The following is a 57,212-nucleotide window of genomic DNA, read 5'->3' on the forward strand; positions in this document are numbered from 1 at the left end:
GAACCTGTTGACGATCTTTTCATGCGTTGCGCCGGTATGGGCCGCGCGCAATGGCGCAAAGAAAAAGCCCGGGCGTGTGCCCGGGCCGTACCTGCGCGCAAGAGGGTGCAAAGGCCTACTGGTTGTCGAGGAAGCTGCGCAGCTTGTCCGAGCGGGACGGGTGCTTGAGCTTGCGTAGCGCCTTGGCCTCGATCTGGCGGATGCGCTCGCGGGTGACATCGAACTGCTTGCCGACTTCTTCCAGCGTATGGTCGGTGCTCATCTCGATGCCAAAGCGCATGCGCAGCACCTTGGCCTCGCGCGGGGTGAGCGAGTCGAGGATGTCCTTGACGACATCGCGCAGACCGGCCTGCATCGCCGCATCCATGGGCGCAGTGTTGCTGGTGTCCTCGATGAAGTCGCCCAGATGCGAATCGTCGTCGTCGCCGATCGGTGTTTCCATCGAAATCGGCTCCTTGGCGATCTTCATGATCTTGCGGATCTTGTCCTCTGGAATTTCCATCTTCTCGGCCAGCACGGAGGCATCGGGCTCGTAGCCAAATTCCTGCAGGTGCTGACGTGAGATGCGGTTCATTTTGTTGATCGTCTCGATCATGTGCACCGGAATGCGAATGGTGCGGGCCTGATCGGCGATCGAGCGCGTGATGGCCTGGCGGATCCACCATGTCGCATAGGTCGAGAACTTGAAGCCGCGACGGAACTCGAACTTGTCCACCGCCTTCATCAGCCCGATGTTGCCTTCCTGGATCAGGTCAAGAAACTGCAGGCCACGGTTGGTGTACTTCTTCGCAATCGAGATCACCAGGCGCAGGTTGGCCTCGGTCATTTCCCGCTTGGCGTCGCGCGAGGCGCGCTCGCCGGCGAGCATGCGCTTGTTGATGTTCTTGAGCTCATCGAGTGGCACGACGACCTGTTGCTGCAGGTCGATCAGGCCTTGCTGCAGCTCCTGCACCGCCGGAATGTTGCGGCCGAGCACATCGCTCCAGGGCTTGCCGGCGGCAGCCTCCTTCTCGACCCACTGGAGGTTGAGCAGGTTGGGCGGGAACTCCTCGATGAAGCGCTCCTGCGGCATGCCGCACTTGTCGACGACGATGGACTTGATCTTGCGCTCGGCATCGCGGATTTGCTGCACCTGCGCGCGCACCATGTCGCTCAGGGTGTCGATGGTCTTGGCGGTAAAGCGCATGGACATCAGCTCGCGCGTGAGCGTGGCCTGCTGCTCGTTGTACTGCTTGGAGCCCCAGCCGTACTTGTCGTAGGCCTTGTGCAGCCCCTCGAACAGCCCGCGCAGATGGTCAAAGTGCGCCAGCGCCTTGGTCTTGAGCTCTTCGAGGCGCTTGGTCATGGCCTTGGAGCCGCCCTTGCCGTCGTCGTCATCTTCCTCGTCGAACTCGTCGAAGTCCTCCTCGGCCACAAAGTCGTCGGCCTCGTCAGGATCGGTGAAGCCGTCCACCACGCTGGTGATGAGTACCTTGCCTTCGCGGATTTCCTCGCCCATGTTGAGTATGGCCGCAATGATGGCCGGCGAGGAGCTGATGGCTTCCATCATGTCCTGCATGCCGCCTTCGATGCGCTTGGCGATTTCGATCTCGCCTTCGCGGGTGAGCAGCTCCACCGTGCCCATTTCGCGCATGTACATGCGCACCGGGTCGGTGGTGCGGCCGAACTCGCTGTCCACGTTCGACAGGGCGGCCTCGGCTTCTTCCTCGGCCTCTTCCTCGGTAGTGGTGTTCTGCGCCGAGTTGGTCAGCAGCAGCGTCTCGGCATCCGGTGTCTGCTCATAGACGGCCACGCCCATGTCCGAGAGCAGGGCGACGACCACATCCAGGGTTTCCGCATCCACCAGCTTGTCGGGCAGGTGGTCATTGATCTCGGCATGCGTGAGGTAGCCGCGTGTGCGGCCCATTTTGATCAGCGTCTTGAGGCGCTCGCGACGTTCGCGGTCTTCCTCCTCAGAGATTTCTGCCTCGTCGAGGCCGAACTCCTTCATCAAGGCACGTTCCTTGGCCTTGCTGATCTTCATGCGCAGGGGCTTGACCTTCTCGGTGCTGGCTGCACTGCTGCTTTCGACCGGAACGTCCTCGATGATCTCCTCGGCCTCCAGATCGGTGTCAATGTCCAGATCGAGGTCATCGTCCTCGAAGCTGGCCTTGCTCTTGGCGCCCTTGGCGACGCTGGCCTTCTTGCGGCCTTTAGCAGCAGGGGCCGCGGCCTTGGCGGCAGTCTTGCTGGTGCGGCGGGGCTTGGCTGCAGGCTTGTCGGTTTCCGCGCTGGCCAGTGCCGGCTCGGAGGTGATGTCGGCGGGGGCGGATTTCTTCGCTGACTTTTTGGCAGCAGGTTTCTTGTCAGTGGTCACGGTTTTCTTCGATGCGGCAGAAGGTTGGGAACTTCTCTTTCCGGTGGATGGGGCGAGCGCATCAGCCGGCGCTGCACGTGTGGTGCGCGAAGTGCCAGCTGCCTTGCGGGTGGCGCGTTCTTTCGTCGTGGCGGGGCTGTCAGCGGTCACCATGGTCTTGGCTGTGGATGCTGCGGCCGCAGCAGACGGCTTGGCCGCTGCATCCGAGGAGGACTTTGCCGTCGCCTTGCGGGTGGCGGTTTTCTTGCTGGTAGCCATGTGCAACTCTCCAAGTGAATCTGACACCACAGAGTCTGTCCGCCTGCGCGAGACACTCCCATATGGGGGGCGGCTACGGGCAGACAAGGCTCATGAGGACAATAATCAAAACCCGTGCCATGCACTGGCGGGCAGGGATTGCCTGCAGCGCCACGGCATCACGGCGCCAGCGCCAGCTGCGCAAAAAAGCCGCAGGCCGGCATCGACGCCATCCATCGGGAAGAGCGCAGCAAGGGTGGGCGAACATTTGGAGTACAGTCCTTGCGAGTATGGAGGCGGTGCTGTCCTGGGCACGCTTGCCTCGTTCGGAGGTGCTGCTGTCGCGCTTGCGCTTTAGCTGCATATTATACCGCCAGCCCCTTTTTCAAGGTTTTGTCAAGACCATGCCCGTCCTGCCGAGAGGCAAGGGCGGTCCTGCAAGCCTGCGCCGCACGAAGAAAAGCCCGCATCAAGGGCGGGCTCGACATCCGTTGACGATCTCTCTGGTGCCTTGCATCACACCCCACGGGCAGGGCATCGCGCGGCGCGTGAAAAGAACGTGAGCGGGTCCTCAAAGGGCGCGCGGGCGCGCCGCTGCCAAGGATCAGCCCAGGCGCTTGAGCGCTTCGGCCACGCCAGCACCGTAGGCAGGATCGGCCTTGGTGCAGTTGGCGATGTGGCGCTGCCTAATGAAGTCCGGCACGCCGTTCATGGCACGGGCGGTGTTGTCGAACAACGCCTGTTGCTGTTCGGGCGTCATCAGGCGAAACAGGTCGCCCGGCTGTTGGTAGTAGTCCGCGTCGTCCTCGCGGAAGTTGAACCAGTCGGCCACATCCCCCTTGATCTTCAGCGGTGGCTCGCGAAACTGCGGCTGCTCCTGCCACTGGTGGAAGCTGTTGGGTTCGTAGTGCGGCAGGCTGCCATAGTTGCCATCCACGCGGCCGATGCCGTCGCGATGGTTGCTGTGCACCGGGCAGCGCGCGGCGTTGACGGGAATCTGCTGATAATTCGTACCCAGACGGTAGCGCTGTGCATCGGCGTAGTTGAACAGGCGCGCCTGCAGCATCTTGTCGGGCGAGACGCTGATGCCGGGCACCAGGTTGCTGGGGGCGAAGGCACTTTGTTCCACATCGGCAAAGAAGTTTTCCGGGTTGCGGTTGAGCTCGAACTCGCCGACTTCGATGAGCGGATAGTCTTTCTTCGGCCAGACCTTGGTCAGATCGAACGGGTGGTAAGGCACTTTCTCGGCCTCTTCCTCCGGCATGACCTGGATGTACATCGTCCATTTCGGGAACTCGCCGCGCTCAATGGCGTTATAGAGATCGCGCTGGTGGCTCTCCCTGTCCTTGCCGATCAGCGCCTCGGCTTCGGCGTCAGTCAGGTTCTTGATGCCCTGCTGGGTGCGGAAGTGGAACTTGACCCAGAAGCGCTCACCCTGTTCGTTCCAGAAGCTGTAGGTGTGGGAGCCAAAGCCATGCATGTGGCGGTAGCTGGCGGGAATGCCGCGATCGCTCATGACGATCGTGACCTGGTGCAGTGCTTCGGGCAGCAGCGTCCACCAGTCCCAGTTGTAGGTGGGCGAGCGCAGGTTGGTACGGGGGCAGCGCTTGACGGCCTTGTTCAGATCCGGGAACTTGCGTGGATCACGGATGAAGAACACGGGGGTGTTGTTGCCCACCATGTCCCAGTTGCCTTCTTCGGTATAGAACTTCAGCGCGAAGCCGCGGATGTCGCGTTCGGCATCGGCCGCGCCACGCTCGCCAGCGACGGTGGTGAAGCGGGCGAACATCTCCGTCTTCTTGCCAACTTCGCTGAAGATCTTGGCACGGGTGTAGCGTGTGATGTCGTGGGTGACCGTGAAGGTGCCAAAGGCACCCGAGCCCTTGGCATGCATGCGCCGCTCGGGAATCACTTCGCGTACGAAGTTGCCCAGCTTCTCATGCAGCCAGACATCCTGCGCCAGCAATGGGCCGCGTGGGCCTGCGGTGAGGCTGTTCTGGTTGTCCGGCACCGGCGCACCGAAGTCGGTGGTCAGGTAGGTGGGCTTGAGGTCTTTGGTCGGATCGCTCATCGTGGGGCTCCTGTGGGGTGGATCATGACGCACCATGCACTTGGCTGCGCGGCAGGGATCTGCCGGTAGCGGGCACAAGCGCATCGCGAGTGTTTATTGTTGACTATCAAAATACTTGAGTTAATTGATAATTGCTAATTCATCGATAGGATGCCGTTGTCGCCCCGACGAGGCCACCGCGCTGGAAAGGAAAACGGCCGCATCAAGCGGCCGAGTAGGGGAGCTGGACTGGCTCAGGCCCTGAGCGCCGCTGCGTGGTGCGCGAAATGGTCTTCCATGAAACTGGCGATGAAGTAATAGCTGTGGTCGTAGCCCGGCTGCATGCGCAGCATGGTGTTGTGCATGGCACGAACGGGCGTTCCGTTTGGAGCCTCGTGGCCAATGTCAAGGGTGTAGCGAGAAAATTGATTCCGTACGGGTTTGACAGATTATGCTCAAACGACGCGGTCGTCTTGCAAGCGAAACTGTCGGGGCGAGAGTTCATAACGGCGCTTGAAGGCTCGGCAGTACTGAGCCGAATCGAAGAAACCCCATTTGTGCGCGATGTCGGTGATGCTAAGACGGTTGGAGGAGCGATCGCGCAGGTCTTGTTCACTACGCGCCAGGCGCATGTTAGTGATGTAACGCGCAATGCCGTTTTCTTCTTTATCAAACAAGCGGTAGAGCTGGCGCAATGAGATGCCCAGGTAGTGTGCGACGTGGGTAGGGGAGAGGCCAGGTTCACTTAGGTTCTGCGCGATGAAGCGCTCCGCCAGCACTCGCTGACCATGTGGGGAACTGTCCAGCGATTGCTCGGCGCTTGCGTCACGCGCGCGGCGAAGCAGGGTGAGCATTGCGGTCTGGATTGCCTGGGAATCTGCGACTTGGGCGCTGCCGTAAGCGAGGGGCTGTGACTGCAACTGGTGCAGCATTTCCCGCAGCATGGGCGTGCACGGGCTGCGCAAGGAAAGCTTACCTGCGATAGTTGACTGACCTGTTTGAGACATGAGCGTGCGCGGCAGATGGACGGAAATTTGTTCGATGAAACCGTGAGGGCGCATTTGCAATTGAGCACAGCTATCGAGCAATGCCATGTCGCCAGGACGCAGCGCGAAATCCTGTTGGCCATTGAGCACCGACATGACACCGCGGCGCTGGAGGACGAGAAAGCAAAAGCGGTCATCCTGACGGCCTTCCCGCGTGCGCCATATGTTTGCCGCGTTTGTCCGAATGTTGGCTACCGTCAAGCCACTCCAGACTGCGGCATGGATGCTGCCGGCAAATGGCCGCTGATCGGCAGGTGGACTGATCCGAAAGCCACCGCAGATGCGTTGGACATCCACTTCCCATTGGTCAAGGCAGTGCGCATTACTCATGCTGGGCTCCAAAAGGAATCGAAGGCAGGAATCAGGTGCAGTCAAGTCAAGCTGCCGTGCACAACGTGTGCTGGTTGGTGCATGGGCGGCTCCAGATGGCGGATTGCTTGCATGTCAAGCAATTTCTGTTCCATTTCCTGTGAAAAGTCATGTAGTTGAGTCGCTTGGCACGCAGTGCATGAGATCTGGCACGTAGCGCCAATTTCCAGCGCATTGTTGGTGCTTCAATGCAGCCACAGACCTTTCTCAGATTGATTGGCGATGCGGACATGTCGCGAATCAAAATGGGTTTGCACCACACCTTCTATGAAAGCACCAACATGCAACAGGAATTTGATTACATCGTCGTGGGCGCTGGTTCGGCTGGCTGTGTGGTCGCCACACGGCTGATCGAGGCAAAAGCAGGTACGGTTTTGCTATTGGAGGCAGGCGGTGTCGACAAGAGCCTGTTTCACAAGATTCCGGCTACGGTGGTAAAGGTGTTCCAGCAGAAATCGTGGCCTTACATGACCGAGCCGCAGAGACACTGTGGAAATCGTTCCATGCTCATCGCCCAGGGAAAGGTGCTGGGCGGAGGCAGCTCCGTCAACGGGATGATTTACATCCGCGGCCAGCGTGACGATTACGAAGACTGGGTCAGAGATTGGGGCGCGGCGGGATGGGGCTATGAAGATGTACTGCCGTACTTCAAGAAGGCTGAGCGCAACGAAAGTTTGGGGCCGCAGTTTCATGGGCAGGCAGGTCCGTGGCCTATCAGTGAGAACCGTTTTCGCCATCCTTTGACGGAGGCGTTCATCCGCGCGGGGCAGGAAATGGGGCTGCCCTATGTCAACGATTTCAATGGAGCGAATCAGGAAGGGGTGGGTTTCTACCAGACCAATACACTGCGTGGCGAGCGCATGAGTACGGCTCGAGCCTATCTCCAAAGAGTTCGCACTGATCCGGCCCTGACGGTAGTTACCGACGCGCTTACGCATCGTGTCACGCTTGAGGACGGATGGGCCCGAGGCGTCGAGTTCTCCGTCAAGGGAGATGCTGTGCAGCGCATACGTGCACGCAAGGAAGTGATTGTCAGCGCCGGCACTTTCGGCACGGCAAAGATCTTGCAGCTCTCAGGCATAGGCCCTGGAGCGCATCTGCAGGACATCGGTCTGGAGACCAAGGTAGATCTGCCCGTGGGGCTCAATTTCCATGACCACTTGCACATGTCACTCAACGCGACCATCCATGCACCCATCAGTTTTTTTGGAGAAGACCGACCGCTGAGGGCGCTGAGACATATGCTGCAATGGCTTTGGTTCCGCACAGGAATGTTGACGAGCAACGTGCTCGAAGGCGGCGCGTTCATCGATTCGCAGGGCGTGGGGCGCCCCGACATTCAGTTCCATTTTCTGCCGCTGCTTGACAATTTTGACAACACGCCCGGAGAGAAACCGAAAGCCAGCGGGCATGGTTTGTCCGTGAAGGTTGGCCATCTACGTTCGAAATCTCGCGGGCAGGTCATGCTCAGAAGTGCTGATCCGTCGGAGCTGGTGAAAATTGACGCCAATTTTCTCTCTCACCCGGAGGATTTGGACAATCAAATCCGTGCGGTGCAAACAGGCTTGAAGATCTTGGCGCAACCTGCACTGCAAAACCTGATCACCAAGGTGACAGAGCCCGATGGTCTTGCCGCAGATGACCGCGTTGGTCTGGAGGCATTTGTGCGCAAGAACATCAAGACCACCTACCACCCAGGGGGCACGGCTTGTCTGGGGTCGGTCACCGACATGGATCTACGCGTCAAAGGCGTGCGAGGTTTGCGAGTCGTCGACATGTCTATCTGTCCTCAGGTGCCAAGTGGCAACACCAATGCCGTTGCGGTGATGATCGGTGAACGCGGTGCCGATTTCATCCTCGGGCGAAAAACCGCCTGATCAGCGCCATACCCATTTGTCCGGGCGCCTTGCAATGCGCCACCACGTCGCTCAAGCGAATTGAGGAAATCCCATGCCATGTATCCAGATCCTTCCAGAAGTGTTCTCGTTCCTAGAGCGTCAGCACGGTCAGTTCATTGATGGGCAGACGCGCGCGCCAGCCAGCGGCGCGGCCATGCTGAGTGTGACCAATCCCGCTACCGAATCGGTCATTGCGCAAGTAGCCGCTGCCAGCGAGGCAGAAGTGGATGCCGCCGTCGCTGCCGCTACTGCGGCATTTGAGGGAGTATGGGCGCAGACATCTCCCTATGAGCGCGGGCAGCTGTTGCTGCGTATGGCAGATGCGATGGAGGCCCACGGAGAAGAACTTGCGCAGATCGAATCACTTACGACAGGTAAGTCCATCCACCTTTCTCGCATGCTTGATGTTGGCCAAACGGCTGTGGCATTGCGCTACTACGCAGGTTGGGCGACCAAGATCAGTGGACAGACGCTTTCGCCTTCCTTTCCCTCATTGCGGGGCGAACGCTACAGTGCAATGACATTGCGAGAACCCGTTGGCGTCGTTGCAGGAATCATTCCCTGGAATTTTGGACCAATGATTGCTGCATGGAAGTTCGGTGCAGCACTGGCGTGCGGTTGCACCATGGTGCTCAAGCCCAGTGAATTTTCACCGTTGACGCTGTTGCGCATGGTTGAGCTTTTCACAGGCGCCGGCCTGCCAGACGGCGTTCTCAACATTGTCAATGGCGGGGGCGACTGTGGTCAGCAACTGATTCATCATCCGGATGTGGCAAAAGTTTCATTCACGGGTTCCGCAGGCACGGGCATCAAGGTGGGGCGGGCGGCCGTGGCAGCCCATCTGACGCGGTTTACGCTTGAGCTGGGGGGCAAGAACGCGGCCATCTTGCTCGCGGATGCGAACGTGGATGCCGCTGTAACCGGCTTGCTGCAGACCGGCTACGTGCACCAGGGGCAGGTGTGTGCAGCTCCCGAGCGATTGTTTGTGTCGCAGGAGCGGGTAGACGAGGTCTGCGAAAAAATGGCGCAAGCACTCAGGCACTTGAAAATTGGCTCGCCGCTTGACGAAGCGGTGCAGCAGGGTCCCATCAGCAACAAACCCCAGTATGAGAAGGTCCTGCAGTACTTCGAAACCGCTCACCGGCAAAGTCAGGTGCTGTGTGGAGCGCGTGCGGTGGACGGCACAGGCTACTTCGTGGAGCCTACGCTGATACGTGCAAGAACCCCACAGGACGTGTTGCTGTGCGAGGAGGTATTTGGCCCTGTGCTGACCGTGATGCCCTATGAGGACGAAGGGCAGATGCTGGAATGGGTCAACGACACGCCGTTTGGGTTGTCAGCTAGTTTGTGGACGAATGATCTCGCAAAGGCCATGCGCCTCATCCCGCAGGTTCAGGCGGGCACAGTATGGGTAAACATGCATACGTTTCTGGACTGTGCCGTTCCCTTTGGGGGGGTGAAGGCTTCAGGTGTGGGACGTGAGCTCGGCAGCGCCTTCATCGACGACTATACCGAATTGAAGTCTGTCATCATGGCCTACTAGGGACTCGCAACTCTGGTGCCTGCACGTGTGTGACGAGCCAGGTTTCGAGGCTTGGACCCACAGTCGGGAGACCGACTTTAAACAGGCTCTTCGACGTGAACGCCACGTCAGCGGCATCCCAGATGCTGTCCAATATGAGTTGGATAGAATCGATAGGCTTTACTGCATTGGCCTTTACGGGCGATTTCCGCCGATATGACGATTCACAAGAGAGTAAGCCGATACAACCCGGCCAGCGAGGATTTCAGTAAGGAAGACTTTCCGTTCTACTGGATCGCGCGCTTGAACAATATCTATGTTCATCATATGGAAAAGGCCTTGCGCAAGGTTGGTGCTGATGTGCCCACCTGGCGCGTGCTGTTCATTTTGAAGCAGAACGGCACATGCAGCATGTCGGAGATCGCGTTGCACGCGGTGGTCAAGCTCTCGACCATCACTAAGATCGTCTATCGCATGAAGGCCGATGGGCTGGTGGAGACGAGGCCGTCTGCGGTGGATGGGCGTGTCACGGAGGTCTCCCTGACTGCACATGGGGAGGAGATGATTGTCGAGATGCAACGCGCTACCGAAAAGGTGTTTGCCCGGGGGTTCAGTGGCATGTCATCAGTGAAGATCGCCCGCCTTAACCATATGTTGGCGCAGATGTTCGAAAATCTGCGCGATGAGTAGCGAATGGCTCCTCCCCACCTTACCTCCAAGCGTTCAGCGCTCTGATGGCGTGTGGCCTGTCAGGGCGTGGTCGTAATCGGCGAGATGGGATACGCAAGTGAACAGTCTCGAGCAGGGTGTTGAGAAAAGGTGCGTTGCGCGCCTCGCCAAAGTGGGCGACCGCTGTGATCATGCCGTCATCAGCACCGATTTCTCAGGGATGCTGTGCGCCCAGCCGGGAGCCAGTGGCGCAATAAATACGTTTTCAGTCCGGGTGCGAGTAATCAGCCAGCGGTTGTCAATACGCTGGAACCGATTGTTGAGTCGGCTCGATCGCAGCAATGAAGATCCATCGCTGAATATCCAAGGCTGCATGTGCACCCACTGCCCCTCGGCATGGTCGCCATCGACGTGAATTTGCTCAGAGGTCAGGTAATGCACGTTGAAAACTAGTGGTAGATTGCGCTCGGTGCTCCAGAACTTTTCGAAGTGCGCACGGATAGCGGCCTTGCCGACGGCTTGGCCAAACTGGCCTTCGTAGTAGCTGCCGACGCCTTCCCAGACCGCGTCATCGGCATATAGCGCCATGATGCGATCGATGCGCTCGGCGTCATTTGCGACGGGTTCCGGGCATGGCGTGTCGCAGAGAAACATGTATCGGGCCTGGATTCGGCGGATCTCGGATTCCGCCTCAAGACGGTCAACGCGGGAGCGCAAGGCGTTGATTGTGATGCTCAGCTCCTCAGTACGCATGAATTAGGTTTCCTGTTTTGATGGTAAGTGGAATGGGAAGCCAAGTGATACTGCCGTGCAGGTACCGCGCGATATCTGCAAATCTGGTCCTCTGGCCGCGGCGATGTGCCGCAAATCCCAATGCGACGCGATTACCGCAGGCGTGGTAGCAGCCAAGCTGCAGCGGCTAGCGTGGCATGATCGGCGTGAGGGGCGCCTATGGCCTGCAGGCCTAGTGGCAGGCCGCGTGGGCCGCGCGCAAAAGGCAGGTGTATGCACGGCAAGCCCAGCAGTGTCCAGGGCCGACAGTAGAGTGGATCGCCTGTGCCTTCCTCGAACAGGGGCGCTTCGCCAGCGGCGCTGGGAGCCAGCAGTACATCCGCGTCCCTAAACAGATCGGCCAGTTGTCCGCGGGCTCGTGCGGCACGGTCTAACTGTGCGGCGTAATGGGCATGCGGCATCTCTAGGCCTCGCGCGATGACGCCGCGCAACGTGACGCCGAGCTGCTCTTCATGACGTAGCCGTTCGTCGCTGAGCGCCCGCGCTGTCTCGTAAGCCATGATGTCGATGTGTGCCTGCGCGAGGTCATCAAAACCGGCGGGCAGGTCGATGTCGGTGACCGTGGCGCCTGCGCGTTCAAGCATGCCGGGCACCATGGCTAAGAGTGCCTTGGTCTCGGCGGCAACACCGTCCCATTGCGCCGTGCGGCACAATCCCACGCGTGGTGCGTGGTCGATGGAAAGGTCCATCAGCTGCTGATTGCCACTGAGGCAGGCTGCCAGCAGTGCTACATCTTCGACCTCGCGCCCGATCGCACCGATGGTGTCGAGCGAATCGCTCAGGCCCTTAACGCCCGTACGGGCAATGGCGCCGAAGGAAGGCTTGTAGCCCACCACCCCACAGTAGGCGGCAGGACGGATGATGGAGGCGGCCGTTTGCGAGCCAAATGCCATCGGCACCATGCCCGCTGCCACAGCTGCGCAAGAGCCGCTGGAAGATCCACCCGGCGTATGCGCGTGATTGTGCGGGTTGCGCGTGGGTCCCGCCTGGAAGGTGGCAAATTCTGTTGTCACAGTCTTGCCTAACGCAATGGCACCGGCTTCGCGGCACAGCGCAACGGTGGCGGCATCGGCGCAGGGCTGATGGCCTGCATAGATGGGGGATCCATAAGCGGTAGGCATATCCCACGTGTCGAAGACATCTTTAATGCCCAAGGGCAAGCCATGAAGCATGCCCTGAACGGCTCCGGCGTCGAGTTGGCGTGCGCGATTGAGTGCCGTATCTTTGGCGACGTGGGTCCAGGCCTGAAGTTGTGGCTCTAGCTCGGCGATGCGTTCCAGACAGGCATACACCACATCGGTGGCGCGGAAATCGCGTTGTTGCAGGCCGCGCGCCAGCGCAGCGGCACCGAGTTCGTTCAGAGGTGGGTGGTTCATGATTGTGGTTCAGGTAGAGAGGGAGGGCGTCAGCGCTCGAGAACCGAGCGGTGGTCAATCTGGTGGTAGTTGCGGTTGAAGTAGGCCAGTGCTTCACCGTCCGGCTCGGCGCGAATGTCTAGTACGCGGCAAAAGCACACGTCATGCGTGCCGACGGTGTGCGTGTGCTCGATGGCACAGTCGAGGCTGACCAGCGCGTGACGCAGTACCGGGGCGCCGGAGACCAGGGTGTCCCACTCCGCCTGGGCGAAGCGCTCTTGCTGACTTAGCGCAGGATCGGAGAAGCATGCAGAGAAAGGCTGTTGTTGTGCATTGAGGACATTGACGCACAGCACACCATTACGGCGGAACATGGGGTTGGACCAGGCTGCGGTACGCATGCATACTAGGATGGTGGGGGGGGTATCGCAGACGCTGCAGACCGCAGAGGCGGTGAAGCCGGCGCGGCCAGCTTCACCGTCGGTGGTGATTAGTGTTACAGCGCCGGTTAGCAGCGCGAGCGCGCTGCGAAATTGTTGCTGGGAAACTCCTGTGTCGGAGACGGGGGCAGGGATCATGACAGGGCTCCTGTGGCGCGAGGGGATGCTCTCAGATATCCAGAATCAGGCGCGGCGTGAGCGAACGTGAGCAGCACACTGCGATCTGGTCGTTTTCAGCCTTCTCTTCGTCGGTCTGGTAAGAATCGCGATGCTCGGGAATGCCTTCGAGGACGGTACACATGCATGTGCCGCACACACCTTGCTCGCAGGACATCTGCACCCGGATGCCGATGCGCGTCAGTGCCTGCGCGATGCTCTCGTTGGGGCCTACCGCGACTTCCTTGCCGCTGGCTGCGGCCACGACTTCGAAGCTAGTACCGCCGAGTTCCATCTCCGCCTGAAAGTACTCGTGGTGGATGCGCTCCTGTGAGAACCCCATCGTGCGGGCAGCATCCATTACCCAATCCATGAAACCTTTGGGGCCGCAGACGTAGACGTGGCTGTCATCGGCAGCGCCGCCTAGCAGTGTTGCGATGTTCGCAGGCGCGGGCGGCTCGACCTGATCGCAGTGTGTGAACACCTTGTCGGCAAATGGTGCGGCACCGAGTTCGTCGAGGAACGCCATGTGCTCGGGGGATCGGCCGCAGTAATGCAGTTCGAAGGCCAGCTTGGCATGGTGCAGGCTGTAGGCCATGGCGATCATCGGCGTGATGCCGATGCCGCCGCCGAAGAGGTAACTCTTGCCGCCTCCGGCAGCCAGCGGAAAAAGGTTGCGTGGTGTACTGATCGTTATTTCACTGCCTGGCAACAGTTGCTCGTGAACAGTCACCGAGCCACCGCGGGAGTTTGGGTCCCGGAGGATGCCGATACGGTACAGGCCGGACTCCATGGGGTCGGAGCACAAGGAGTACTGACGGACTAATCCGCCAGGAAGATGCAGGTCTATATGTGCGCCGGCTTCGAACATTGGCAAACGTTCCGTGCCGGCAGGCTCGAGGTCCAGCACGACGATGTCTTTCGCGGCGAGCGTGCGGCGTGCCACACGTACCGTCAGGGTTGAATCATTCATGAGTAGCCCGCCCTTGCTCAGCGCATAAAAATGCCGCCATTGATGTCCCACGCCGCGCCGGTGACGAAGCCCGCTTGTGGTGAAGCCAGATGCACAACCGTGTCCGCAATGAAGCGGGGGTCACCGAGCTGGTGCACTGGGATCACGTGGTCGATGATGTGCTGCAGTTTCTCGGCAGGCACGCTCGCGCGCACAGCCGGCAGATCAATCGGTCCTGGTGCTATGGCATTGACGGTGACGCCGCGCCCTGCCAGTTCCTTGGCAAAGATCTTGGTCAGCACCAGAATGCCTGCTTTGGAGGACGCATAGTGCGCGCCGGCAGCTGTGCCTCCGTTTTGCCCGGCCAGCGATGCAAGATTGATGATCCGACCATAGCCGCACGCACCGAAATGGCTGCCAAAGACCTGGCAGCCCAGCAGGTTGCCCCGCAGATTTGTATCGAGCACACTGCTGAACTCGTCCGGAGAAATCTGCATGACGGGCGTGTGCAGCGTCACCGCAGCATTGTTGACCAGTACGTGTACGCCGCCCCAGCGCGCCCTCAGGCTGTCGAGCGCGGTTTCGAAGTCGACTTTCTCGCGCACGTCGAGCTTGATCGCGACTGCGGTTGCCCCGCTGCCATCGAGCTGACTGGCCAGGGACTGTGCGGCTTCAAGGTGGATGTCAGCAATTGCGACGCAGTAACCTGCGGCATGCAAGCGTTCTGCGATGACCTGGCCGAGGCCCTGGGCGGCACCGGTCACGACTGCAACATGGGCTGTTTGTGGCGCGTGGTGGGCCATTGTGATGTTCCTTGTGGTCAGAGGATGTAGCCGATGGTCTGCAGCACGTCGTCCGAGTTGATGAGTCGCACGACCTTTTGCACGATCTGAAAGCTATCGCCATCGCGGCGCAGGGTATAAACGAGATTGGCGGTGTACTGGTGCGTGTTTTCCTTGCGGAAATCAGTGAGAAACTGCGCGCAGCGCACTGTCACCGTCGTTGCGTCCTGCGCAGCCACACGAAAGCGCGAGACCATGCGCACGGTCCGTGGCTCAGGGCTGGTGGAGATCGACTCGCCCCCGGTGAGGCGTCGCACACGCAGCTCTCGCATATGCGCGTTGTCGTAGGCGTAGTTGAGGGTATTGGCGAAGTCGGTCGCCTTGGGATCGATGGGCACGACGTAGAGGCCATCCTCGCTCCAGAGATTGAGCCAGTCCTGGTAGAGCTCGTTATCGAGCATGTCCGCTTCCTGCCAGATGAAGGCCGCGACTTCGTTGAGCAATGCAATGTTCATTTTTGGGTTCCCCATGAGCACTCAGGCCGTCATTGATTTGAGCCATTGGCGGTAGGCGGCGCGCATGCCGGTCTCGGCACTGACATCGCTCTTGCGGCCATCGGCCGTCTGCACCTCGCCGGGCAGTCCGCGGTTGACCATGATCCAGAGGTCCTCACCGGCATGTGCACCTTTTTGCACACGTTCCCAAGCCTCGGAATCATCGGGCGTACCAAAACCCATCGGGCCCTGAAAGTGCTCATGCAGCCGCAGTCGGTACTGATTGGCGATCTCTGGACCGCCATCCATGACGATGGCCGCATGGTGGATTTCGGTCTTGTCCACCGCAATGGGGCGCAGTACGCGAAAGAACGCCATGGAACAGGCCACATTGGGATAGATGTTGAGGTTGAAGCCGGTCCCGCCTACGGCTCGCACGATGCGACGGACCTGCGCTTCCTCGTGACCCTCGTCGCGCAAGGCTTGCGCAAGTTCCTCGAAGCGCTCGGGAATTGGCTTGTCCAGATCGGCCTCCAAGTCCACCAGGTCGGGGATCATGACCATCACGCTGTGGCCGTTGCCCAGGTCTTCGACATAACCGGGCCCCTCAACGAAATCAAAAATCTTCTTCGTTTCTTCGTCCAGTGAGGTCAGGAAGGACTTGTGCACCAGCGGAAAGTGGTAGGCGTCAGTCGTGTTTTCCAGCTGGATCTTCCAGTTGCCAGGAAAGCTGAATCGGTGCTCGCCTGCAACCTTCACAGGGTAGCCGCCAGCTTGCTTCATGAAGAGGTCCATCCACTTCTTGGCTGGTCCCAGCCACTCCTGCAATGGCAGGATGTCGTCCTTGAAAGTGGCAAACACCATGCCGGCGTACTGCTCCACGCGCAGACTCACCAGCGGAAACTCTGCCTTGTCAATGCTGTCGCCGTAGCTTTCCGGATGTGGAACACCGCGCAGTGAGCCGTCTAGGCCGTAGCCCCAGCCGTGATAGGGGCAGACGAAGCTGCTGGTCTTGCCCTTCTTGTGTTCGCAGACAGTGGCACCGCGATGGCGACAGCGGTTGAGCAACACATGCAGATTCTTCTTGCGGTCACGTACCAGAATGACCGGCTGCTGGCCGATCCAGGTGGACTTGAAGCTGCCAGGTTCGGCTACCTCACTGACATGGCCAACCCATACCCAGTTCGAATAAAAGACTTTCTCCATCTCCTCTTCAAAGATGGCAGGGTCGGTGTAGAGAGAGGTGTGAACGCGGTCGGGCTTGACCAGTGTTTCATAGCAGCGGCCAGCGCCGCGATCGGAGGTCTTTTCGACCGGCTGGATAGGAATGACGGTGGTCATAGTGTGGGGCTCCTAGTGAGGTAGGTCTACGCAGCAGGCAGGGGACGACGTCTGGGGTAGTAATCGCCTACAGCGAGGGGGCAGATGGCGGCGCAGAAAGCCTGTGCGCCTGTCACGCAGGCACCTCCAGTTCGCGGCCAATTCGCGCCTCGACCTTGGCGTACTTCCAGAGTTTGTAGGTGCCATCGCCAACGGGGGTAACGCGAAAGAGGTTGCACGCGGCGGTGACAGTGGCAATGTCGGGGACATCGGCCAGAATGTAGGTAGTCCAGGGCCAGCTGGGCGAAGGACCGACCATGATGCGGTCATCATCCATATTGCCCAGCACGTTGACGCCAGGCAGATCTGCGATGCCTTTCATCATGCTGGCGAAGGCCGCCCATACTTCCTTGGCCTCGGCAGTAGTGGCGTCGAAGAAGTTTTGCTGGATACCGATGCAAAAAAGCACGCGCAGGGGTTTGGGACTGCTCATCGTTTCTCTCCTTATGTCAGTGAGGGTGTTGGGCCAATGGATCACACATAGCCGGGCAGGGGATTGCGGCCGAACAGCATGGCTCCGCCGTTTTGGAATGTCACTTCGCCAAGGAAGGCATGCTGCGTGACGACATTGGCATCGCGCACGCAGCGTGCCAGAGGGCTGCGGTTGTAGATTCCGGCCATGCCCGAAAGCATCTGCATGCTGCGTGCAACCTCGGCACCGACGCGCGCGGCGTGTGATGCGGAAAGGCGCAGCATGTTGGTCTGTTCATGCGAGACCGGATCTCCGGCCAGAAGGCTGGCCCACGCTTCATCAATAGCTTCGAAAAACCAGCTTCTTGCCGCGCGCAGTTGCGCCTCCGCATGGCCAAGCTGGGTTTGCGTGACCGGACGATCTCCTAGCGTTGGTGCGCCGGTAACGGCCTTGTAGCCACCGGCCAGCCGGCGCAGTTCGTCGATGGCGGCGCGGCCAATGCCGAGGTTGACCACTGCAAGCACCTGTGCGGCGAAAGCCAGTGTCGGGTAGCGGAACATCGGCTCATCAAGGTTGGACTGACCACCACGCACGAAGGTCCAATCCTCCGGAACGGTCACGTTATCAACAACGAGGTCATGACTGCCCGTGCCGGCAAGGCCACTGACATCCCAGGTTTGCACGATCTGCACCTTCTCGCGTGGGATCACAGCCATGCGGGGAAGACCGGTGGTGTCGCCTTTGCGCGGACTGATGCCGACACCTACAACGGTGGCGCCCATGCAACCGCTGGAGAAGCTCCAGCGGCCACTTACTCGGATGCCTTCATCCACGTAGAAGGCTGGCTGTGGTGGAAAGATGCCGCCGGCGAAAACGGTGTCGACGTTGTCGGTGTAGATCTTCTCGAAGGTTGCACGTGGCAGCGCGGCCAGGTAAGTCGGCGCCATACCGAAGCTGGCGACCCAGCCAGCGGAGCCATCGGCGCGTGAGATGGTCTCGATGAGCTCGCAGAACTGGCGCGCAGTCCATTCATTGCCGCCCAGTCGCTTGGGCACAAGCGCGCGATAAACCCCGATGCGCTTGAACGCATCGATCACGTCCTGCGAGAGGTGGCGTTGTTGCTCGAATTCGGCCGCGCGGTTACGCAGGTTCGCGAGCAACTCCTGCAAGCCAGCGTCAGGCGCGCATCGCGCCTGAATCGGGACGGTTCCGATAGCGGTAGCGGTGCTCGTGCCGGTCAACGCGTCAGCGGTAGTCGTCATGTTTTCTCCATCGAGAGGAAATGTGTCGCACAAAGTACATCACAAAAAAGATACTTCATTCATGTGAAAAATCATGTATTTGGTCGCTGTTTCGCCATGTGGGGCGATCTTTCGAACATGGTCTTCGGTGCATACGAAAGCAACTATCGGGCCAGCTTATCTTCGAGGCATTTTTGGCGATATCTCATGGGTTTCGCATGTTTGGTGCGTGACGCGCCTTGTACTGGTGCGCTCGTTTGATCTGTGCACCATTTCATGATTAAACATCTTCTCGTCATGTATATAAATTCTCTACTTTTCAAGTGAAAAAGATGTTTTTTGGCACGGAACCTGCTTGTTGCTCGGGCCGGCGCCGTTCGGGCCGGACGTTGATATGGCAACAAGACTTGGAGAATGGGCATGGCGATGAAGCAGAAGGTGGCGGTGTTGATGGCGGGCGTGTGCGTTGCGCTTGCGGCGCAAGCGCAAGTCAAGGTCGGGGTGGTGACGTCGTCATCCGGTCCGATTGCGTTGGTTGGAATTCCCCAGAAGAATTCGGTTGCGCTGCTGCCGCGCACGGCCGGTGATCTGGATATTGAATACATTTCGCTTGATGACGCCAGTAACCCCACTGCTTCTGTCAGTGCGTTTAAGAAGCTCATCGGCGATGGTGTGGATGCCATCATTGGGCCCAGTGGTACGCCCAACGCGATGGGAGTGATCCAAATCGCGGCGGAGGCGCAGGTGCCCATGTTGGCTCCCGTAGGTAGCGCTGCGGTGATTCATCCGCCTACCGAGGCAAAAAAGTGGGTATTCAAGACCACGCAGAACGATGACATCATCGCTTCTGCACTGGTTGAGCACATGAGTCAGACAGGCGTGAAAACGCTGGGGTTTATTGGCACGGCCGATCCCTTTGGAGAGAGTTGGCTCAACGTTCTCTCTGAACTTGCAGAAGGTGCCGGTATCAAGATCGTGGCGGCTGAGCGCTTTCAGCGTCAGGACACGTCGCTGACGGCGCAATCGATCAAGCTCATTGCAGCCCGTCCCGATGCCATTCTTATCGCAGCTCCTGGCAGCTCATCCGTGCTTCCACACACGACGCTGGTCGATCAGCGCTACGGTGGGCAGATCTACCAGACTCATGGGGCGGCACTGCCTGATTTTCTCGAGCTCGGGGGCAAGAAGGTTGAAGGCACCATCTTGGCAGCTAGCCTGATGCTCGTGATGGATGAGGTGTCGGACGCCCACCCGTCGAAGCCGGTGGCGCGCAAATACATCGATGACTACACCGCCTTGTACGGCAGTGAACCAGCCACGTTTGGTGCCAACGTATATGACGCGGGACTGCTGTTGGAGGCGGCCATTCCTGTCGCTGCGAAGGTGGCGGAGCCGGGGACCGCGGCGTTCCGTGTGGCATTGCGTGATGCACTGGAAAACGTGCGTGAGTTGCCCGCGACGCAGGGCGTCTACAACATGACACCGGAGGATCACAGCGGTTTCGATGAGCGTGGGAGGGAGCTGATTACCGTCAAGGAAGGCGCCTGGAGGCTGCTGAAGTGATGCATACGGTGCGTGGCGCGAAGAGGTTGTGCGCGCCACGCGCTGGCAAGGGGCGCAAGCCCCCTTGTATCGCCTGAATTGACAAATCAATTTCCGTATACACGATGAATCTGCAAATCATTGCCTTGCTCGGCCAGGACGGAGTGAGCAACGGCGCTATCTACGCGCTGGTGGCGCTTTCCATCATCTTGGTGTTCTCCGTCACCCGTATTCTGCTGATCCCGTTGGGTGAGTTTGTCGCCTTCAGCGCACTGACGATGGCGGCGATGGAAAGTGGCCGGGCGACCTCGATTGGCTGGCTGATCATGGTGATGGCCCTTGCAGCGGCAGCTGCGGATGCATGGGCGGGTGTGCGCAAGCAAGGCAGATCAGTTCGGTCATGGAAGTTGCTTCCCATGCCAGTCTATGCGCTGGTGTTGCTGATACTACTGGCTGTTTTGCCGCTTGATCGCCTGCCAACGCTGTTGCAGGCGCTGTTGACACTGGCCGCAATCACACCACTTGGCCCATTGATGTATCGGCTCTTTTTCCAGCCGGTAGCCAATGCCTCGGGCCTGCTGCTGATGATCATCGCTATCGCGGTGCATGTCAGTCTCCTTGGGGTCGGTCTTCTCGTGTTCGGTGCCGAGGGCAGGCGCACGGCGCCCTTTTCCGATGGCGTGGTGGAGCTGGGTGTGATCGCTATCAATAGCCAGACGATCTGGGTGCTGTTGGCTTCCGTGGTTCTGATTCTTGCGCTTTTCCTGATGTTTGGTCGCACGCTGTATGGCAAGGCGCTGCGCGCTACTGCTGTGAACCAGTTTGGAGCGCAGCTGATGGGCATCTCCCCGACACTGGCAGGCAAGGTCAGCTTTGCACTAGCGGCATTCATGTGCGCCTTGTCGGGCATTCTGATTGCGCCGCTGACGACGCTGTACTACGACTCCGGCTTCATCATCAGTCTCAAGGGATTTGTCGGCGCGATCATCGGTGGTTTGGCGAGTTATCCGGTTGCTGCCGTAGGTGCCGTGGCTGTGGGCTTGGTTGAATCCTTTTCGACGTTCTGGGCTAGCAGTTACAAGGAAGTCATTGTCTTCACACTGATCCTGCCATTTCTGCTGTGGCGATCGTTGAAAACGGGTTCGCACGGGGAGGGGCATTGAGATGGCGCGTTCCTTTTCCCGTATGTGGCTGCCGCTGATCCTGCTGCTGTTGGTCATACCCCTTGTGGTTTCGACCTTCTACATTTCGGTGCTTAACAACATTGGCATGTTTGCCCTTGCGACGCTGGGTGTCGTTCTCCTGACCGGCATAGCCGGCATGACGAGCTTCGGACAGGCGGCATTTGTGGGTTTGTCGGCGTACACGACTGCTGCGCTGATCGCGCCCTCGACGCTTAATCTGGGCGCGATGATGGGCGCTCCCTGGCTGGCGCTTGCCGCTGGCTTGGCTTTGACGCTGCTGTTTGCCCTCGTGCTGGGATTGCTGACGTTGCGGTTACAAGGTCATTACCTGCCGCTTGGCACTATCGCCTGGGGCATGGCACTGTATTCGCTGTTTGGCACTATTGAGAGTCTCGGCGGGCACTCCGGCGTGCCAGATCTGCCCCCGCTGCGCATTTTCGGGCTCACATTCGGCGATGGGCCACGCATGTTCTATTTGATCTGGGGCTGCGTGCTGCTGGCCATCGTGCTGATCCGCAACCTGTTGGAGTCACGTCTTGGCCGCGCCATTCGTGCACTGCGTGGAGGCCAGGAGATGGCGGCGTCAATGGGCGTGGATGTATTCCGCACCAAGATGATCGTGTTCCTGATCGCCGCTGCGCTGGCAGGACTGTCTGGCTGGCTGTATGCCTACACGCAGCGCTTCGTGAGTCCCGGACCATTCGGGGTTCAAGCCGGAATTGATTACCTGTTCATGGCGCTGCTGGGCGGCATCGGCAGCTTATGGGGTGCGGTCATAGGCTCCGCGGCTGTGGTGCTGATGCGCGAGTGGTTGCAGGACTGGCTGCCGGCGCTGCTGGGGCACGGTGGCAACTATGAGAGCATTGTGTTCGGGCTGCTGATCGTCCTGGTGATGCACCGTTGGCCGGGTGGTATCTGGCAGGGGGTCGCCAGGCGATTGAAGTTGCGTCAGCACGGCCATATGCGTTTGCCGCAGACCGGCGCCGCAGTTGAGCCCCTTCCGCGTCGCCCGAGGCCCAAGCCGCGTGAGCGCATTCTTGACGTTCGCGACGTGACTCGCCGGTTCGGGGGGCTGGTGGCGAACAGGCAGATGTCGTTGCGCGTGGATGCCGGGGAAATTGTTGCCGTCATTGGTCCCAACGGGGCGGGCAAGAGCACGCTGTTCAATCTGGTCTCTGGCGTAGATGTGCCGGATGAGGGAGATGTGCTTTTCCGTGGCCACCGCATCAATGGCCGCACCCCGCGCGAGTTGGCGGCCAGGGGACTCTCACGCACTTTCCAGCATGTCAAGCTCCTGCCGGAAATGACGGTGTTGGAGAACGCGGCCATCGGCGCTCATCTGCGCGGACACAAGGGCGTGTTTGCGTCAGCGCTGCATTTGGATGGAGAAGATGAAGCCCGGCTTTTGGCCGAAGCGCGAAGGCAGCTGGAACGCGTGGGCCTGGGAGAACACCTGGAGCGCACCGCTGGCAGCCTTGCTCTGGGCCAGCAGCGCATCCTGGAAATTGCCCGCGCGCTGTGTGCAGATCCCTGCCTGTTGCTGCTTGACGAACCTGCCGCTGGCTTGCGTCACAAGGAAAAGCAGGCACTGGCGGAGCTTTTGCGCAAGCTGCGCAGCGAAGGGGTGGCAGTACTTCTGGTTGAGCATGACATGGACTTCGTGATGGGACTGGTCGATCGCGTCATCGTGATGGAGTTTGGCCAGCGCATTGCCGAAGGCCGCCCCGAGGAAGTGCAGCGCGACCCTGCGGTGCTTAAGGCCTATCTGGGAGGAGTGGAAGAATGAGCGAAGTCAGCGCTGCAAACCGTTTGGGAGACGCTGCAGCAGACGCTTGCGCGCTGCTGAGCGTGCGCAAGCTCGGGGCCTCCTATGGCCATATCGACGCGATATTCGATGTGGACATTGAAGTGCGGCAAGGACAGATCGTCACCGTCATCGGTCCCAATGGTGCGGGCAAGACAACAACCTTGGCGGCGATTATGGGCGTGCTTCGCGCGCGAGGGCGGGTTTTGCTGGAGGGGCATGACTTGACGCGCGCCAGCATTGAGGAGCATGTCGCGCACGGCATGGCATTGGTGCCGGAGACGCGCGCGTTGTTTTCCAGCATGAGCGTGCGGGAGAACCTGGAACTGGGGGCCTTCCGTTTTCGTCATCGGCCCAGGCGGTTCCGAGAGGAGGCGCTGGAGGAGGTCTTTGCCCTGTTTCCTCGCCTGAAGGAGCGCAGTCATCAAGAAGCCGGTACGCTCTCTGGAGGAGAGCGCCAGATGTTGGCAGTGGGCCGTGCACTAATGGGTAAGCCGCGCCTGCTGATGCTCGATGAGCCCAGCCTCGGCCTGGCTCCGCTCATCGTGCGCGACATTTTTCGCATCATTGCCTCGCTGCGAGAGAGGGGGGTGTCCATTCTTCTGATCGAGCAGAACGCACGCGCCGCACTCAATGTTGCCGACTATGCCTATGTGCTGGAACTCGGGCGCGTCATCATGCGGGGCCCCGCCAGCGCGCTGGCACATGATCCCCGTGTGATCGAAGCCTATTTGGGCGCTGCCGGTGGCCATCAGGAGTTGCTGGTCACATGAATACGCGCAATGTCTCTTCGGCGCTGCGCGTAGGCATCGCGGGTGCTGGTGCCATCGGCTGCACGCTGGCTGCATTACTTGCACGAGCCGGGGCGCGCGTGCATGTACTCGCCCGCGGCGCCAGCCTGACCAGCTTGCGCAGCGAGGGTGTTCGACTGCACCGCAGAGGCGACTGCTTGCAGGCGCCAGTGCTGGCGAGCGATGATGCAAGTGGGCTGGGACCGCAGGATGTGTTGTTTCTCTGCGCCAAGGCACACGACATGCAACAGTTGCTGCGGTCCGCGCTGCCCATGATCGGTCCTGAGACCTGCGTCGTGCCGTTAGTCAATGGCGTGCCGTGGTGGTACTTTCAGGCGCTGCCCGGTCCCTGGCAAGGGCGCCGGGTGCAGGCGGTCGACCCCGAGGGAACGCTGTCAGCGTTGCTGCCGGCCACCCAGATCGTCGGAGCAGTAGTTTTTATTACCGCCGAGCGTGTGCGCCCAGGAGAGGTGGTTTCCGACAACCCACTGCTCATGGTTCTTGGCGAAATTGACCATGCAGGCAGTTCCGCTCGGCTTCAGCGGCTGGCCGACTGGCTGGAGAGAGCTGGTATTGAGGCGCGCGTCACACCGCAAATCCGCGATGCGTTATGGACCAAGATTTTGGCCAATCTGACTTCGAATCCCTTGTCTGTCATCAGTGGCGCAACGTTGCAATCCATCTACGGTGACACACGACTGCTCGCCATCGTGTGGGAGATGCTGCGCGAGGGCCTGTCTCTGGCGGCGGCATTCGGTGCACGCATCGCCTTCACACCGGCAAATTTCATCCGCGAGGGCGCTGCGATGGGGGCAGTGCGTACTTCAATGCTGCAGGACTTTGAGGCAGGTCGGCGGTTGGAACTCGCTGCTATTGGCGATGCGGTATTGGAGTTAGCCACTCTTCAGGATATTGCCATGCCTGTCACCGAGCGTGTGATTGCGCTGGCGCATTTCCGCGACGAGGCACGTGCCGCATCCGATGACATCGCGCCCGTCGATCCCACCCAACTCCCAAAACCCAACAAGGAGGTTTTTCATGAACAGTGTCGCTGACTTTTCTTCCGCACCTGTTGAGATGCACCGCGCGCCCGATTGCTCCGACGAGGAGTGGAGGTTGCGCTGCCAGCTCGCCGAGTGCTACCACCTGATCGACTATATGGGCTGGACGGAGACGATTTTCAACCATATTTCGGCTCGTCTGCCTGGTCCAGCCCATCACTATCTGGTCAATCCGTTCGGTCTGAACTATACGGAAATCACGCCCGCCAACTTGCTGAAAGTCGACCTGGATGGCCACAAGCTGCAGGAGTCGCCCTACGACGGTAATCCCGCAGGATTTGCTCTGCACGCTGCCATTCATGCCGCCCGCGAGGATGTGCAATGTGTCATTCACACGCACACCACGCCGCTGTCTGCCGTGGCTCAGAAGCAAGCGGGTTTCGATCACAACAACTTTTATGGCGCACAGCTTTACGGCCGCGTTGGCTATCACAGCTTCGAGGGCATCACGTTGTTTGCGGATGAGAAGGAGCGCATGGTTGCCAGTCTGGGCGACAAGCACATCCTGGTGCTCCGCAACCATGGTATCGCGGTGGCAGAAGGGTCCATCGCCAAGGCGTTCTTCCTGCTTTGGACGGTGCAGCGCGCCGGGGAGATCCAGTGTGCTTCGGCTGCGCTGCCTGGACCGGACACGCAGCTGCCCGATGCCATCAAGACCAAATGCATGGAATTGACCGCGATGTTGATCCGAGAGGGAGATTTTGCCAACAAGTTCTTCGATGCGATGGTGCGCAAAATGCGCGCCGAACGTGGTCCGAGCTGGTGAGCGAACTCACACAGCCGTGCTGTTTTCTTCACGAGACATACCGGGAGCATTGAAATGACAGACCGTTTCAAGGCAGCGTGGGTAGCCACGGTACTTGCCGCTGTTAGTGTTGCCACGCAGGCGCAGGAGGTGACGCTCAAGGCGATCAATGCCTTCCAAGAGGGCACCTACTTCGCCCAGAACTTCGAGGCCTTCGTGAAGAAAGTCAACGAGGAAGGCAAGGGGCTTGTGCAGATCCAATACATTGGTGGGCCCAAGGCGATTCCGACGCTGGAGCAGCCTGCGGCGTTACGCAATGGTGTCGTGGATATGGCCGCCACCACGGCCTCCTATGCAGGTGGCATCGTGCCTGAGGTGCAGGCGCTCAACTATGCCACGGTGCCATTTCAGGAGCTGCGCAGAAATGGCGCGCTAGATTACATCAACCAGCTGATGGCCGAGAAAAACTTGATGTACTTTGCGCGTACCGGTGATGGCGTCAAGTACCACCTTTATTTGACAAAGCCGATTAGCCGACCTGATCTCAGCGGTCTGAAGGTCCGCATTGCGCCCAACTTTCGTGAATTTTTCCAAGCACTGGGTGCCACCGTCATTCAGACCCCGCCAGGTGAGGTTTATACCGCGCTGGAGCGTGGAGTTGTCGATGGCTATGGGTGGCCACTGCTGGGCGTGTTTGATATGGGGTGGCAGCAAGTCACGAAGTACCGCGTTGATCCAGGTTTTCATAACCTGGAGATGGGGGTGCAGTTCAACCTCAAGTCCTGGCAAAAACTCTCCCCCGAGCAGCAAACCTTTCTTGAGCGTCAGCGTGATTGGCTGGAGAGGCTGGCTCTGGAGAAATCCATGGCGGATGTGGCCATTGATCTCCAGCGCCAACAAGATGCAGGGATTCAGGTCATTACGTTCAAAGGTGAGGATGCGCAGGAGTATCTGCGCAAGTCACTTGATACCGCGTGGGCCGGCATCATTCGACTCAGCCCGGAGCACGGGCCCAAGCTTCGTGAACTCATGGTCGCAGAGCAATGACGGCTGATTCCTTGAGAAAAATGCAGGGGTGCCTGAGCCATGAAGGCCTATGACTATTTGATGCGCGGCCTGGGTGCCTGTGCCGCGTGCATTGTCGCTGTATTGACGGTTGTCGTAACTTATGACGTGCTGGCGCGCAATCTGGGCTTGGGCAGCCTGGACTGGATTCTCGAAGTGTCCGAATATGCACTGCCGACGCTCATCAGTTTGACTGCTCCTTGGTTGATGTACCGCAACCAGCATGTGCGACTGGATGTGCTGCAGTCCATGCTGCCGGAATCCGCGCGGCGCCTGGTCGAACGCGCGGCTGCGGCCATCGGGATGGTTGCGGCGGCGATGTTCGCCTGGTATGCGTTGACTTTGCTGCTTGATTCGCGTCAGTCTGGCGCACTGGTGATCAAAGCGTTGGTGTTTCCGGAATGGTGGCTGTATATCGGCATGCCGATTGGCTTTGCGCTTTTGTCCATTGAATGCGCGCGTCGCATGTTTCTGCCAGCGACTGCGCAGGACGAAGCCGCACCGGGAGGACTGTGATGGAGTGGTGGCAGACTCTGATTCTTTTTTTTGGCGGCCTGACGCTTTTGCTGTGTGCTGGTCTGCCTGCGGGCCTTACGTTCATTTGCATCAATCTGATCGGTGCATTTGTGTACCTAGGCGGCGAGGCCGGTCTTATGCAGTCGGTGCGCAACGGTATTGCATCGGTTACTAACTTCTCACTGACACCGATTCCGTTCTTCCTGCTGATGGGGGAGCTGCTTTTTCGTTCCGGAGTTGCGTTCAAGGCCATCGATGCGTTTGATCGGGTCATTCGCCGAGTGCCGGGACGGCTGGCTGTGGTGGCAGTAGTGGGTGGAACGGTGTTCTCGGCGATATCCGGCTCATCGGTAGCGACCACCGCATTGCTGGGAAGCGTGCTTTTGCCGGAGATGCTGCGACGCAGGTACCACCCTCGACTGGCTACCGGCCCCATCATGGCGATTGGTGCGGTGGACATGCTGATTCCACCATCGGCAATAGCGGTGCTGTTGGGCAGCCTGGGGCAGATCTCGATTGCAGGCTTGCTCATCGCTGGACTCATGCCGGGCTTGCTGCTGGCGCTGATGTTCATCGTGTTCATCATCGTTCGCGTACGTATTTCGCCCGACTGGGCCCCCGGCTCAGATGGAGAGGCCGAGGACGGTCTCGATGGCTGGCAGCGCTGGCGCGCGTTGGTGCTGCATGTGCTGCCGCTGGTAGCGATCTTCGTGCTGGTTGTGCTTTCAATGACATTGGGTTGGGCAACCCCTACGGAGTCGGCCGCTGTGGGCGCATCGGCATGTCTGCTGGTGTGCCTGTTGCATCGCAGCCTGACGTGGAAAAATCTGACGGTATCGCTGATGAACACGGCGGCGTTGACCGGCATGATTCTGTTCATCATCATTGGCGCGTCGACGTTTTCGCAGATTCTGGCCTTTTCTGGTGCAACTGATGGGTTAGTGCGCGGCATCCTCGGCTCGGGCCTGCAGTCCTGGATGGTGCTGGCGTTGATGATGCTGATCCTGCTGCTGCTTGGCTGTTTTGTCGACCAGGTCAGCATGATGCTGATGACGTTGCCCTTCTACATACCGCTGATGCAGCATTTTGGGTGGGATCCGTTATGGTTTGGTGTGCTTTATCTGATCTGTATGCAGCTTGGACTGTTGACCCCACCGTTTGGCATGCTCGTGCTGACAATGCGTAGCGTGACACCTCCCAATATTGCGACGTCCGAGCTGTTCCTGGCCGTCGCGCCGTATGTCCTGTTCGGATTGATGATGCTCGTGCTGGTGATAGTTCTGCCAGGTATCGCTACTTGGTTGCCAGCCTGGCTGTCGATCCACTGACGTGGCTGCGCACGAGCTGGACGCATTGAATCGGAGATATAGACAATGACTGCCGAAGCGACGACTGCCCACGGTGTTCCTGCCTCGCATGTGCACGCATTGCATGCGGTGCGCAAAAACGGCTATTGGCTGGCGCTTTTGCCGCAGGCCTGGCGCGACGATGAAACGATTGTGCGAGAGGCTGTCGCGCGCACCGGAATGGCGCTGGAGTTCGCTTCTTCGCGTCTACGTGCAGACAGGCAGGTAGTGATGCTGGCGGTATCGAACGATGGGTTGGCGCTCAGTGTGGCAGACCAGTCACTGCGCGGTGATCGGGAGGTGTTGCGATGCGCTGCCCGCAACAACTTTCTGGTTTACAGCCTCGCAGCCAGGGAGCTCCGTGCGGATGAGGACTTCATGGTGGACCTTTTTCGCAACGTGGTGCGACCGCAGATCCTGTGCGGATTCATGCCTGAAGAGGTTCCTCAGCTGCTCGATGAGGCTCTGCAGCAGAGGCGCCACGCGCGTATGGCTTTTTTCCAAGAACTCCATATTTCTGAGCTTTCCTGAGCGCTTGCCAATTTGCCTCGGCGGAATGGACCGATAAAGGAAAAGGTCATCAAACGATGACCTTTTGGAGCGTTGCCGCAGGGGGAAAGTAGAGCGCTGCTCAAAAACGGTGCCGCAGACCGACTGCCAGACCTACGCGGGAATCCTTGCCACTGGCAGGAACGAGCGCATCCGAGAACTTGGTGTAGTCAATGCCGATGTAGGGCTGGGTACGCTTGGAGAGGTAGTACTCGGCCGTCAGAATACCGGCTGTGCGCTTCCCACTGATGTTGCTGATATCGCTTTTGGTGTGCAGCATTTCACCAAGCAACTTCATGCTGGATGAAACGTCATAGCCAAACCCGACCGCATAGGTCTTGTCTTCACGATTCGTGACATCGTTCTTGTGTCCGAGATAAAAGGCGTGGAGCTTGATCGCGTTGAACTGGTAGGTGCCGCCAAGCGAATAGCTCTTGCGTTTGGCATCGGTCGTTTCGATGCTGGGCTTTTCCTGCATGTAGGCGCCTCCAAACTGCCAGTTCGCGCCTTTGTAGACCAAGGCGGCTCCAAGTGGATAGCTCGTCTTACTCTTGCTGTTGTCAATCACACCCATTGCGCTGACGACAAAGCCGCCAATCTGGTGTGTGTAGCGCACCGAGCTGTCATAGCGCGGCGTGTACTGTGCACCCACGTAGTAGGCCCATTCCGGATAGTTGGCAACGTCCAGTGCGTCAATGCCGTTGAAGGCCAGAAACTCATGGATCATTCCATATTGACGTCCAATGGTGATTTGGCCCAAGGACTTGCTCTTGAGGCCAACGGATGTGAGGCGGTTGAAGTAACGAGAGCCATCACCAGCGGCGCCGGTAGTAGGATCTAGCCCGATCTCCATGGCAAAGATGGCCTGCAGATCGTCACTGAGTGTTTCATTGCCTCGAAAGCCCAATCGGGATGCAGTGCGTGAACCGTTGGACAGCTTGGTGCTGCTGTCAGCGGAGGCATCCGTGTTGTTGGTGTAGCGGATCCCCGCATCAACTAAGCCATAAATGGCAACTGAGGAGCCTGCCTGCGCAAACAGTGCTGATGACAGCACCGAGCCTGCGAGGATCACAGGATATTGCTTGAGTTTCAGAGACATGGGAGGGTTCCTTCTTCCGTGAGGCACACAAAGAGGTTTTGGATTTTCATGCCCAAAACTTCTCCGCATGGCTTTTGACTTTCATCGAATGGTGATGCGTTCATGACCAAATTGGTCAGGAAGATGGCCAGCAAAAAACATGCCAATTCACGGTTTAAATCATTTGAAATTTCAAATGATTTTCTGTTCTTTTTCTCTTGGTTGGTACAGTGTGAAGAACGCGGGAAGGCCTGTGCACCGATTGCGACCATCTGTTCGCAATCGGTGCACGGGCCTGACTAGGCAGAGAGCGTACTGGACGGTTGCTGGGTGTGCCCGCCGACTCAGCGCGGATTCGCAAATGCTGCTGCGTGGTGCGCGAAATGGTCTTCCATGAAACTGGCGATGAAGTAATAGCTGTGGTCGTAGCCCGGCTGCATGCGCAGCGTGATGGGGTGGCCCGCCGCCTCGCAGGCAGCCTGCAGCAGCTGGGGACGCAGCTGTTCAGCGAGGAATTCATCTGCCTCGCCCTGGTCGACCAGCAGGGGCAGACGTTCCTTGGCGGTCGCGATCAGCGCCGTGGCATCCCAGTTCAGCCATTGTTCACGGTCATTGCCGAGATAGGCCGCCAGTGCCTTCTGACCCCAGGGAACCTGGCTGGGTGCCACGATGGGCGAGAACGCAGATACCGACCGGTAGCGGCCGGGGTTGCGCAAGGCCGTGACGAGCGCACCATGGCCGCCCATGGAGTGGCCAAAGATGCCGCGCACGTCCGTGGCTGGAAAGTGCTGCTCAATCAGCGCGGGCAATTCCTCGGCCACATAGCGCTGCATCTGGTAATGCGTGGCCCAGGGCGCCTGCGTGGCATCGACATAGAAGCCGGCGCCCTGGCCCAGGTCGTAGGCGGGGTCGTCTGCCACGCCCTCGCCGCGCGGGCTGCTGTCCGGCGCGACGACAATGATGCCGTGGCGCGCGGCGTACTGCTGTGCGCCGGCCTTGGTGATGAAGTTCTGCTCGGTGCACGTCAGCCCAGACAGCCAGTACAGCACCGGGCAGCGCTGGCCCTGCAGTGCGGCAGGAGGCAGATAGACCGCCACTTTCATCGTGCAGTTCAGTGTGGTGGAGGCGTGTTGCCAGACTTCCTGGCGGCCGCCAAAGCTGGCGTGTTGTTCGATGCGTTGCATGTTCGGCTCCTTGTTTCAAGCAGGTTTGCGGCCAATGAACTGGACGACTGCGGCAAGCCCCGTATGCCCCTGGCCTTCGCGCACTTCACGTTCGGTTTCACGCAGCAGCAGCGGCTCCAGCGTGGGCCATTCGGCACGAATCTTGTCCACGCTCATCAGCATGTCTGCGTCCTTCGGGCCGCCGGTACTGCGTGGCAACTGGTCGAGCGAATAGGCTTCCAGCAGAAATATCCCGCCCGGCTTCAGGCTGCGCACCACCAGCGGATAAAGCCGCTGGCGGAGGCTGCTTGGCAGATGGGCAAAGATGGAGATGACGGCACCAAACTGTTCCGCCTGTGGCGTGTAGGTGGCCAGATCGGCGCAGAGCGTGCGGATGTGCACGCCACGTTCGGCCGCCAGTTGCTCGGCCTTGCGCAGCCCCACTTCCGACAGATCGACACCTAGCACATCCAGCCCCCGCTGCGCCAGAAACACAGCGTTGCGCCCTTCGCCTTCCGACAGCGACAGCACGGGGCCTGCAAGCAGGCGGTGGTGCTCGGCCAGAAAGTCGTTGGGCGCCGTACCGTAGAAAAACGCCGCGCCGCTGTAGCGGTCGTCCCAATGGGTACTGGCGGCATTCAATCCATCAGCCATAGTGCACCACGGAGCGGATGGACTTGCCTTCGTGCATCAGGTCGAACGCCTTGTTGATGTCGGTCAGCGGCATGGTGTGGGTAACGAATGGTGCCAGCTGGATCTTGCCGGCCATCGCGTCCTCGACCATGCCTGGCAGCTCGCTGCGGCCCTTGACGCCACCGAAGGCGGTGCCCAGCCAGCGGCGACCCGTAACGAGCTGGAAGGGCCGCGTGCTGATTTCCTGGCCGGCACCAGCCACGCCGATGATGACGGACTGGCCCCAGCCGCGGTGCGCGCACTCCAGTGCGGCGCGCATCACGTGGACGTTGCCGATGCATTCGAAGGAGTGGTCCACGCCCCAGCCAGTCATTTCGATGATGACCTGCTGGATGGGCTTGTCATAGTCCTTGGGGTTGACGCAATCGGTTGCACCGAAGGTGCGCGCCAGCTCGAACTTGGCCGGGTTGGTGTCGATGGCGATGATGCGTCCTGCCTTGGCGAGCTTGGCGCCCTGGATGGCGGCCAGGCCGATGCCGCCGAGGCCGAACACGGCCACGGAATCGCCTTCCTGCACTTTGGCAGTGTTCTTGACAGCGCCCAGCCCCGTGGTGACCCCGCAGCCGAGCAGGCAGACCTGTTCAGGATTGGCGTTGGGGTTGACCTTGGCCAGCGAAACTTCGGCCACGACAGTGTATTCGCTGAATGTCGAGCATCCCATGTAATGGTAGATCGGCTGGCCGTTGTAGGAAAAGCGCGTGGTGCCATCAGGCATGAGGCCCTTGCCCTGGGTGGCGCGCACTGCCACGCACAGGTTGGTCTTGCCGCTCTTGCAGAACAGGCATTCGCCACATTCGGCGGTGTAGAGCGGGATGACGTGGTCGCCAGGCTTGACGCTGGTGACGCCTTCGCCGACCTCGACGACGATGCCTGCCCCTTCATGGCCCAGCACGGCAGGAAAGACTCCTTCCGGATCATCGCCCGACAGGGTGAAGGCATCGGTGTGGCAGACGCCGGTATGGGTGATCTTGACCAGCACCTCGCCCTTGCGGGGCGGTTCGACGTCGATCTCGACGATTTGCAGAGGTTGGCCTGCGGCGAATGCAACAGCAGCACGTGATTTCATGGGAACTCCTTGATCAGAACGAAAGGGAAGAAAAGCAGGGGAAAGAGGACAGCGCTTATCGGACGTAGGCGCGCACGATGCGCATCACCTCGTCCACGGCGTGGTTCAGCGCCTGTGCATCAGGCGGCGTCGTTTGCGCTGGCGGCGTGACGAAAGTCTCGCGCAGATGCATGTCCAGCACCTCGGTCATCAGGCTGGTGGCCGCGCCGCGCAGCGCGGCAAGCTGCTGCAGCAGCTGCGCGCATTCGGTGCCGGCCTCGACGGCACGTTCCAGGGCTTCGGCCTGGCCTCTGATGCGGCGCAGCCGCGTGACGACGCGGCGTTTGTCTTCGGCAATATAGGGCATGAAGATTCCGTATGAATGACGCCGCATCGGGCGGCATGGGTTGAATGCTCTCAAATACTATGGGGGAGTATAGTTTATGGGCGGAAAAATGCAAGTGCTCCGGTGCAAGGCTTGCGCCGGCGAGGCAACAGCACAGGCTGTCCATGCTTCTCGGTGCGGCAGCACGTTGCGCCGAGTCAGGAACGCACCGCCATTGCCTGCAACGTCTTTGGCACAACTGCTATCGCCGCTGGGTGGCAGGGCGCACGCCTCTCCTGCGCAGGCATGGCGCGCCAGCGAGGCGGACGCTGCGCAGGTTGCAAGCGAACACCTGGGCATGTCGCACCACTTGTGCGGTGCGCAGTGGCGGGGAGCTGCCCAAGGGGACGAAAAATCCGAAAGGGAAGGGCTTACGCGGGGTGGCTGGCGGCTGCGGCTGGTGCGGCCGCTTCCGTGTTGACGGCGGGCAGCGGAATCGTCGCCTGGACGGTGGTGCCGGCGCCGGGGCGGGACTCCACCACCAGTTGCCCGCCGAGGGCCTCGACCCGGTGGCGCATGCCGCGAATGCCGTGTGTGGCGGTGCTGACGCTGTCGGGCTCAAAACCCTGCCCATCATCGCTGATGCTGACCAGCAGGTGTTTGGGGTAGCGATGCACGATGGTCTTGACGGTACTGGCCTTGGCGTACTTGGAGATATTGGTCAGCGCCTCCTGAACGATGCGGTAGACAGTCAGCTCCAGGTTGCGATCGCCCAGATCCAGATCCTCATGGTCGGACTGGATCTGCAGCTCGGTGCGTCGGGAGAACTCCTGCAGCAGGTTGTCCAGCGCAGCGTTCAAGCCCAGGGTATTGAGGGAGGAGGGGCGCAAGTCTTCGACGATGCGGCGTTTGAGGGCGATGACCTGGTTGAGCGTCTCGGTCAGATGCGCGACGCGCTCGGCGATCACCTCGTTCTTCATGTCAATGCGTGGGCGCAGCCGTGCGATGTCGAGCTTGGCGGCTGTCAGCAGCGCGCCCAGCTCATCATGCAGTTCATTGGCGAGGTGGCTGCGTTCGTGCTCGCGCACCTGCTGCAGGTAGGAGGCCAGCTCCGATAGCGATGCCGTGCGCTGGCGTACCAGCCGCTCCAATGCGTCGCGCTCACGCTCCAGGTGCTTCTGCACCAGCATGTCCTCGGCCTTGCGCGCACTGATCTGGCGAAGATAGAGCCAGAACGCCACCAGCGCGACCAGCGTGAGCAGCGCCACGCCCACGCGTGAGATGCCCAGAAAGCCTTGCAAGGTCTCACGCGACTGCATTTTTTTGTCATCCTGGTAGGCCAGCAGTTGCTGGCTCAGGGTCGCAGGGCGCTGGAACAGGCCGCTTGAGCGGTCACTGCTGAGCAGGAACTCCAGCGCTTCCATGCGATTTTGCTGGTAGAGCCGCAGGGCCAGCTCCATCTCCGTGATCTGGTAGACCACTTCATCGCGTAGTTCCAGCGCCGCCTCCCGATCCAGTCCTTGCTCCATCGCTGCCAGTTCGAGTTGCTCGATGTCCGAGGACAGCGACTGCAGCGCCTGTCTGTGTTGCTCGAGCAGTGACTCGTCGTCGGAGAGTAGGTAGCTGCGCAGGCTGGCCTGGGCAATGAACAGCGACTGCGTCAGCTTGTAGAGCGCGGTGCGGTGCTCCTGCAAGCCATAGTCGGTTTCCGCGGCCTTGCGTGCGCCCTGGTACGCATACTCATTGAGGCCCAGGAAGGCGATCGCCACGCAAACCGCCATGGCAAACAGCACCCTCGGATCAAGCATTTTCCTGCGCGGCGGCAGAGCGCGCCGGTCAGCGGCTGCGGGGCGGGGGGATTCGGTCATGGCGCGAAGCAGATAGCGGTGGCAAGGAGCCAAACGTACCATGGTTTTCTGGCCGTTGACGTAGGCCAGCGCTGGTTGTTGGGTTACGCGGTCCGGCGTTGCCAATGCAACATAGCGTTTCTTCTTACGTCGCTGTCTGACAAGCTCAAGCACAATTTGCTGAACAAAAAGAGTGGTACTGTCTGTCGGACGGAGTAGGGCCGCCCACTGGGCGGATGGCGTTTTCGCTGCATGTTTGCGGCACCGGCAGTGCTGTTTCTGGTCCGAGTCAGGCAACGTTTATCTGGCAGTTTTTTTCGGAGAGGTTTCATGATCACAGTTGGCATCGTGGATGACCACGCCATCGTCCGTTCAGGTCTGCGCCAGTTCCTTGCCGAGCATGTAGATATACGTGTTGTCGGCGAGGCCGCATCGGGGCGCGCCGCCATCGATCTGGTGCGCAAGGAGCAGATCGATGTGCTGATCATGGACATTGCCATGCCCGATCAGAATGGCCTGGACGTGCTGGCCATGCTGCGCGCCAAGGCACCGGACATGGGCGTGCTGATTCTCAGCGGATACCCTGAGGAGCACTACGCCGTCAACCTGATTCGCCAGGGGGCAAGTGGCTATCTCAACAAGGAGTGCGATCCTGCGGAAATCGTCGAGGCGATTCGCGTTATCTCGCTGGGCAAGCGCTACATCAGCCCCGGCGTGGCCGACCTGCTGGCGCAGCGGCTGGGCAAGGAGGATGAATCACTGCCGCATGAGCAGCTCTCCGAGCGCGAGTTTCAGGTCTTTCTCAAGCTCGCCAAGGGCAGAACGGCGGGTGCCATTGCCGAGGAGCTCTCGCTGAGCGTAAAGACCGTCAGCACCTACCGCACCCGTCTGATGACGAAGATGGCGCTGAACTCCAACAGCGACCTGACCTATTACGCGCTCAAGAACGGCCTGCTGGACTGAGCAAGCAGCCACTGCCAACGGCAGCGCACAAAACAAAAGGGACAGGCTTTGTAAAACCTGTCCCTTTTCCAATTCTGGCTCCCCGACCTGGGCTCGAACCAGGGACCTGCGGATTAACAGTCCGTCGCTCTACCGACTGAGCTATCGGGGAAAGAAGCCCGTGATTATATATCGAAAAAATCGTGTGCAGAACGCCGCGCATTCCGCCATCACCGAAGCTGGCAGCGGTCATGCTTGTCAGCTTTGGCACTGCCAAACAGCGATGGACCCAGGCGAGACCGACGTTCCCGAACCCCATTCACATCAAACCACAGTAAAAAATGGCAGTTGATGCGCGGCAACGCACTTTTTGTATCGGGTACTGCCAACTCTCTGCTATGATGCGCGGCTTCTTTCCCCGATAGCTCAGTCGGTAGAGCGACGGACTGTTAATCCGCAGGTCCCTGGTTCGAGCCCAGGTCGGGGAGCCAGTACAAGCAAAAAGCACCAGGCCTGGTGCTTTTTTTGCGCCCATCCAGCGTGCACCAGCAGTTGTGCGGCATCCTGAGCATCATGGCCACCACATTGGCGCGTGCGGCGCACAGCGAAATCATCATCAAAAAAAGCCGCTTCATCGGCTGCGTGCAGCCTGTCTCCGGGCGGGCGCAGGCGCAGGAGGTTGTTGCGGCGCTGTGGCGTGCGCATCCCCAGGCGCGCCACGTATGCTGGGCGCTGATGGCAGGCGGGCAATCGGCGGCCAATGACGATGGCGAGCCCAGCGGTACGGCCGGCAGGCCGATGCTGGAGGTGCTGCGCCACCACCAGCTCGACGGAGTGCTCGCCACCGTAGTGCGCTACTTCGGGGGCATCAAGCTGGGAGCTGGCGGTCTGGTGCGTGCCTACACCGACGCCGTTGCGCAGGCGCTGGCGGGGGCGGAGAAGGTGCTGCTGCAGCGCCAGTGGCAGTGGCTGCTGCGTGCCGACTACGCGCATGAGAACACCATCCGGCATGTGGCCGCCCAGCATGGTGCAACCATCGTGTCGGTCGACTATGGTCAACAAGTGATGCTGCGCATCTCGGTACTGGAGGCGCAGGCCCAACCCTTGCGCCAAGCCATCGACAATGCCACCCAGGGCGGTGTGCATTGGCAGGAAGGCCACGCCTTAGCGTGAACAGGTTCTGAGAGGCACGCGGCTGTAACGCAGGTGACGAAAACGGCCGCGTTCTGCGGGCGCGCCCCGTTGCCCTGGGGCAGGGGCGCGGCTAGCCTGTATGGACCGGGCTGCGCGCATGCGTTGCCTGCCCCTCTTTCCCGGAGTCCATGCCATGCCTTTGCACGATGCGTTCTGGCCCGAGCGCGTGCCGCGTCACGTCCCTGCAATTGCCACTTCCGTCTGGCACAACCTCGCGGTGAGTGCGGCGCGCTACCCCGACAAGGCTGCGCTGGTGTTCTTCGGCACCGTCACTACCTATGCGCAGCTGGCTGGGCAGGCCGAGCAGCTGGCTGCTTACCTGTACCAGCTGGGCGTGCAAAAGGGCGCGCGCGTCATCGTTTTCATGCAGAACTGCCCCCAACTGGTGATTGCGCACTACGCCATCCTGCGCGCCAACGCGGTGGTGGTGCCGGTCAACCCGATGAACCTTGCCGAGGAGCTGGCCCACTACATCCGCGACTCCGGCGCGTCGGTGGCGCTGTGCACCGCAGACCTCGCACCGCAGCTGGTCCAGGCTGCCAATGCGGTCGGGGCTGAGGGAGATCCGTCGCTGCAGCATCTGATCGTGACTGCATTCACCGATGCGTTCGATCCACAGGCAATGGGCGATGACGCGCCGCCTGCGGCATGGCGGGACTGGCTGTGTGGCGCGCCTGACGGCGCCATGCTGCAAGAAGGCCGCCACCATGCCTGGCGTGAGGCACTGGCATGCAGCGCGCCACCGCCGCCGCACACTGCGGGTCCGGCCGATCTGGCCGTGTTGCCCTACACCAGCGGAACCACGGGGCTGCCCAAAGGCTGCATGCATCCGCACCGCAGCATCCAGCACAACGTGGTGGGCGCTGCGCTGTGGGGGCAGCAGACCATGCAGGCCGTGTCACTGTCGGTAGTGCCGATGTTTCACATCACCGGCATGGTGGTGGTCATGCACGGCAGCATCTACCTGGGGGCTACGCAAATCCTGATGCCCCGCTGGGACAGGGAGCTGGCGGGGCGGCTGATTTCTAAATGGAAAGTGACGACGTGGACCAACATTCCGACGATGGTCATTGATCTGCTGGCCAGCCCCAATATCGCCGATTTCGATCTTGGCAGCCTCGAACACATCGGCGGCGGCGGTGCCGCCATGCCGCAAGCTGTTGCCCAGCGCCTGCAGGGTCAGTTCGGACTGGCGTATGTGGAAGGCTACGGGCTGACCGAGACCGCCGCGCCCACCCACAGCAATCCGCACCACCGGCCCAAGCAGCAGTGTCTGGGCATTCCCATCATCGGTACCTGCGCGTGCATTGTCGACCCCGATACCCTGGCGGTATTGCCGCCCGGCGCCCAAGGGGAAATTCTGGTGCATGGCCCCCAGGTATTCGATGGCTACTGGCGTAACCAGGCAGCCACCGATGCGGCTTTTGTGACACTGGAGGGCAGGCGATTCTTTCGCACCGGCGATCTGGGCCATATGGACGAGGAGGGCTATTTCTTTTTGACCGACCGGCTCAAGCGCATGATCAATGCTTCTGGCTTCAAGGTATGGCCTGCCGAAGTCGAAGCTTTGATGTTCCGCCATCCTGCTGTGCAGGAAGCGTGCGTTATCGGCGCGCGCGATGCCTACCGCGGTGAGACGGTCAAGGCATTTGTCGTGCTACGGCCAGGCCATGAGGCGCTCACGGAGGATGCCCTGATCGCATGGTGTCGCAACCACATGGCCGCCTACAAGGCGCCCCGGCTGGTGGAATTCGTCGATGCGCTGCCCAAGAGTGGCAGTGGCAAGGTGATGTGGCGCGCGCTACAGCAGCGCCAGGAGGCGATCGATCGGCAAGGTGTGGCCGCGGGACCATGACGTGCGCTGCGGCATCGGGCGCATGCGCTGCGCAGGGCGTTCACGCCCGGGGCAGCCAGTGAATCAGCAGCGCCAGTGTGACCGTGGAGGCGAGCGTGGAGAACAGCACGGTGCGGGCGGTCACCAGGCCGTCGCGCCGGTACATGTCAGCCAGCATGTAGGGGCCTGTGCCAGTGGGGAGTGCCGCCAGAATGACCGCTATTTGCCACAGCGGTGCGGGCAGGGCGAACACCCACACCGCCAGTAGCCAGGTCAGCGCGGGCATCAGCACGAGCTTGATGGCAGTGAGCTGCCAGGCGCTGCGCGTGGCGTGGCTGTCGTCCGCACGGATGGCTTGTTCGGCGTGCAGGGCGGTGCCGCTTCGGCTGGCCAGAAACAGGCCCAGACTGACCAGCGCGCAAGGGCTGGCTGCGGCGGCCAGCAGGTTCAGCAGCTGGTCGGCAGCCTGCGGCAGCCGCCAGTCAAGAGCGGCCAGCACTCCGCCAGCCAGCGGCGCGGCAATCAACGGGTTTTTCAGCAGGGACAGGCATACCCGCGGCAGCCACGCGTGCACCCGGCCCTGACCTGCCTGGCGCGCCGCCTCAATGCAGACAATGGCCAGGCCAAACATGACACACACCACCAGCATGGAAGCGATGGTGGTCGGCACCAGCGAGGCATCCCCATACAGTAGCAGCGTGAGTGGAAAGCCCATGTAGCCTGCGTTCGGGTAGGCCCCGGCCAGCGCAGTGACGCTGGCATCGGCCATGCTCTGGCCGCAGCGGCGTTGCCAGAGCAGCACGATCGCAAACAGGCCTAATCCGGCTACGGCGTAGGTGGCAATGAAGCCCGGCTGCAGCAGACTGGCGAAGTCGGCCTTGGCGAGGTTCTGAAACAGCATTGCCGGCAGCGCCAGCCAGACTACGAAACGATTGAGTTCGGCTGCCGATGCCGGGCCCAGCACCCCGATGCGGCGGCACAGATAACCTGCCGCAATCAGGCCAAAGACGGGAAAAATGATGGCAAGGACGTGGCCCATGACGCGATGCGGAAAAATTCGGGTGCGGCGGTGCTCGGCAGTGTACCCAGCATGCGCACATGGCGCAGTCAGGGGCCTTGCGGTCGATAATGTGCGTTTGCCTTATGCACGCAGATAGCGCGGCGGCAGTCTGGTGCCCCATGTGCCATCGCGCGCTGTCTGCGCCTGCTTGCCGCAGGTTTCTGTCCGAACTTGGTTTACTGTGTCCTCCCCCGCTTTTTCCCAGGCGCTGCATGTGTTGCAGCAGGTATTTGGCTACCCCGCCTTCCGTGGCCTGCAGGCCGAGATCATCGCCAATGCCATCGACGGGCACGATGCGCTGGTGCTGATGCCCACAGGGGGAGGCAAGTCGCTGTGCTATCAGATCCCGGCGATTGTGCGCCAGCAGCAGGGCCGGGGACTGACCGTTGTCGTGTCGCCACTGATTGCGCTGATGCACGACCAGGTGCGCGCACTGCAGCAGGTGGGCGTGGCGGCCCAGTGCCTGCATTCGGCACTGGATTTCGCGCAGGCGCAGAGTGTGCTGGCGCAGGCGCGCAGCGGCCAGTTGACCCTGCTGTATGCCGCGCCCGAACGCGTGACGTCTGCGCCGTTCCAGGACTTTCTCGCTGCGCTTTACCAGCGTGGGCAGCTTGCCCTGTTTGCTATCGACGAGGCCCATTGCGTCAGCCAGTGGGGGCATGACTTCCGCCCGGAATACCGGCAACTGGCGTTGCTGCACGAGCGCTTTCCACAGGTGCCCCGCCTGGCGCTGACGGCCACGGCCGATGCCGTCACGCGGGAAGACATTATCGAGCGCCTGCAACTGCAACAGGCACAGTGCTATGTGAGCAGTTTCGACCGCCCCAACATCTGCTATCACGTGGTCGAGAAAAGTGATGCGCGCCGGCAGCTGCTGCGCTTCATTGAGGACGAGCACGAAGGCGATGCCGGCATCGTCTACTGCCAGAGCCGCAAAAAAGTCGAGGAAACAGCCGAATGGCTGGTGCAAAACGGCATCGACGCCTTGCCCTATCACGCCGGTCTGCCGGCCGATGAGCGCCAGCGCCACCAGGACCGCTTCCTGCGAGAGGAAGGCCTGGTGATGACGGCAACCATTGCCTTTGGCATGGGCATCGACAAGCCGGACGTGCGGTTTGTCGCCCATCTGGACATGCCCAAGAACATTGAAGGTTATTACCAGGAGACTGGCCGGGCAGGGCGCGATGGCTTGCCTGCCGATGCCTGGATGGCCTACGGTCTGGCCGACGTCGTCAACCAGCGACGCATGATCGACGATCCGCAAAGCCCGGCCAGCGAAGCCCATCGCCAGGTCATGCGCGCCAAGCTGGACGCGCTGCTGGCCATGGCAGAGACCACCGAGTGCCGGCGCGTGCATCTGCTGGCGTACTTCGGCGAACATTCCGAGCCGTGCGGCAACTGCGACAACTGCCTGTTCCCGCCCGAGACCTGGGACGCCACCGAGGCAGCGCGCAAGCTGCTCTCGTGCATCTGGCGCGTGCAGCAAAAAAGCGGCATTGCGTTTGGTGCGGGCCACCTCATCGATATCCTGCGTGGCAAGCCCACGCCCAAGGTCGAGCAGCATGGCCACGCGCAGCTGTCCACATTCGGCATCGGCGCCGATCTGGGCGAGCGCCAGTGGAGTACGTTGATCCGGCAGCTGGTGGCGCGCGACGCCATCGTCGCCGACGCGGCCAGCTTCAACACCCTGCGTCTGGGGCCTGCGGCCAAGGCCGTGTTGGCCGGCACCCAGCCGATCCGCCTGCGTGTGGCCAGCGAGAAGCCCGCGCGCGGCAACGGCAGCCTGCGGCGCGCAACGCCAAGCACAAGCAGCGCGCGTGATGCGCAACTGGTCCAGCTTGATGCGGCCGCGCGCCAGCGCTTGCAGTCTCTCAAAGCGTGGCGCGCGGAGGTCGCGCGCGAGCACGGCATGCCCGCCTATGTGATCTTTCACGACGCGACACTGCTGGCCATCGCCACCGCACAGCCCGGAACGCTCGACGATCTGCGTGGCATTTCCGGCGTGGGCGAAAAGAAGCTGCAGGCCTACGGCGAGGAGGTGCTGCGACTTTGTCGCTAGTGGCCGGGGCGCAGACGCTCCGCGCTGGTGCAGAGGACTTAGAACCTGTTTACGCTCTTTTCATACGCCGCGTTGCCTCACCAGGCGATGCGATGCAAGGCGCAAACCGCAGTCGGGCTGTTGGCCCGACGAGGATTGGCAACGCCGCAGCGTGCGCCTGGCGAGCCAACCCCAAGGGCAGCCAGGCAAAGGCGCACCGGGCCGCGTTGCCCGCCTTGCGCAGACGCCCAGTCTGGGCTGCGGCAGGCGCCTTGCCCGCCGCGCCTTTGCCTGGCTGCGCGGCGCATGAAAAGACCGTAAACAGGTTCTTATCACTTCAACTCGATTGCGCATAGCCAGGCGGCTCACGCAGCGCCTTCGCCGTCAGGAAAGGGCGATACGAGCGCAGTCGATGGCTTGCGTCAAAATCGCTCCGTCGCACAAACGCAACGCGTCTAAAACACGCTGAATAATCGATATAAAAACAATTCGTATTAACTATACTTTCGGTTTCTGTTGTTTGACTGGAGCCGATTATGCGTTGTGCGCATACAACTGTTCGTACGTTCTTCCTGTACCACCACGCCGTTGCTGCAGCGGTCTGCGCAATGGTTGCCGCGCCTGGCTGGACGCAGGTGCAGGAGCCGGACACCTTGCCCGAGGTCGAGGTATTGGGAACGGCAGCCGATGCATGGAAGCAGGCGCCTGGGGTCTCCATCGTCACAGAGGAGGACTTGCGCAATCCGCCATCGAATGATCTGGCCGAGGTGCTGCGCAGGCAACCCGGCGTGAACCTCACTGGTAACTCCGCCAGCGGGCAGCGGGGCAACAACCGGCAGATCGACATCCGCGGCATGGGGCCGGAGAACACGCTGATCTTGATCGACGGGCGGCCCGTCAACAGCCGCAGCTCGGTGCGCTACGGCTGGCGCGGCGAACGCGATACGCGCGGTGACATGAATTGGGTGCCGGCCGACGCGGTCGAACGCATCGAGGTGCTGCGTGGCCCGGCTGCGGCACGCTACGGCAACGGCGCCGCGGGCGGTGTGGTCAACATCATCACCAAGGCGGTGCCGGAAAAGCTCAGCGGCAGCGCCACCGCTTACTACCTGCTGCCGGAAGATTCGCGCGATGGCGATGCGCGCCGCGCCACCTTCAGCCTGGCGGGGCCGATCTCCGAGAAGCTGGGTTTTCGCATCAACGCCAACGTGGCCAAGACCGATGCCGACGCATGGGACATCAACCGCAACCATGCCTCCACCCGCACCGGTATCTACGCCGGCACATTCCCGGCTGGTCGAGAGGGTGTGCGTAACCGTGATATTGCAGGGCGATTGTCGTTGGCGCCCAATGCCGATCACAGCATCGATCTGGACGTGGCCTTCAGCCGCCAGGGCAATATCTACGCGGGCGACACGCAGAACACCAATAATTTTGTTGTCGGAACTGATGGTCAGCTGACGCCTACGTCGCAAAAGGTGTTTGATGTGCTGGGCAGCGAAACCAACCGGATGTACCGCTCGACCTATGCGCTCACGCACAAGGGCCGCTATGCATTCGGCACGTCCATGGCGTATCTGCAATACGAGAGCACACGCAACAATCGCTTGGGTGAAGGGCTGGCCGGTGGGACCGAGGGGCTGCCTTCAGGTGAATTTACGATGTCTAAACTGGATACGATCACGGCCCATGGCGAGCTGAGCTTTCCTGCCGGATGGGGCGGGCGCAACCACATGGTGACGGTGGGCGCCGAGTGGGTGGAACAAAAGCTCAATGACCGCAACTCGGTAACCCAGAAAACGGACGAGGCCGGCAGCGTGCCTGGGATTCCCGACAGCGGGCGTGACAGCAAGATGTCCGCACGCATCGCCTCGTTGTTCCTGGAGGACAACATCGAGATCGGCAACGCCACCATTCTCACGCCCGGCGTGCGGGTGGATCACCACGACAAGGTCGGCATCAACTGGAGCCCTTCGGTGAACCTGTCGCACTACCTGACGGAGCAGGTCACGCTCAAGGCGGGGGTGGCGCGGGCCTACAAGGCGCCGAACCTGTACCAGCTCAACCCGAACTACCTGCTCTACAGCCGCGGCATTGGCTGCTGGGGTGCAGGGGGATCGTGCTATTTGCAGGGCAATGCCGATCTGGATGCGGAAACCAGCATCAACAAGGAACTGGGCATCGAATTCGCAGGCGAGAGCCTGCTGGCCGGGCTGACTTACTTCCACAACGACTACCGCGACAAGATCGAGGCGGGACAGACGCCGGTTGGCCAGGCTATCGGTGGAAAAGGGGACTATGCCAATGCGAACATATTCCGCTGGCATAACGTCCCCAAGGCCGTGATCTCGGGGCTGGAAGGCACAGTGAACTGGCACATCACGCCTGCACTGTCGTGGAGCAATAACTTCACCTACATGATCGACAGCAAGAACAAGACGACGGGCGAGCAGCTTTCGGTCATTCCAAAATACACCATCAACTCGCGCCTGGACTGGCAGGCCAGCGCGGCGCTGGACGTATTTGCCAGCGTGACGTTCTATGGGCGCCAGAAGCCCAACCGGCTCGACTACCAGGGGCTGGAAAAGACCGGCGAGGAAATGCAGAGTGTCTCTCCCTACGCACTGGTAGGCATCGGCGGCAGCTACGCCCTCGACGAGGACGTCACCCTCAGCGCAGGGGTCAACAACCTGTTCGACAAGCGGCTCTACCGCAAGGGCAACGCGGTGGGCGTGAACAACCCGCGCACCATCTACGGTGCGGGTGCAGCCACCTACAACGAACCGGGACGGGCGTTCTACGTGTCGCTGAACGCGCGGTTCTGAGAACCTGACTGATCGCAACCCCTTCATGCGCCGCTGGCAGGCTGCTCCTAGGAACATGTTCACGATCTTGCAGACCTCGCGTTGATCCGCCCGGGGGAAGGCAACGCAAGGCGCACACTGCAAGCTGGGCTGGGTGCCCTGCGAGGGTCTGCCGTGCGGGCGACTCAACCGCGAGGGCGGCCACGCAAGGACCGTGAACAACAGATGCCCATGACCACTGCGCAGTTGGCGTTGCGCCAGGGGCACTGCCATCGGATGGTCACAGGGCTGTGCTAGTGGCTTGCAGACGGTTGCGGGCGCGCGATTGCATAATGGCAGATTGGGGCGACGCGCCGAAGCCTGCGTATTTCGGGCGCCGCACGCATCCATTCCTCGTAGCACCGCGCACCCAACCATGAGAACAGCCGACAGGCAAGAACAGTTCAAGGCGGCATTCCAGGCCAGAAAAGCCAAGGCTCGCGAGTACAAGTATTTCTTTGATGCATGGCGCAAGAATCCCAAGGCAGTGGGGGCGCTGCTGCCCTCCAGCCCCGCACTGGCACGCGCCATCACGCGCCATCTGCAACCGGGTGATGGGCCGGTGCTCGAACTGGGCGTGGGCACGGGCGTGTTCACGCGAGCCATGCTGGCGAGGGGCGTGCGCCAGGAGGACCTGATTCTGGTTGAGCGCGATCCGGCGATGGCGGCGGCGCTGGCACGAGCCTTCCCGCTGGCGCACATCGTCACTGACGACGCCTCCCGCTTGGGGCGCCCAGGTCACGCTGACAGCGGGCCGATTCCACCCCTTTCAGCCGCTGTTTGCGGGCTGCCCCTGCTCAATATGTGCGCCGCAGCGCAGCTGCGCATTGTGCGCAGCGTGTTTGCGGCGCTGCTGCCTGGCAGGGCGCTGTATCTGTTTACCTACGGCTGGCGCTGCCCGGTGCGCGGCAGTGTGCTTGAGCGACTGGGTGTCGAGGCCGAGCGACTTGAGACGGTGATGGCCAATGTGCCGCCAGCCCATGTCTGGCGCCTGCGGCTCGCTCAGTGAATACGGATGCGTCAGCGCTTTGCAGCACTCCGTGAACAGTGCCGAGCCCTTTCCCTGACGTGCGGTTCATAACGAGCTTCTCAAGGCGCGTCCAGCAAGTGCTGTACCTGCGCCTGCAGCTGCTCGGGAGAGGATGACGGGCCGTTCACTGGTGCGCCGATGCGCAGCTCAACGCGATTGAACACGCCTCTGCGCAATGGTCGGACCATGGCCACGTTTTCGCCATTGCGTACCTCGATGCGCGAGAAATAGGAGCCCCACAGACCCCGCAGTGCCATCGGAATGATCGGCACAGCAATGCCCTGGGCGTGGGCGTCGCGCACGATTTTCTGCACGCCTTTGCGGAATCGCTGCAGCCGGCCATCGCGCGTGATGGCACCTTCCGGGAAGATGCCCAGCAGCTGGCCATCGCGCAACACCTGTGCGGCACGGGCGAAAGCCGCATCGAAGGCTTCGGGGTCCTCTTTTTGCGGGGCAATCGGTATCGCCTTGGCGAGCCGGAAGATCGGCCCCAGCAGTCGGTTGCGGAAGATACGGCTGTCCATGAGAAAGTAGATGGGCCGAGGGCTTGCTGCCATCAGCAAGATGGCATCCACGAAACTCACGTGGTTGCATGCCAGCACGGCGGCGCCCTGGGTGGGGATGTGCTCGCGGCCGACAACTCTGAAGCGGTACACCAGGTGCGTGAGTACCCAGGCGAGAAACCGCAGTAGGTATTCCGGCACGCGCAGAAAGATGTAGCCGGCCACCACGGCGTTGGCCAGCGCGAGTGCCAGGAAAATCTGCGGGATGCTTACGCCCGCGTTCAGCAACAGGCCGGTGAGGATTGCGCTGACGATCATGAAGACCGCATTGAGAATGTTGTTGGCGGCGATGATGCGGGCGCGGTGCGAAGGCTGCGCGCGCAGCTGGATCAGTGCGTACAGCGGCACGCTGTAGAGGCCGGTGAACAGGCACAGCAGAAACAGGTCGGCCAGCACCCGCCAGTTGTGGCCGAGGACAAGAAACTGCCAGGCCGAGTGCAGCTCGGGCGGCTGCGGCAGTGCACGGGTGGCAAGGTACAGATCGAGCAGGAACACGCTCATAAAGAATGCGCCCAATGGCACGAGGCCGATTTCCACCTGCTTGCGCGACAAGACCTCGCACAGCAGGGAACCTGCGCCAATGCCGACGGCAAACACCACCAGCAGCAGCGATGCCACCTGGGTGTTGCCATGCAGCACGTCCTTGGCGATGACGGGGAACTGGCTCATCAGCACTGAGCCTACGAACCACATCCAGCTGATGCCCAGCAATGCGCGAAACACGGCCATGTCCTGGTGAGCCAACCGAAGATTCCGCCAGGTAACCACGAATGGATTCCAGCGCATGGCCAGTTGCGGGTCCGTAGCCGCGGCAGCCGGAATGCCTCTACTGGTCGCGTAGCCAATGCCTGCCACAAGCAGGCAGCCAGCGGCCACCAACATGCGGCCGTGCTCACCCACATCAACCAGCACGCCACCAGCCAGGCTGCCCAGAACGATGGCCACGAATGTGCCCGTCTCCACCATGCCATTGCCGCCTGTCAGCTCCGCTGGATGCAGCCGCTGCGGAAGATAGGCGTACTTTACGGGGCCAAACAGGGTCGATTGCAGGCCCATCAGGAAAATGCATACTAGCAAGACCGCTGTTGCGTGAAACCAGAACGCCAACGCCGCAATGGCCATGATGACGACTTCCAGCATCTTCAGGCGACGAATGATTGCATGGTGTTCATACTTGTCCGCCAGCTGGCCGGCCGTGGCGGAAAACAGCAGATACGGAAGGATGAACAGGGCTCCAATCACAAGACCGGCAAGCTCTGGTGGAAGCCAGCTGACTTGCAGCTGGTAGGTCACCAGCACCGTGAATGCGAACTTGAACAGGTTGTCGTTGAATGCGCCCGCAAACTGCGTCCAGAAGAAGGCCGCAAAGCGCCGCTGGCGCAGCAGATGAAACTGGCCAACAGGTTCGCAGGTGCTGGAGCAGGTAGCGGATGGTTCGTTTGACATAGGCGCGAAATCGGGCGGGATGGTGGCAAAAGCAGGCGCAGTATGCGCGCAACCTCGCCGTAGTGGGAATTACAGCCGCGCAGTGCCGGTTGCGCGCAGACACGGTATTAAGATGTGATACTGCGCATGCGCAAATGCGGCTGGCGCAATCAACGCCTTTGTAGGAGCACACGATGGGATCAACGCAGGATTTGGTGACGGTGCTCAAGCGTGAGCTCAAGAGCCGGCGCATGACGTATGCCAGTCTCGCGCAGGCGCTGGGCATGGCCGAGTCCAGCGTCAAGCGCATGCTGGCCAAGGGTGACATGGCGCTCTCGCGCATTGATGCGATATGCGCCGTGCTGGGGATGGATTTTGCCGAGCTGGCGCAGCGCGTTGCCGAGCTGCAACCCATGCTCACCGAGTTGACGCTGGAGCAGGAACGCGCCGTTGTTGCCGATCGCAAGCTGCTACTCGTGGCCGTCAATGCGATGAGCCTGTGGACTGTCGAGCAGATGGTGGCAACTTACCGCCTCAGCGAAGCTGAATGCGTCAAATACCTGGTGCAGCTCGATCGTCTGGGTATCCTGGAGCTGCGGCCGCTCAACCGCTATCGCCTCAAGCTCGCCAAGACGTTCAAGTGGCGCGCCAACGGGCCGGTGATGCAGTTCTTTCGCGAGCATGTCGCACTGGATTACTTTGCCGGGGCATTCGCCCACGAGGATGAAGGCTTGTTTCTCGTGCATGGCAACATCAGCCGCGCCGCAGCGCCTGGCCTGTGCGAACGCATGCGCAAGCTGGGCCATGATTTTTCCCAGCAGCATCTCAGTGACCAAAAGGTCCCGGAGGCAGAGCGCGAGGGCTACACTATGATTCTGGCGCTCAGGCGCTGGGAATACTCAGCCTTCATCGCACTGCGGCGCCATTGAGTCCTGTCTGCCATTTCTTCATGCGCGCTGCTGCGGCCACGGCTGGAATCGCCGCAGTCGCAGCGCATTGGTCAGCACGAATACGCTCGACAGTGCCATCGCCGCCGCCGCGAAAATGGGAGAGAGCAGGATCCCGAAGTGCGGATAGAGCACGCCTGCTGCAATCGGTATCAGTGCCGTGTTGTACGCAAAGGCCCAGAACAGATTCTGATGAATGTTGGCGATGGTGGCGCGCGAGAGCGCTATCGCGGCGGGCACGCCCTGCAGGCTGCCCGACATCAATACTACGTCGGCAGACTCGATGGCCACGTCGGTGCCGGTACCGATGGCAATGCCCACGTCCGCCTCTGCCAGGGCTGGCGCATCGTTGATGCCATCGCCCACGAAAGCGATGCGGCCATGTTGGCGGCGCAGTGCGCGAACGGCCTCGACCTTGCCATCGGGCAGTACCTCGGCCATGACTTCATCGATGCCGAGCTGGCGCGCGATGGCTTGCGCAGTGTGGCGATTGTCGCCGCTGACCATGGCGACCTTGAGGCCCAGTCCATGCAGCGCGGCAATGGCCGCAGGCGTGTCTGGCTTGATCGGATCGGCCACGGCAATGATGGCTGCAAGCTTGCCGTCGATGGCCGCATACAGCGGCGACTTGCCTTCATCGCCGAGCCGCGTGGCGACTGACGCAAATGGCGTGACATCCAGCCCCAGCTGCTGCATGAAGCGGTCCGACCCGATGGCGACGCGCCTACCGCCCGCATCGGCGGCGGTTTGCGCCTGCACGCCATGGCCGGTGACGGACTCGAACGTGGTCAGTGCCGGCAGCGCCAGCTGCTGCTCCTGGGCCGCGCGCACGATGGCGCGGCCGATCGGGTGCTCCGAGCGCGCCTCGACCGCGGCGATCTGCGCCAGCACCTCGGTGCGGGAAAAGCCCTCTGCGACTTCCAGATCCGTCAGCGCGGGCGCGCCCTGTGTCAGCGTTCCGGTCTTGTCCAGCGCGACGATGCGCACTTCGCGCAGCAGTTGCAGCGCCTCGCCCTTGCGAAACAGCACACCCAGCTCGGCGCCGCGCCCTGTGCCGCCCATGATGGAAGTTGGCGTTGCCAGGCCCATCGCGCATGGGCAGGCGATGATGAGCACGGCCACGGCATTGACCAGGGCGAACGTCAAGGCGGGCTGTGGCCCGAAGGCCAGCCAGAGCACAAAGGTCAGCAGGGCGGCGGCCATCACCGCCGGAACAAACCAGAGCGTGACCTTGTCGACCAAGGCCTGAATCGGCAGCTTGTCACCCTGTGCCTGCTCGACCATGCGGATGATCTGCGCCAGCAGTGTGGCCTCGCCGACGGCGGTGGCGCGCATAGCGAAGCTGCCGGTCTGGTTGATGGTGCCGCCGACCACGGTATCGCCAACCTGCTTGGACACCGGCACCGGCTCGCCAGTGATCATTGCCTCGTCAACGTAGCTCTGCCCCTCGACAAGCTGGCCATCGACCGGGACACGCTCGCCCGGGCGCACCTCCAGTACATCGCCCGGCTGCACCTCGGCAATGGGCAGTTCGATACGTTGGCCGTCGCGGCGCACCAGTGCGGTCCTGGGTTGCAGCTGCACCAGCCGCTGGATGGCCTGGGAGGTGCGCCCCTTGGCGCGCGCCTCCAGGTAGCGGCCCAGCAGGATCAGCGTGACGATGACCGCTGCCGCCTCGTAGTAGACGGCCACGGTGCCTTCGGGCAGAAGACCTGGTGCGAACGTCGCCACCAGCGAGTAGCCGTAGGCCGCAGCCGTACCCACTGCCACCAGTGCATTCATATCCGGTGCCAGCCGCAGCAATGCGGGGATGCCGTGCCGGTAAAACCGCAACCCGGGCCAGAACAGCACGAGCGTAGTCAGCACGCACTGCAGCAGCCAGCTTTGCTGCGTGCCAATCGTGTGCGCCACCCAATGGTGCATGGCCGGGATGGCGTGGCTGCCCATTTCCAGAATGAACACCGGCGCTGCCAGCAGCGCGGAGATGGCCAGATCGCGCCCGAGCGCAGCCTGCTCCTGCTTCTTGCGCGCGCCTTGCTGGACAGAGGCTGCAGCGGCGCTCCCCGTCTGATCGGTGGCCACAGTCTGCGCGGTATAGCCTGCTGCCTCTACCGCGGCGATCAGTGCGGCAACGTCGGCATGGCCTTGAACCTGGGCTCGCTCGGTAGCGAGGTTGACGCTGGCGGACTGTACGCCGGGCACGGCCCGCAGGGCTTTTTCCACCCGCCCCACGCAGGACGCGCAAGACATGCCTGCAATTGCCAGTGTGATCCGGCTGCCCTCAGGCATGCTGGCGACGTCGTAACCGGCGTGCCGCACTGCGGCTGCCAGCGCCTCGGGCCGCGCGCTGGATTCGTGGTCCCAGATGACGATGGCCGTCTCGGTGGCCGGATTGACGCTGGCCTGGGCCACTCCCGCCACCGCGCGCAGTGCGCGCTCGACGCGTGCGGCGCACGACGCGCAGGTCATGCCGGTAATGGAGAGCTGGGTGGTAACGTCCGACATGGTTAGTAAGGATAGATTCGCGGCTGCCTGTACCTGTAGTGGCAGGATAGCGGATATACAGCGGCGCACAAATTGCTTTAGCTTTTCAGAAACTTCTATACACTCTTGGAACTGTAACAAAATAGTGACATCTGGCCCGTTACTGCGAGCCACTAACCACTTTCCTGCCATGCGTATTGACTTACTTGAGAGCACATTGAAGGAGCTCAATGGCTCGACCGCCGACATTGAGGCCTCGGCACTGATTTCCGTGGATGGCCTGCTCATCACTTCAGCGATGCCGCAAGGCATGGATGAGGATCGCGTTGGTGCAATGTCGGCGGCCATTCTTTCCATGGGCGAGCGCGCCTCGCGCGAGCTGGCCCGGGGAGTGCTGGAGCGGGTGCTGATCCAGGGTGCCAATGGCTGCATCATCATGACATCGGCGGGGCCGGAAGCGGTGCTGACCGTAACGGCCCGCGCTAACGCGAAGCTGGGTCTGCTGTTTCTGGATATCAAGCGTGCTGCCCAGACGCTGGCGCAGGCACTGTGAGGAGACTGGCCATGGCTTTGCCTGAAATGGTGCTGGCACGCAGTGACTGCAATTTCCGTGAATGGACGTACTACGATGGTTACCGTCGCACCATCGCCTGGATCGACGAGGAAGTTGCCTATCCGGAGGGGCAGCTGATCGTCTCGCGCACCGACCTCAACGGGATCATCACGCACGCCAACGATGCCTTCGTGCTGATGAGCGGGTACACCCGCGAGGAACTGATCGGCGCGCAACACTACATCCTGCGCCATCCCGACATGCCCAAGTGCGCATTTGCCAGTCTGTGGGACGATGCGCTGGCGCGCAAGAAGTGGCATGGCTACGTCAAGAACCTGCGCAAGGACGGTCGCTACTACTGGGTCTACGCCACGGTCGTGCCCAATGTGCGCGGCGGGCAGGTGGTGGGCTACACCTCGGTGCGGCGCAAGCCATCACGCAAGCGCATCGAGGAGGTGAGTGCGCTTTACCGCGACTGGCTGGCGCAGGAGACTGCAGCAAAGGGAGGCCAGGCATGACGCTGAACCTTCTGGTGGCACCGGATTTTCCGCCGCAGAGCTTCGCCGGGTGGCACCTGTTCAATACGGTGCTGCAGCGCCGCTCGGGCATGCGCCTGCACCTGCTGATGCCGCAGGATGCGGCCGAACAGGCGGCCATGCTGGCAGACGGCAATGTGGATGTGCTCTATGCCAATCCATTCGACGCGGCCAGCCTCATTCGTGAGGAGGGCTACCTCCCGTTTGCGCGCCCGGTCAACCGCCCCAACGAAATCGTGATCGCAGCGGCGGCCAACGCAGCGCTGGCAGGTGTGGAGGATCTGCGTCCAGGTTGCCGTATCGCCTTGACCGCCAACCATGACGTCAAGTTGCTCGGGCTGCGGCTGCTCGAGCCTGCCGACCTGACCGATGCCGATGTGCAGTGGGTGCCTGCCGAAACCTATCAGGCCGCCGCCAGGCAGGTGATCCAGGGGGAAGTGGATGCCGGCTTCTTTCTGGCGTCTGCCTATCACAGCCTGTCGAATCTGACCAAGAGTCGCCTGCGTCCCTTGATCGAGAGTTCGCTGCGTGATATCTCCCATCTGCTGATTGCCCATCCGCGCGTAGCAGCCGATCTGCCGCGCATCCAGCAGGCCATGCTCGCAATCGGCAGCCAACCGGGCGATGATGCGGTGCTTGAGGGTATGGGCCTGAGCGACGGGCTGCAGGCGCTGAGCCAGGAGGAGGCGGAATTCATGCTCGATGTGATCGACACCTTGATGGATTGAGCAGAACTATGCCTTGTGCGCAGGACTTTTGCCGTGCCGATGGCGCCTTGTGCGTCGCAGGCGGCGCCGTTGCGTATTGGTGCGACGGAGGGCGGCGATGACCGGTGAGCCGTTACGCGATGCCGTGCAGATGGAGCAGCGCCAGCGCTTTCGCGCGATGGGCAAGCAGGTGCGCCAGGCCCCGCAGGATCCCGATCTTCATGTGCGTCGCCTGCAGGCAGCACTGGCCTGGCAGGACGACGAACCGCTGCAGGGCGCCATTGCCGATCTGTTTCATGCCATGCCGGGCCATGTAGGCCACAGCGTCTACGGCTTGGCTTGTGAGCTGGCGGCTGCGCGGCTGCCACGCCATGTTGCGCAAGGCTTCATGGCTCAGCTGCAGCAGCACCGGGCATTGCCAGCGGTCCATTGGCTGGCCACGCGCTGGAGCGTGCTGGTGCAGCCATCGGCTTCCGTCTCGGCGCTGCGCCGCCGCGTAAGCGTGGACGAATCGCGCCGCCTGGCGGCCGCCATTGTTCAGGCCCGCACGGAACTGGCTGGCAGTGATGCGCAGAAGTTGGCTGAACTTGAGCAGGAGTTCTTCGCGCATTGCCAGGCGTGTGACGATCGCCTGGCCTTCATGCTGGCGCGACGGCAACTGCTGGCGCGTGGTTCCTTGCCCGACGCCTGGCAGGCTGCCGAAGTGCAATTGGCTCAGGATGGCGCAGCCGCAGTGGCCCCCATTGCAGAAAATTCCCCGCAGGCTGAATCATGAGTGCTGTTTTCCCCCATTCTACCGATGCGCGTGCAGGCGCCAGCGCTGCACGCAAAGACTCCAGCGCGCTTTACGGCACCTGGCTGACCCTGACGCCGCAAGGCGTGCTGCATGCCTTTGGCACGCCTGAGCCGGATGCGCAGCAGCAGGCACTGCAGGCCCTGCTGAGCCAGCCGCGCGCCATCAGCAAGGCCGAGTGGGGCGGCACCCAGCTGGCCAACGCGGACCTGCCGCAATGCCTGAAGAACCAGTGGGTACAGTCGCTGGCCCATGCCGTGAATGGCCCGGACACGCGCCTGTCGGACTTCATCCGCCATGTGATTGCGCCGATCTCGGGAACGCGGCGTGCCGTGCTGGCTTCAGATTCGGGCTTTTGTCTGGACCGGATCGGCATCGCGCAGGAGGAGGCGGATGCTGTCAGTGCGGCAGCGGCCGATTTTTCAGAATACGCGCGGCGCCAGTCCCGGCGCGGCTGGCACGCGGCCAATCGCTATGTGGCGTTTTATGACGATCCGATGCTGCTGATGCCGGCGTGGACGTTCGTGCCGTTCTGGGTTGCCGGAGCCGGCTATTGGCTCATCATTGCCGGCGAGCCGCTGCTGAACAACCTGGCGCTGGTGGAGCTGGTCTGGGGTATTTGCCTGGCCGGCAATCGTTTCCGGTCGGAATTCTGAGAACCCATTTGCGCTTTTTCCATGCGTTGCGCAGTCCGGTAAGAACGAAAAGGCGCTGCAACCTGCGTGGTTGGCAGCGCCTTGGGATGCCGTTTGCCAGCGGCCGCGCAGAGGCGGCGGGGCGGGTCAATCAGCCGGCAAAGGTCTTGAAGCGGATGCTGTCGTCGATGAAGCTCTTGTCGCCAAACGGCGCCTCGTTGGAGCCAAAGGGCATTTGGGCCGAGAGCTGCCAGTTGGCGGGCACGTTCCAGGTCTTTTGCACCATTTCATCGACCAGCGGCGAGTAATGCTGCAGGCTGGCGCCGATTCCGGCCGCTGCCAGCGCTGTCCAGACCGCAAACTGGGCCATGCCGGCGGAATGTTCGGCAAACTTGGGGAACGCATCGGCGTACAGCGGGAAATCGGCCTGTAGCTTCTTGATCGTGTCCTGGTCTTCGAAGAACAGGACGGTACCCACGCCAGCAGCGAAGCTGTCCATCTTCTTGCTGGTGGAGTCGAACTTGTCGGCCGGGGTTACGCCGCGCAGGATTTCACGCGTGGCATCCCAGAACTTGACGCTTTCGGCGCCAAACAGGATGACGGCGCGCGAGCTTTGCGAGTTGAACGACGATGGCGCAAGGCGCACGGCCTGCTTGATGATCTGCTCGATCTCCGATTGCGGCAGCGACACATTCTTGCCCAAAGCATATTGGGTGCGGCGTTTGGCGAACAGTTCGAGAGCTTGGTTCATGATGGACTCCTGATTGAGGCGGCCGCCGCGCAAGGCCGGGCGGCACGCCATGAAGAAAAGGGCGGGCGCTGGCATCAGCGCCACGGTTGACGGACAAAGCATACTGCAGCGCAGCAAAATCGGCATCGAAACGCACTGTTGCGCACGCCGCACTAATTCTGCGGTGGTATCGGCACCGCATAATCGGAGCCTGTTCGTTGACTTTTTACATTCCACTGCCATGACTGCTGTCGAGACCGTTGCCGCCCCTCACGAACTTGCCAAGGAACAGCCGTTGCTGGAGGATATCCGTCTGCTGGGGCGCATCCTTGGCGATGTGATCCGGGAGCAGGATGGCGAGGCCGCCTTTGCCCTGATCGAGCGGATCCGGCAGCTGGCCGTGGCCGACCGGCGTGACAGCAACTCCTGTAGCGCGGCCGCGCTGCAGGAGTTGCTGCATGGCCTTACGGGTGAGGAAACGGTGACGGTGGTGCGCGCCTTTACTTACTTCAGCCACTTGGCCAATCTGGCCGAGGACCGGCACTTCCTGCGTCGCCGCCACGTGCATGAACGCCGTGGCGAGCATTCGCGCGGCAGCCTGGCCGCAGCCCTGCAGCGGCTGGAGAAGGCGGGCGTCACCGCCGGGCAGATTGCCGACGCGCTGCGCCATGCTTACGTCTCGCCGGTGCTGACGGCGCATCCGACCGAGGTGCAGCGCAAGAGCATTCTCGATGCCGAGAAGGCAATTGCCGAGCTGCTGGCTGCACGCAGCCATCTGCAGCGCCTGGGCGCGCTGGAGCAGGCTGCAGGCGAGACCGATGCACGGTTGGCCAGCCAGCTGGCCGCCAACGAAGCCGCCATTCGCGCACGCGTGACACAGCTGTGGCAAACCCGCCTGATCCGCCATGCGCGCCTGACGGTGCAGGACGAGATCGAGAACGCGCTGAGCTATTACGAGGCCACCTTCCTGCAGGAAGTCCCGCAGCTCTATGCCACGCTGGAGCAGCACCTTGAAGGCAGGGCGCTGCCCGCGTTCTTCCGCATGGGCCAGTGGATCGGCGGTGACCGCGACGGCAATCCGAACGTCACGGCGCAGACGCTGCGGCACGCGCTGGCGCGCCAGGCAGCGGTTGCGCTGCGCCACTATCTGCAGGAAGTGCACCTGCTGGGCTCGGAACTGTCCATGTCGGAAAAGCGCGTGCAGGTCAGCGCGCCGCTGCGCGCGCTGGCCGATGCGTCGCAGGATCGCAGCAGCCATCGCGCCGATGAGCCGTATCGCCGCGCGCTCAGCGGCATCTATGCACGTCTGGCTGCCACCTTGCAGGCGCTGGCGCCCGGCGAGGTCGCGCCGCTGACCGTGCGCGCGCACGGCCAGGCCTACCCGGATGCCGGCGCGTTCGAGGCCGATCTGCGCACCATCGCGCAATCGCTGCGCGAGCACCATGGTCAGGCACTGTTGCCCGCGCGCCTGCTGCCGTTGATCCGCAAGGTGGAGGTGTTCGGCTTTCACCTGACGACGCTGGATCTGCGCCAAAGCTCCGACCAGCACGAGGCCGTACTGGCCGAACTGCTGCGCGTGGCCCGCCTTTGCGACGATTACAGCGCGCTGGATGAGGCAGCGCGTCAGCAGTTGCTGCTGCAGCGCCTCAATGACGTGCGGCCACTGCGTGTGCCGGGCCACGCCTATTCGGAACTGGCCACCAGCGAGTTGGCCATCTTCGATGCCGCGCGCGAGGCACTGGAGCGGTATGGCCGCGCAGCCATTCGCCACTACATCATCAGTCACACGGAGACCGTCAGCGATCTGCTTGAAGTGCTGGTGCTGATGCAGCAGGCCCAGCTGGTGCAGGGGACGCTGGAGGAGGGCGCAACGGCGCGCATCATCGTCGTGCCGCTGTTCGAGACCATTGCCGATCTGCGCAACGCGCCCGGCATCATGCAGGACTACTACGCGCTGCCGGGCATTGCCCGCATGGTGCTCAACTCCGGCGCC

The 57,212-nt window shown here is 61.4% G+C and carries 49 protein-coding genes, 2 tRNA genes and 1 pseudogene (1 of these 52 running past the window's edge); 27 read left to right on the plus strand and 25 right to left on the minus strand.

The annotated features are described in order from the left end of the window. Window positions 1–115: 115 nt before the first annotated feature. The 4 genes and pseudogenes from rpoD to feaR all read right to left on the minus strand — a co-directional run bounded on the left by rpoD (window position 116) and on the right by feaR (window position 6,019). Window positions 116–2,614: an RNA polymerase sigma factor RpoD gene (gene rpoD, locus AAV94_RS00075; RefSeq protein ID WP_084824643.1), complete on the minus strand. Its 2,499-nt coding sequence runs from the start codon at window positions 2,612–2,614 to the stop codon at window positions 116–118. 583 nt (window positions 2,615–3,197) lie between these two features. Continuing rightward, window positions 3,198–4,664 carry a catalase gene (locus AAV94_RS00080; protein ID WP_046740293.1) on the minus strand — a complete coding sequence of 489 codons (1,467 nt, stop codon included), beginning with the start codon at window positions 4,662–4,664 and terminating at the stop codon, window positions 3,198–3,200. A gap of 233 nt (window positions 4,665–4,897) precedes the next feature. Beyond that, a pseudogene (locus AAV94_RS14770) lies at window positions 4,898–4,993 on the minus strand (S-formylglutathione hydrolase); the annotation flags it as partial. A gap of 105 nt (window positions 4,994–5,098) precedes the next feature. Then, window positions 5,099–6,019, minus strand: coding sequence for a transcriptional regulator FeaR (gene feaR / locus AAV94_RS14300; RefSeq protein ID WP_052754835.1), 921 nt, complete (start codon window positions 6,017–6,019; stop codon window positions 5,099–5,101). 320 nt (window positions 6,020–6,339) lie between these two features. Between feaR and AAV94_RS00090 the strand changes: the two genes are divergently transcribed. The 3 genes from AAV94_RS00090 (at window position 6,340) to AAV94_RS00100 (ending at window position 10,168) form a co-directional block, all read left to right on the plus strand. After that, window positions 6,340–7,935 (plus strand): GMC family oxidoreductase, encoded by a 1,596-nt coding sequence (locus AAV94_RS00090; protein WP_046740334.1) that lies wholly within the window; start codon window positions 6,340–6,342, stop codon window positions 7,933–7,935. Window positions 7,936–8,008: 73 nt separating this feature from the next. Continuing rightward, complete coding sequence (locus AAV94_RS00095) at window positions 8,009–9,499, plus strand: aldehyde dehydrogenase family protein (RefSeq protein ID WP_046740294.1); 1,491 nt, start codon at window positions 8,009–8,011, stop codon at window positions 9,497–9,499. Between the two features lie 195 nt (window positions 9,500–9,694). Then, window positions 9,695–10,168 carry a MarR family winged helix-turn-helix transcriptional regulator gene (locus AAV94_RS00100; RefSeq protein WP_046740295.1) on the plus strand — a complete coding sequence of 158 codons (474 nt, stop codon included), beginning with the start codon at window positions 9,695–9,697 and terminating at the stop codon, window positions 10,166–10,168. Window positions 10,169–10,336: 168 nt separating this feature from the next. On the opposite strand, the gene AAV94_RS00105 is transcribed toward AAV94_RS00100, so the two are convergent. The 9 genes from AAV94_RS00105 to AAV94_RS00145 form a co-directional block, all read right to left on the minus strand. Continuing rightward, window positions 10,337–10,900 carry a nuclear transport factor 2 family protein gene (locus tag AAV94_RS00105; protein ID WP_046740296.1) on the minus strand — a complete coding sequence of 188 codons (564 nt, stop codon included), beginning with the start codon at window positions 10,898–10,900 and terminating at the stop codon, window positions 10,337–10,339. Between the two features lie 131 nt (window positions 10,901–11,031). Beyond that, entirely contained in the window at window positions 11,032–12,315 is a 1,284-nt protein-coding gene (locus AAV94_RS00110; RefSeq protein WP_046740297.1) for an amidase, read from the minus strand. A 29-nt stretch (window positions 12,316–12,344) separates the two neighbouring features. Then, window positions 12,345–12,872, minus strand: coding sequence for a flavin reductase (locus AAV94_RS00115; protein WP_046740298.1), 528 nt, complete (start codon window positions 12,870–12,872; stop codon window positions 12,345–12,347). Between the two features lie 31 nt (window positions 12,873–12,903). Continuing rightward, on the minus strand, window positions 12,904–13,914 hold the full coding sequence (locus AAV94_RS00120) for a PDR/VanB family oxidoreductase (RefSeq protein ID WP_331396701.1): 1,011 nt from the start codon (window positions 13,912–13,914) through the stop codon (window positions 12,904–12,906). Beyond that, window positions 13,881–14,645, minus strand: coding sequence for an SDR family NAD(P)-dependent oxidoreductase (locus AAV94_RS00125; protein WP_046740300.1), 765 nt, complete (start codon window positions 14,643–14,645; stop codon window positions 13,881–13,883). Before AAV94_RS00125 ends, AAV94_RS00120 begins: the two co-directional genes overlap by 34 nt. A gap of 17 nt (window positions 14,646–14,662) precedes the next feature. Continuing rightward, window positions 14,663–15,139: an aromatic-ring-hydroxylating dioxygenase subunit beta gene (locus tag AAV94_RS00130; protein WP_046740301.1), complete on the minus strand. Its 477-nt coding sequence runs from the start codon at window positions 15,137–15,139 to the stop codon at window positions 14,663–14,665. Window positions 15,140–15,160: 21 nt separating this feature from the next. Next, a complete protein-coding gene (locus AAV94_RS00135; RefSeq protein ID WP_084824644.1) occupies window positions 15,161–16,459 on the minus strand; it encodes an aromatic ring-hydroxylating oxygenase subunit alpha in 1,299 nt (432 codons plus the stop codon). 112 nt (window positions 16,460–16,571) lie between these two features. Continuing rightward, complete coding sequence (locus AAV94_RS00140; protein ID WP_046740302.1) at window positions 16,572–16,931, minus strand: IacB protein; 360 nt, start codon at window positions 16,929–16,931, stop codon at window positions 16,572–16,574. Between the two features lie 41 nt (window positions 16,932–16,972). Further along, on the minus strand, window positions 16,973–18,172 hold the full coding sequence (locus tag AAV94_RS00145; RefSeq protein ID WP_046740303.1) for an acyl-CoA dehydrogenase family protein: 1,200 nt from the start codon (window positions 18,170–18,172) through the stop codon (window positions 16,973–16,975). A 399-nt stretch (window positions 18,173–18,571) separates the two neighbouring features. On the opposite strand from AAV94_RS00145, the gene AAV94_RS00150 reads away from it, so the two are divergent. From AAV94_RS00150 to AAV94_RS00195, 10 genes are all read left to right on the plus strand, one after another. Next, window positions 18,572–19,714, plus strand: a complete 1,143-nt coding sequence (locus AAV94_RS00150; RefSeq protein WP_046740336.1) for an ABC transporter substrate-binding protein — start codon at window positions 18,572–18,574, stop codon at window positions 19,712–19,714. A 104-nt stretch (window positions 19,715–19,818) separates the two neighbouring features. Continuing rightward, the gene (locus AAV94_RS00155; protein WP_046740304.1) at window positions 19,819–20,856 is read left to right on the plus strand and encodes a branched-chain amino acid ABC transporter permease; all 1,038 of its coding nucleotides are present in this window, start codon (window positions 19,819–19,821) and stop codon (window positions 20,854–20,856) included. A gap of 1 nt (window position 20,857) precedes the next feature. Continuing rightward, the gene (locus AAV94_RS00160; protein WP_046740305.1) at window positions 20,858–22,663 is read left to right on the plus strand and encodes a branched-chain amino acid ABC transporter ATP-binding protein/permease; all 1,806 of its coding nucleotides are present in this window, start codon (window positions 20,858–20,860) and stop codon (window positions 22,661–22,663) included. Beyond that, entirely contained in the window at window positions 22,660–23,454 is a 795-nt protein-coding gene (locus AAV94_RS00165) for an ABC transporter ATP-binding protein (protein ID WP_046740306.1), read from the plus strand. The genes AAV94_RS00160 and AAV94_RS00165 overlap by 4 nt, the downstream gene beginning before the upstream one ends. Next, window positions 23,451–24,527: a ketopantoate reductase family protein gene (locus AAV94_RS00170; protein WP_046740307.1), complete on the plus strand. Its 1,077-nt coding sequence runs from the start codon at window positions 23,451–23,453 to the stop codon at window positions 24,525–24,527. Before AAV94_RS00165 ends, AAV94_RS00170 begins: the two co-directional genes overlap by 4 nt. After that, the gene (locus AAV94_RS00175; protein WP_046740308.1) at window positions 24,511–25,299 is read left to right on the plus strand and encodes a class II aldolase/adducin family protein; all 789 of its coding nucleotides are present in this window, start codon (window positions 24,511–24,513) and stop codon (window positions 25,297–25,299) included. The genes AAV94_RS00170 and AAV94_RS00175 overlap by 17 nt, the downstream gene beginning before the upstream one ends. Before the next feature lie 129 nt (window positions 25,300–25,428). Further along, window positions 25,429–26,325, plus strand: coding sequence for a TRAP transporter substrate-binding protein DctP (gene dctP, locus AAV94_RS00180; protein ID WP_197407970.1), 897 nt, complete (start codon window positions 25,429–25,431; stop codon window positions 26,323–26,325). A 39-nt stretch (window positions 26,326–26,364) separates the two neighbouring features. Beyond that, window positions 26,365–26,859: a TRAP transporter small permease gene (locus AAV94_RS00185; RefSeq protein ID WP_046740310.1), complete on the plus strand. Its 495-nt coding sequence runs from the start codon at window positions 26,365–26,367 to the stop codon at window positions 26,857–26,859. Then, a complete protein-coding gene (locus tag AAV94_RS00190) occupies window positions 26,859–28,187 on the plus strand; it encodes a TRAP transporter large permease (RefSeq protein WP_046740311.1) in 1,329 nt (442 codons plus the stop codon). Before AAV94_RS00185 ends, AAV94_RS00190 begins: the two co-directional genes overlap by 1 nt. A gap of 45 nt (window positions 28,188–28,232) precedes the next feature. Continuing rightward, window positions 28,233–28,736, plus strand: coding sequence for a DUF4116 domain-containing protein (locus tag AAV94_RS00195; protein WP_046740312.1), 504 nt, complete (start codon window positions 28,233–28,235; stop codon window positions 28,734–28,736). A 100-nt stretch (window positions 28,737–28,836) separates the two neighbouring features. Here the strand turns inward: AAV94_RS00195 and AAV94_RS00200 are convergent, their stop codons facing one another. From AAV94_RS00200 to AAV94_RS00225, 7 genes are all read right to left on the minus strand, one after another. Next, window positions 28,837–29,853, minus strand: a complete 1,017-nt coding sequence (locus AAV94_RS00200) for a porin (protein WP_046740313.1) — start codon at window positions 29,851–29,853, stop codon at window positions 28,837–28,839. Further along, on the minus strand, window positions 29,844–30,104 hold the full coding sequence (locus AAV94_RS14990) for a hypothetical protein (RefSeq protein ID WP_197407971.1): 261 nt from the start codon (window positions 30,102–30,104) through the stop codon (window positions 29,844–29,846). Before AAV94_RS14990 ends, AAV94_RS00200 begins: the two co-directional genes overlap by 10 nt. Window positions 30,105–30,176: 72 nt before the next feature. Continuing rightward, entirely contained in the window at window positions 30,177–31,016 is an 840-nt protein-coding gene (gene fghA, locus AAV94_RS00205) for an S-formylglutathione hydrolase (RefSeq protein WP_046740314.1), read from the minus strand. A gap of 15 nt (window positions 31,017–31,031) precedes the next feature. Continuing rightward, window positions 31,032–31,649 (minus strand): SAM-dependent methyltransferase, encoded by a 618-nt coding sequence (locus AAV94_RS00210; RefSeq protein ID WP_046740315.1) that lies wholly within the window; start codon window positions 31,647–31,649, stop codon window positions 31,032–31,034. Beyond that, window positions 31,642–32,754, minus strand: a complete 1,113-nt coding sequence (locus tag AAV94_RS00215; protein WP_046740316.1) for an S-(hydroxymethyl)glutathione dehydrogenase/class III alcohol dehydrogenase — start codon at window positions 32,752–32,754, stop codon at window positions 31,642–31,644. Before AAV94_RS00215 ends, AAV94_RS00210 begins: the two co-directional genes overlap by 8 nt. 55 nt (window positions 32,755–32,809) lie before the next feature. Next, the gene (locus AAV94_RS00220; RefSeq protein ID WP_046740317.1) at window positions 32,810–33,100 is read right to left on the minus strand and encodes a metal/formaldehyde-sensitive transcriptional repressor; all 291 of its coding nucleotides are present in this window, start codon (window positions 33,098–33,100) and stop codon (window positions 32,810–32,812) included. A 389-nt stretch (window positions 33,101–33,489) separates the two neighbouring features. Continuing rightward, entirely contained in the window at window positions 33,490–34,926 is a 1,437-nt protein-coding gene (locus tag AAV94_RS00225) for a sensor histidine kinase (protein ID WP_197407972.1), read from the minus strand. 309 nt (window positions 34,927–35,235) lie between these two features. On the opposite strand from AAV94_RS00225, the gene AAV94_RS00230 reads away from it, so the two are divergent. Beyond that, window positions 35,236–35,868: a response regulator gene (locus AAV94_RS00230; protein ID WP_046740319.1), complete on the plus strand. Its 633-nt coding sequence runs from the start codon at window positions 35,236–35,238 to the stop codon at window positions 35,866–35,868. A 75-nt stretch (window positions 35,869–35,943) separates the two neighbouring features. Here the strand turns inward: AAV94_RS00230 and AAV94_RS00235 are convergent. Continuing rightward, window positions 35,944–36,019, minus strand: a tRNA-Asn gene (locus AAV94_RS00235). 243 nt (window positions 36,020–36,262) lie between these two features. Between AAV94_RS00235 and AAV94_RS00240 the strand changes: the two genes are divergently transcribed. From AAV94_RS00240 to AAV94_RS00250, 3 genes are all read left to right on the plus strand, one after another. Further along, a tRNA-Asn gene (locus AAV94_RS00240) sits at window positions 36,263–36,338 on the plus strand. A gap of 82 nt (window positions 36,339–36,420) precedes the next feature. After that, a complete protein-coding gene (locus tag AAV94_RS00245) occupies window positions 36,421–37,020 on the plus strand; it encodes an IMPACT family protein (protein ID WP_046740337.1) in 600 nt (199 codons plus the stop codon). Between the two features lie 154 nt (window positions 37,021–37,174). Beyond that, on the plus strand, window positions 37,175–38,896 hold the full coding sequence (locus tag AAV94_RS00250) for a long-chain fatty acid--CoA ligase (protein ID WP_046740320.1): 1,722 nt from the start codon (window positions 37,175–37,177) through the stop codon (window positions 38,894–38,896). Window positions 38,897–38,936: 40 nt separating this feature from the next. Here the strand turns inward: AAV94_RS00250 and AAV94_RS00255 are convergent, their stop codons facing one another. Next, on the minus strand, window positions 38,937–39,914 hold the full coding sequence (locus tag AAV94_RS00255) for an AEC family transporter (RefSeq protein WP_046740321.1): 978 nt from the start codon (window positions 39,912–39,914) through the stop codon (window positions 38,937–38,939). A gap of 202 nt (window positions 39,915–40,116) precedes the next feature. Between AAV94_RS00255 and recQ the strand changes: the two genes are divergently transcribed. The 3 genes from recQ (at window position 40,117) to AAV94_RS00270 (ending at window position 45,825) form a co-directional block, all read left to right on the plus strand. Further along, the gene (gene recQ / locus AAV94_RS00260; protein ID WP_046740322.1) at window positions 40,117–41,994 is read left to right on the plus strand and encodes a DNA helicase RecQ; all 1,878 of its coding nucleotides are present in this window, start codon (window positions 40,117–40,119) and stop codon (window positions 41,992–41,994) included. A 587-nt stretch (window positions 41,995–42,581) separates the two neighbouring features. Further along, window positions 42,582–44,798, plus strand: coding sequence for a TonB-dependent siderophore receptor (locus AAV94_RS00265; RefSeq protein ID WP_046740323.1), 2,217 nt, complete (start codon window positions 42,582–42,584; stop codon window positions 44,796–44,798). A 394-nt stretch (window positions 44,799–45,192) separates the two neighbouring features. Beyond that, the gene (locus AAV94_RS00270; RefSeq protein WP_046740324.1) at window positions 45,193–45,825 is read left to right on the plus strand and encodes a class I SAM-dependent methyltransferase; all 633 of its coding nucleotides are present in this window, start codon (window positions 45,193–45,195) and stop codon (window positions 45,823–45,825) included. A gap of 80 nt (window positions 45,826–45,905) precedes the next feature. Here AAV94_RS00270 and AAV94_RS00275 read toward each other — a convergent pair whose 3' ends face one another. Beyond that, complete coding sequence (locus AAV94_RS00275; protein ID WP_046740325.1) at window positions 45,906–47,855, minus strand: MFS transporter; 1,950 nt, start codon at window positions 47,853–47,855, stop codon at window positions 45,906–45,908. A gap of 173 nt (window positions 47,856–48,028) precedes the next feature. Here AAV94_RS00275 and AAV94_RS00280 point away from each other — a divergent pair, with 173 nt between their 5' ends. Further along, entirely contained in the window at window positions 48,029–48,763 is a 735-nt protein-coding gene (locus AAV94_RS00280) for a helix-turn-helix domain-containing protein (RefSeq protein WP_046740326.1), read from the plus strand. A gap of 18 nt (window positions 48,764–48,781) precedes the next feature. Here the strand turns inward: AAV94_RS00280 and AAV94_RS00285 are convergent, their stop codons facing one another. Beyond that, complete coding sequence (locus AAV94_RS00285; protein WP_156167849.1) at window positions 48,782–51,286, minus strand: heavy metal translocating P-type ATPase; 2,505 nt, start codon at window positions 51,284–51,286, stop codon at window positions 48,782–48,784. A 169-nt stretch (window positions 51,287–51,455) separates the two neighbouring features. Between AAV94_RS00285 and AAV94_RS00290 the strand changes: the two genes are divergently transcribed. The 5 genes from AAV94_RS00290 (at window position 51,456) to AAV94_RS00310 (ending at window position 54,510) form a co-directional block, all read left to right on the plus strand. Continuing rightward, window positions 51,456–51,818, plus strand: coding sequence for a roadblock/LC7 domain-containing protein (locus tag AAV94_RS00290; RefSeq protein WP_046740327.1), 363 nt, complete (start codon window positions 51,456–51,458; stop codon window positions 51,816–51,818). Between the two features lie 11 nt (window positions 51,819–51,829). After that, on the plus strand, window positions 51,830–52,336 hold the full coding sequence (locus AAV94_RS00295) for a PAS domain-containing protein (protein WP_046740328.1): 507 nt from the start codon (window positions 51,830–51,832) through the stop codon (window positions 52,334–52,336). Next, on the plus strand, window positions 52,333–53,082 hold the full coding sequence (locus tag AAV94_RS00300) for a PhnD/SsuA/transferrin family substrate-binding protein (protein ID WP_046740329.1): 750 nt from the start codon (window positions 52,333–52,335) through the stop codon (window positions 53,080–53,082). The genes AAV94_RS00295 and AAV94_RS00300 overlap by 4 nt, the downstream gene beginning before the upstream one ends. Before the next feature lie 97 nt (window positions 53,083–53,179). Then, a complete protein-coding gene (locus AAV94_RS00305; protein ID WP_052754838.1) occupies window positions 53,180–53,836 on the plus strand; it encodes a hypothetical protein in 657 nt (218 codons plus the stop codon). Then, on the plus strand, window positions 53,833–54,510 hold the full coding sequence (locus AAV94_RS00310; protein ID WP_231731157.1) for a hypothetical protein: 678 nt from the start codon (window positions 53,833–53,835) through the stop codon (window positions 54,508–54,510). The genes AAV94_RS00305 and AAV94_RS00310 overlap by 4 nt, the downstream gene beginning before the upstream one ends. 130 nt (window positions 54,511–54,640) lie before the next feature. Here AAV94_RS00310 and AAV94_RS00315 read toward each other — a convergent pair whose 3' ends face one another. Continuing rightward, window positions 54,641–55,243 (minus strand): nitroreductase family protein, encoded by a 603-nt coding sequence (locus AAV94_RS00315; protein ID WP_084824648.1) that lies wholly within the window; start codon window positions 55,241–55,243, stop codon window positions 54,641–54,643. A 217-nt stretch (window positions 55,244–55,460) separates the two neighbouring features. Here AAV94_RS00315 and ppc point away from each other — a divergent pair, with 217 nt between their 5' ends. Beyond that, a protein-coding gene (ppc, locus tag AAV94_RS00320; RefSeq protein ID WP_046740330.1) for a phosphoenolpyruvate carboxylase crosses the window boundary here: on the plus strand, window positions 55,461–57,212 show its 5' portion. It continues 1,083 nt past the right edge of the window; 1,752 of the gene's 2,835 nt are visible here — the first part of the coding sequence; it begins with the start codon at window positions 55,461–55,463; the stop codon falls past the right edge of the window.

The sequence above is a fragment of the Lampropedia cohaerens genome (assembly GCF_001005215.1).
Classification (GTDB): domain Bacteria; phylum Pseudomonadota; class Gammaproteobacteria; order Burkholderiales; family Burkholderiaceae_C; genus Lampropedia; species Lampropedia cohaerens.

Bases quoted from the DNA above. Each gene is read 5' to 3' on its own strand.
- AAV94_RS00280 (WP_046740326.1), top strand. From the start codon at position 48,029: ATGGGATCAACGCAGGATTTGGTGACGGTGCTCAAGCGTGAGCTCAAG.
- AAV94_RS00115 (WP_046740298.1), bottom strand. From the start codon at position 12,872: ATGATCCCTGCCCCCGTCTCCGACACAGGAGTTTCCCAGCAACAATTT.
- AAV94_RS00135 (WP_084824644.1), bottom strand. From the start codon at position 16,459: ATGACCACCGTCATTCCTATCCAGCCGGTCGAAAAGACCTCCGATCGC.
- AAV94_RS00140 (WP_046740302.1), bottom strand. From the start codon at position 16,931: ATGAGCAGTCCCAAACCCCTGCGCGTGCTTTTTTGCATCGGTATCCAG.
- AAV94_RS00080 (WP_046740293.1), bottom strand. From the start codon at position 4,664: ATGAGCGATCCGACCAAAGACCTCAAGCCCACCTACCTGACCACCGAC.
- AAV94_RS00185 (WP_046740310.1), top strand. From the start codon at position 26,365: ATGAAGGCCTATGACTATTTGATGCGCGGCCTGGGTGCCTGTGCCGCG.
- AAV94_RS00155 (WP_046740304.1), top strand. From the start codon at position 19,819: ATGAATCTGCAAATCATTGCCTTGCTCGGCCAGGACGGAGTGAGCAAC.
- AAV94_RS00195 (WP_046740312.1), top strand. From the start codon at position 28,233: ATGACTGCCGAAGCGACGACTGCCCACGGTGTTCCTGCCTCGCATGTG.
- AAV94_RS00175 (WP_046740308.1), top strand. From the start codon at position 24,511: ATGAACAGTGTCGCTGACTTTTCTTCCGCACCTGTTGAGATGCACCGC.
- AAV94_RS00150 (WP_046740336.1), top strand. From the start codon at position 18,572: ATGGCGATGAAGCAGAAGGTGGCGGTGTTGATGGCGGGCGTGTGCGTT.
- AAV94_RS00100 (WP_046740295.1), top strand. From the start codon at position 9,695: ATGACGATTCACAAGAGAGTAAGCCGATACAACCCGGCCAGCGAGGAT.
- AAV94_RS00125 (WP_046740300.1), bottom strand. From the start codon at position 14,645: ATGGCCCACCACGCGCCACAAACAGCCCATGTTGCAGTCGTGACCGGT.
- AAV94_RS00090 (WP_046740334.1), top strand. From the start codon at position 6,340: ATGCAACAGGAATTTGATTACATCGTCGTGGGCGCTGGTTCGGCTGGC.
- AAV94_RS00110 (WP_046740297.1), bottom strand. From the start codon at position 12,315: ATGAACCACCCACCTCTGAACGAACTCGGTGCCGCTGCGCTGGCGCGC.
- AAV94_RS00105 (WP_046740296.1), bottom strand. From the start codon at position 10,900: ATGCGTACTGAGGAGCTGAGCATCACAATCAACGCCTTGCGCTCCCGC.
- AAV94_RS00230 (WP_046740319.1), top strand. From the start codon at position 35,236: ATGATCACAGTTGGCATCGTGGATGACCACGCCATCGTCCGTTCAGGT.
- AAV94_RS00190 (WP_046740311.1), top strand. From the start codon at position 26,859: ATGGAGTGGTGGCAGACTCTGATTCTTTTTTTTGGCGGCCTGACGCTT.
- AAV94_RS00245 (WP_046740337.1), top strand. From the start codon at position 36,421: ATGGCCACCACATTGGCGCGTGCGGCGCACAGCGAAATCATCATCAAA.
- AAV94_RS00200 (WP_046740313.1), bottom strand. From the start codon at position 29,853: ATGTCTCTGAAACTCAAGCAATATCCTGTGATCCTCGCAGGCTCGGTG.
- AAV94_RS00225 (WP_197407972.1), bottom strand. From the start codon at position 34,926: ATGACCGAATCCCCCCGCCCCGCAGCCGCTGACCGGCGCGCTCTGCCG.
- AAV94_RS00130 (WP_046740301.1), bottom strand. From the start codon at position 15,139: ATGAACATTGCATTGCTCAACGAAGTCGCGGCCTTCATCTGGCAGGAA.
- AAV94_RS00275 (WP_046740325.1), bottom strand. From the start codon at position 47,855: ATGTCAAACGAACCATCCGCTACCTGCTCCAGCACCTGCGAACCTGTT.
- AAV94_RS00145 (WP_046740303.1), bottom strand. From the start codon at position 18,172: ATGACGACTACCGCTGACGCGTTGACCGGCACGAGCACCGCTACCGCT.
- feaR (WP_052754835.1), bottom strand. From the start codon at position 6,019: ATGAGTAATGCGCACTGCCTTGACCAATGGGAAGTGGATGTCCAACGC.
- AAV94_RS00290 (WP_046740327.1), top strand. From the start codon at position 51,456: ATGCGTATTGACTTACTTGAGAGCACATTGAAGGAGCTCAATGGCTCG.
- AAV94_RS00300 (WP_046740329.1), top strand. From the start codon at position 52,333: ATGACGCTGAACCTTCTGGTGGCACCGGATTTTCCGCCGCAGAGCTTC.
- AAV94_RS00215 (WP_046740316.1), bottom strand. From the start codon at position 32,754: ATGAAATCACGTGCTGCTGTTGCATTCGCCGCAGGCCAACCTCTGCAA.
- AAV94_RS00160 (WP_046740305.1), top strand. From the start codon at position 20,858: ATGGCGCGTTCCTTTTCCCGTATGTGGCTGCCGCTGATCCTGCTGCTG.
- AAV94_RS14990 (WP_197407971.1), bottom strand. From the start codon at position 30,104: ATGGTCGCAATCGGTGCACAGGCCTTCCCGCGTTCTTCACACTGTACC.
- AAV94_RS00095 (WP_046740294.1), top strand. From the start codon at position 8,009: ATGCCATGTATCCAGATCCTTCCAGAAGTGTTCTCGTTCCTAGAGCGT.
- AAV94_RS00220 (WP_046740317.1), bottom strand. From the start codon at position 33,100: ATGCCCTATATTGCCGAAGACAAACGCCGCGTCGTCACGCGGCTGCGC.
- AAV94_RS00285 (WP_156167849.1), bottom strand. From the start codon at position 51,286: ATGTCGGACGTTACCACCCAGCTCTCCATTACCGGCATGACCTGCGCG.
- fghA (WP_046740314.1), bottom strand. From the start codon at position 31,016: ATGCAACGCATCGAACAACACGCCAGCTTTGGCGGCCGCCAGGAAGTC.
- AAV94_RS00295 (WP_046740328.1), top strand. From the start codon at position 51,830: ATGGCTTTGCCTGAAATGGTGCTGGCACGCAGTGACTGCAATTTCCGT.
- AAV94_RS00265 (WP_046740323.1), top strand. From the start codon at position 42,582: ATGGTTGCCGCGCCTGGCTGGACGCAGGTGCAGGAGCCGGACACCTTG.
- AAV94_RS00270 (WP_046740324.1), top strand. From the start codon at position 45,193: ATGAGAACAGCCGACAGGCAAGAACAGTTCAAGGCGGCATTCCAGGCC.
- rpoD (WP_084824643.1), bottom strand. From the start codon at position 2,614: ATGGCTACCAGCAAGAAAACCGCCACCCGCAAGGCGACGGCAAAGTCC.
- AAV94_RS00250 (WP_046740320.1), top strand. From the start codon at position 37,175: ATGCCTTTGCACGATGCGTTCTGGCCCGAGCGCGTGCCGCGTCACGTC.
- AAV94_RS00210 (WP_046740315.1), bottom strand. From the start codon at position 31,649: ATGGCTGATGGATTGAATGCCGCCAGTACCCATTGGGACGACCGCTAC.
- AAV94_RS00255 (WP_046740321.1), bottom strand. From the start codon at position 39,914: ATGGGCCACGTCCTTGCCATCATTTTTCCCGTCTTTGGCCTGATTGCG.
- AAV94_RS00310 (WP_231731157.1), top strand. From the start codon at position 53,833: ATGAGTGCTGTTTTCCCCCATTCTACCGATGCGCGTGCAGGCGCCAGC.
- AAV94_RS00305 (WP_052754838.1), top strand. From the start codon at position 53,180: ATGACCGGTGAGCCGTTACGCGATGCCGTGCAGATGGAGCAGCGCCAG.
- AAV94_RS00165 (WP_046740306.1), top strand. From the start codon at position 22,660: ATGAGCGAAGTCAGCGCTGCAAACCGTTTGGGAGACGCTGCAGCAGAC.
- AAV94_RS00170 (WP_046740307.1), top strand. From the start codon at position 23,451: ATGAATACGCGCAATGTCTCTTCGGCGCTGCGCGTAGGCATCGCGGGT.